Annotated in this window: 51 protein-coding genes and 1 tRNA gene (1 of these 52 running past the window's edge); 32 read left to right on the plus strand and 20 right to left on the minus strand. The window is 52.5% G+C overall.

All coding sequences use genetic code 11. The annotated features are described in order from the left end of the window. Nucleotides 1-337: 337 nt before the first annotated feature. The 3 genes from HOJ08_02300 to HOJ08_02310 are packed head-to-tail and all read right to left on the minus strand — an operon-like array spanning nucleotide 338 to nucleotide 3,186. Nucleotides 338-1,732 (minus strand): NAD(P)(+) transhydrogenase (Re/Si-specific) subunit beta, encoded by a 1,395-nt coding sequence (locus tag HOJ08_02300; protein MBT5672269.1) that lies wholly within the window; start codon nucleotides 1,730-1,732, stop codon nucleotides 338-340. Between the two features lie 9 nt (nucleotides 1,733-1,741). Continuing rightward, nucleotides 1,742-2,044, minus strand: a complete 303-nt coding sequence (locus tag HOJ08_02305; GenBank protein MBT5672270.1) for an NAD(P) transhydrogenase subunit alpha — start codon at nucleotides 2,042-2,044, stop codon at nucleotides 1,742-1,744. A 2-nt stretch (nucleotides 2,045-2,046) separates the two neighbouring features. After that, entirely contained in the window at nucleotides 2,047-3,186 is a 1,140-nt protein-coding gene (locus HOJ08_02310) for a Re/Si-specific NAD(P)(+) transhydrogenase subunit alpha (protein MBT5672271.1), read from the minus strand. Nucleotides 3,187-3,301: 115 nt separating this feature from the next. Between HOJ08_02310 and HOJ08_02315 the strand changes: the two genes are divergently transcribed. Next, nucleotides 3,302-4,138: an alpha/beta hydrolase gene (locus HOJ08_02315; GenBank protein MBT5672272.1), complete on the plus strand. Its 837-nt coding sequence runs from the start codon at nucleotides 3,302-3,304 to the stop codon at nucleotides 4,136-4,138. Here HOJ08_02315 and HOJ08_02320 read toward each other — a convergent pair. Then, nucleotides 4,135-5,928: a M3 family oligoendopeptidase gene (locus tag HOJ08_02320; protein ID MBT5672273.1), complete on the minus strand. Its 1,794-nt coding sequence runs from the start codon at nucleotides 5,926-5,928 to the stop codon at nucleotides 4,135-4,137. The genes HOJ08_02315 and HOJ08_02320 overlap by 4 nt on opposite strands. A gap of 126 nt (nucleotides 5,929-6,054) precedes the next feature. On the opposite strand from HOJ08_02320, the gene HOJ08_02325 reads away from it, so the two are divergent. Beyond that, complete coding sequence (locus tag HOJ08_02325) at nucleotides 6,055-7,782, plus strand: long-chain fatty acid--CoA ligase (GenBank protein ID MBT5672274.1); 1,728 nt, start codon at nucleotides 6,055-6,057, stop codon at nucleotides 7,780-7,782. Nucleotides 7,783-7,807: 25 nt separating this feature from the next. Here HOJ08_02325 and HOJ08_02330 read toward each other — a convergent pair whose 3' ends face one another. Further along, nucleotides 7,808-9,070, minus strand: a complete 1,263-nt coding sequence (locus tag HOJ08_02330) for a hypothetical protein (GenBank protein MBT5672275.1) — start codon at nucleotides 9,068-9,070, stop codon at nucleotides 7,808-7,810. 186 nt (nucleotides 9,071-9,256) lie between these two features. Next, nucleotides 9,257-10,240: an SDR family NAD(P)-dependent oxidoreductase gene (locus HOJ08_02335; protein ID MBT5672276.1), complete on the minus strand. Its 984-nt coding sequence runs from the start codon at nucleotides 10,238-10,240 to the stop codon at nucleotides 9,257-9,259. Between the two features lie 141 nt (nucleotides 10,241-10,381). Here HOJ08_02335 and HOJ08_02340 point away from each other — a divergent pair, with 141 nt between their 5' ends. From HOJ08_02340 to HOJ08_02350, 3 genes are read left to right on the plus strand one after another with little or no spacing between them, the layout of a single operon-like run. After that, nucleotides 10,382-13,852: an indolepyruvate ferredoxin oxidoreductase family protein gene (locus HOJ08_02340; GenBank protein MBT5672277.1), complete on the plus strand. Its 3,471-nt coding sequence runs from the start codon at nucleotides 10,382-10,384 to the stop codon at nucleotides 13,850-13,852. Nucleotides 13,853-13,905: 53 nt separating this feature from the next. Further along, nucleotides 13,906-15,201, plus strand: a complete 1,296-nt coding sequence (locus tag HOJ08_02345; GenBank protein MBT5672278.1) for an MFS transporter — start codon at nucleotides 13,906-13,908, stop codon at nucleotides 15,199-15,201. Further along, entirely contained in the window at nucleotides 15,198-16,445 is a 1,248-nt protein-coding gene (locus tag HOJ08_02350) for an MFS transporter (protein ID MBT5672279.1), read from the plus strand. Before HOJ08_02345 ends, HOJ08_02350 begins: the two co-directional genes overlap by 4 nt. Before the next feature lie 20 nt (nucleotides 16,446-16,465). Here the strand turns inward: HOJ08_02350 and HOJ08_02355 are convergent, their stop codons facing one another. Genes HOJ08_02355 through HOJ08_02370 form a run of 4 tightly spaced genes read right to left on the minus strand, consistent with a single transcriptional unit; the run spans nucleotide 16,466 to nucleotide 20,903 of the window. After that, nucleotides 16,466-16,774 (minus strand): DUF1244 domain-containing protein, encoded by a 309-nt coding sequence (locus tag HOJ08_02355; GenBank protein MBT5672280.1) that lies wholly within the window; start codon nucleotides 16,772-16,774, stop codon nucleotides 16,466-16,468. 37 nt (nucleotides 16,775-16,811) lie between these two features. Continuing rightward, nucleotides 16,812-18,158 carry a glycolate oxidase subunit GlcF gene (gene glcF / locus HOJ08_02360; protein ID MBT5672281.1) on the minus strand — a complete coding sequence of 449 codons (1,347 nt, stop codon included), beginning with the start codon at nucleotides 18,156-18,158 and terminating at the stop codon, nucleotides 16,812-16,814. A gap of 2 nt (nucleotides 18,159-18,160) precedes the next feature. After that, the gene (gene glcE, locus HOJ08_02365; GenBank protein MBT5672282.1) at nucleotides 18,161-19,408 is read right to left on the minus strand and encodes a glycolate oxidase subunit GlcE; all 1,248 of its coding nucleotides are present in this window, start codon (nucleotides 19,406-19,408) and stop codon (nucleotides 18,161-18,163) included. Nucleotides 19,409-19,415: 7 nt separating this feature from the next. Then, nucleotides 19,416-20,903: an FAD-binding protein gene (locus tag HOJ08_02370; protein ID MBT5672283.1), complete on the minus strand. Its 1,488-nt coding sequence runs from the start codon at nucleotides 20,901-20,903 to the stop codon at nucleotides 19,416-19,418. Between the two features lie 139 nt (nucleotides 20,904-21,042). On the opposite strand from HOJ08_02370, the gene pyk reads away from it, so the two are divergent. Next, nucleotides 21,043-22,461, plus strand: a complete 1,419-nt coding sequence (pyk, locus tag HOJ08_02375) for a pyruvate kinase (GenBank protein MBT5672284.1) — start codon at nucleotides 21,043-21,045, stop codon at nucleotides 22,459-22,461. 107 nt (nucleotides 22,462-22,568) lie between these two features. Here pyk and rpmJ read toward each other — a convergent pair whose 3' ends face one another. Both rpmJ and HOJ08_02385 read right to left on the minus strand, forming a co-directional pair. Further along, nucleotides 22,569-22,694 carry a 50S ribosomal protein L36 gene (gene rpmJ, locus HOJ08_02380; GenBank protein MBT5672285.1) on the minus strand — a complete coding sequence of 42 codons (126 nt, stop codon included), beginning with the start codon at nucleotides 22,692-22,694 and terminating at the stop codon, nucleotides 22,569-22,571. A gap of 143 nt (nucleotides 22,695-22,837) precedes the next feature. Then, nucleotides 22,838-23,914, minus strand: a complete 1,077-nt coding sequence (locus HOJ08_02385; GenBank protein MBT5672286.1) for a methyltransferase domain-containing protein — start codon at nucleotides 23,912-23,914, stop codon at nucleotides 22,838-22,840. Between the two features lie 434 nt (nucleotides 23,915-24,348). Here HOJ08_02385 and HOJ08_02390 point away from each other — a divergent pair, with 434 nt between their 5' ends. The 7 genes from HOJ08_02390 to HOJ08_02420 all read left to right on the plus strand — a co-directional run bounded on the left by HOJ08_02390 (nucleotide 24,349) and on the right by HOJ08_02420 (nucleotide 31,323). After that, nucleotides 24,349-25,281 (plus strand): hypothetical protein, encoded by a 933-nt coding sequence (locus HOJ08_02390; GenBank protein MBT5672287.1) that lies wholly within the window; start codon nucleotides 24,349-24,351, stop codon nucleotides 25,279-25,281. Nucleotides 25,282-25,289: 8 nt separating this feature from the next. After that, the gene (locus HOJ08_02395) at nucleotides 25,290-26,099 is read left to right on the plus strand and encodes a hypothetical protein (GenBank protein ID MBT5672288.1); all 810 of its coding nucleotides are present in this window, start codon (nucleotides 25,290-25,292) and stop codon (nucleotides 26,097-26,099) included. A 567-nt stretch (nucleotides 26,100-26,666) separates the two neighbouring features. Beyond that, on the plus strand, nucleotides 26,667-27,371 hold the full coding sequence (locus HOJ08_02400; protein MBT5672289.1) for a glycosyltransferase: 705 nt from the start codon (nucleotides 26,667-26,669) through the stop codon (nucleotides 27,369-27,371). Between the two features lie 3 nt (nucleotides 27,372-27,374). Continuing rightward, complete coding sequence (locus tag HOJ08_02405) at nucleotides 27,375-28,172, plus strand: FkbM family methyltransferase (GenBank protein MBT5672290.1); 798 nt, start codon at nucleotides 27,375-27,377, stop codon at nucleotides 28,170-28,172. Between the two features lie 1,228 nt (nucleotides 28,173-29,400). Next, nucleotides 29,401-29,604: a cold-shock protein gene (locus HOJ08_02410; protein ID MBT5672291.1), complete on the plus strand. Its 204-nt coding sequence runs from the start codon at nucleotides 29,401-29,403 to the stop codon at nucleotides 29,602-29,604. 297 nt (nucleotides 29,605-29,901) lie between these two features. Then, nucleotides 29,902-31,104, plus strand: coding sequence for a DEAD/DEAH box helicase (locus tag HOJ08_02415; GenBank protein MBT5672292.1), 1,203 nt, complete (start codon nucleotides 29,902-29,904; stop codon nucleotides 31,102-31,104). 63 nt (nucleotides 31,105-31,167) lie between these two features. Next, nucleotides 31,168-31,323, plus strand: a complete 156-nt coding sequence (locus HOJ08_02420) for a hypothetical protein (protein ID MBT5672293.1) — start codon at nucleotides 31,168-31,170, stop codon at nucleotides 31,321-31,323. A 177-nt stretch (nucleotides 31,324-31,500) separates the two neighbouring features. Here HOJ08_02420 and HOJ08_02425 read toward each other — a convergent pair. Together HOJ08_02425 and HOJ08_02430 are read right to left on the minus strand one after the other, a co-directional pair. Beyond that, nucleotides 31,501-31,576, minus strand: a tRNA-Val gene (locus tag HOJ08_02425). 130 nt (nucleotides 31,577-31,706) lie between these two features. After that, the gene (locus tag HOJ08_02430) at nucleotides 31,707-32,081 is read right to left on the minus strand and encodes a response regulator (protein ID MBT5672294.1); all 375 of its coding nucleotides are present in this window, start codon (nucleotides 32,079-32,081) and stop codon (nucleotides 31,707-31,709) included. A gap of 267 nt (nucleotides 32,082-32,348) precedes the next feature. Between HOJ08_02430 and HOJ08_02435 the strand changes: the two genes are divergently transcribed. Both HOJ08_02435 and HOJ08_02440 read left to right on the plus strand, forming a co-directional pair. Next, a complete protein-coding gene (locus HOJ08_02435) occupies nucleotides 32,349-33,260 on the plus strand; it encodes an N-formylglutamate amidohydrolase (protein MBT5672295.1) in 912 nt (303 codons plus the stop codon). Between the two features lie 270 nt (nucleotides 33,261-33,530). Beyond that, nucleotides 33,531-34,292, plus strand: coding sequence for a transglycosylase SLT domain-containing protein (locus tag HOJ08_02440; GenBank protein ID MBT5672296.1), 762 nt, complete (start codon nucleotides 33,531-33,533; stop codon nucleotides 34,290-34,292). On the opposite strand, the gene HOJ08_02445 is transcribed toward HOJ08_02440, so the two are convergent. After that, the gene (locus HOJ08_02445) at nucleotides 34,289-35,491 is read right to left on the minus strand and encodes an MFS transporter (protein MBT5672297.1); all 1,203 of its coding nucleotides are present in this window, start codon (nucleotides 35,489-35,491) and stop codon (nucleotides 34,289-34,291) included. The genes HOJ08_02440 and HOJ08_02445 overlap by 4 nt on opposite strands. Nucleotides 35,492-35,598: 107 nt before the next feature. Here HOJ08_02445 and HOJ08_02450 point away from each other — a divergent pair, with 107 nt between their 5' ends. The 4 genes from HOJ08_02450 (at nucleotide 35,599) to HOJ08_02465 (ending at nucleotide 37,945) form a co-directional block, all read left to right on the plus strand. After that, nucleotides 35,599-36,306, plus strand: a complete 708-nt coding sequence (locus HOJ08_02450) for a class I SAM-dependent methyltransferase (protein MBT5672298.1) — start codon at nucleotides 35,599-35,601, stop codon at nucleotides 36,304-36,306. Between the two features lie 292 nt (nucleotides 36,307-36,598). Beyond that, complete coding sequence (locus tag HOJ08_02455; GenBank protein MBT5672299.1) at nucleotides 36,599-37,321, plus strand: hypothetical protein; 723 nt, start codon at nucleotides 36,599-36,601, stop codon at nucleotides 37,319-37,321. Nucleotides 37,322-37,479: 158 nt separating this feature from the next. Then, entirely contained in the window at nucleotides 37,480-37,692 is a 213-nt protein-coding gene (merF, locus tag HOJ08_02460) for a mercury resistance system transport protein MerF (protein ID MBT5672300.1), read from the plus strand. Between the two features lie 4 nt (nucleotides 37,693-37,696). After that, nucleotides 37,697-37,945 carry a hypothetical protein gene (locus tag HOJ08_02465; protein ID MBT5672301.1) on the plus strand — a complete coding sequence of 83 codons (249 nt, stop codon included), beginning with the start codon at nucleotides 37,697-37,699 and terminating at the stop codon, nucleotides 37,943-37,945. Here the strand turns inward: HOJ08_02465 and HOJ08_02470 are convergent. From HOJ08_02470 to HOJ08_02480, 3 genes are read right to left on the minus strand one after another with little or no spacing between them, the layout of a single operon-like run. After that, complete coding sequence (locus HOJ08_02470; GenBank protein MBT5672302.1) at nucleotides 37,942-39,162, minus strand: O-antigen ligase family protein; 1,221 nt, start codon at nucleotides 39,160-39,162, stop codon at nucleotides 37,942-37,944. The two genes, HOJ08_02465 and HOJ08_02470, sit on opposite strands and share 4 nt — an antisense overlap. A gap of 3 nt (nucleotides 39,163-39,165) precedes the next feature. Further along, nucleotides 39,166-40,260, minus strand: a complete 1,095-nt coding sequence (gene mtnA / locus HOJ08_02475; GenBank protein ID MBT5672303.1) for an S-methyl-5-thioribose-1-phosphate isomerase — start codon at nucleotides 40,258-40,260, stop codon at nucleotides 39,166-39,168. A 35-nt stretch (nucleotides 40,261-40,295) separates the two neighbouring features. Beyond that, on the minus strand, nucleotides 40,296-41,669 hold the full coding sequence (locus HOJ08_02480) for a hypothetical protein (protein MBT5672304.1): 1,374 nt from the start codon (nucleotides 41,667-41,669) through the stop codon (nucleotides 40,296-40,298). Nucleotides 41,670-41,930: 261 nt separating this feature from the next. Here HOJ08_02480 and HOJ08_02485 point away from each other — a divergent pair, with 261 nt between their 5' ends. The 8 genes from HOJ08_02485 (at nucleotide 41,931) to HOJ08_02520 (ending at nucleotide 51,185) form a co-directional block, all read left to right on the plus strand. Next, complete coding sequence (locus HOJ08_02485; protein ID MBT5672305.1) at nucleotides 41,931-43,508, plus strand: adenylyltransferase/cytidyltransferase family protein; 1,578 nt, start codon at nucleotides 41,931-41,933, stop codon at nucleotides 43,506-43,508. Between the two features lie 205 nt (nucleotides 43,509-43,713). Beyond that, nucleotides 43,714-44,691, plus strand: a complete 978-nt coding sequence (locus HOJ08_02490) for an SDR family oxidoreductase (GenBank protein ID MBT5672306.1) — start codon at nucleotides 43,714-43,716, stop codon at nucleotides 44,689-44,691. Between the two features lie 30 nt (nucleotides 44,692-44,721). Beyond that, nucleotides 44,722-45,567 carry a transketolase gene (locus HOJ08_02495; GenBank protein MBT5672307.1) on the plus strand — a complete coding sequence of 282 codons (846 nt, stop codon included), beginning with the start codon at nucleotides 44,722-44,724 and terminating at the stop codon, nucleotides 45,565-45,567. After that, nucleotides 45,564-46,484, plus strand: coding sequence for a transketolase (locus tag HOJ08_02500; protein ID MBT5672308.1), 921 nt, complete (start codon nucleotides 45,564-45,566; stop codon nucleotides 46,482-46,484). The genes HOJ08_02495 and HOJ08_02500 overlap by 4 nt, the downstream gene beginning before the upstream one ends. Before the next feature lie 31 nt (nucleotides 46,485-46,515). Continuing rightward, a complete protein-coding gene (locus tag HOJ08_02505) occupies nucleotides 46,516-47,556 on the plus strand; it encodes a zinc-binding dehydrogenase (protein ID MBT5672309.1) in 1,041 nt (346 codons plus the stop codon). An 18-nt stretch (nucleotides 47,557-47,574) separates the two neighbouring features. After that, nucleotides 47,575-48,201, plus strand: a complete 627-nt coding sequence (locus tag HOJ08_02510) for a haloacid dehalogenase-like hydrolase (protein ID MBT5672310.1) — start codon at nucleotides 47,575-47,577, stop codon at nucleotides 48,199-48,201. Then, nucleotides 48,198-49,244 (plus strand): phosphotransferase, encoded by a 1,047-nt coding sequence (locus tag HOJ08_02515; GenBank protein MBT5672311.1) that lies wholly within the window; start codon nucleotides 48,198-48,200, stop codon nucleotides 49,242-49,244. Before HOJ08_02510 ends, HOJ08_02515 begins: the two co-directional genes overlap by 4 nt. A 90-nt stretch (nucleotides 49,245-49,334) precedes the next feature. Beyond that, the gene (locus HOJ08_02520) at nucleotides 49,335-51,185 is read left to right on the plus strand and encodes a hypothetical protein (GenBank protein ID MBT5672312.1); all 1,851 of its coding nucleotides are present in this window, start codon (nucleotides 49,335-49,337) and stop codon (nucleotides 51,183-51,185) included. 107 nt (nucleotides 51,186-51,292) lie between these two features. Here HOJ08_02520 and HOJ08_02525 read toward each other — a convergent pair whose 3' ends face one another. Further along, nucleotides 51,293-52,243 (minus strand): glycosyltransferase family 2 protein, encoded by a 951-nt coding sequence (locus tag HOJ08_02525; GenBank protein MBT5672313.1) that lies wholly within the window; start codon nucleotides 52,241-52,243, stop codon nucleotides 51,293-51,295. 263 nt (nucleotides 52,244-52,506) lie between these two features. Next, complete coding sequence (locus HOJ08_02530; GenBank protein ID MBT5672314.1) at nucleotides 52,507-54,345, minus strand: hypothetical protein; 1,839 nt, start codon at nucleotides 54,343-54,345, stop codon at nucleotides 52,507-52,509. Nucleotides 54,346-54,508: 163 nt separating this feature from the next. Here HOJ08_02530 and HOJ08_02535 point away from each other — a divergent pair, with 163 nt between their 5' ends. From HOJ08_02535 to HOJ08_02555, 5 genes are all read left to right on the plus strand, one after another. After that, entirely contained in the window at nucleotides 54,509-55,501 is a 993-nt protein-coding gene (locus HOJ08_02535; protein ID MBT5672315.1) for an NAD-dependent epimerase/dehydratase family protein, read from the plus strand. A 28-nt stretch (nucleotides 55,502-55,529) separates the two neighbouring features. Continuing rightward, entirely contained in the window at nucleotides 55,530-56,195 is a 666-nt protein-coding gene (locus HOJ08_02540; GenBank protein ID MBT5672316.1) for a class I SAM-dependent methyltransferase, read from the plus strand. Between the two features lie 16 nt (nucleotides 56,196-56,211). Beyond that, nucleotides 56,212-56,796, plus strand: a complete 585-nt coding sequence (locus HOJ08_02545) for an SIS domain-containing protein (GenBank protein MBT5672317.1) — start codon at nucleotides 56,212-56,214, stop codon at nucleotides 56,794-56,796. Nucleotides 56,797-56,850: 54 nt separating this feature from the next. Continuing rightward, nucleotides 56,851-57,588, plus strand: coding sequence for a transaldolase (locus HOJ08_02550; GenBank protein ID MBT5672318.1), 738 nt, complete (start codon nucleotides 56,851-56,853; stop codon nucleotides 57,586-57,588). Between the two features lie 82 nt (nucleotides 57,589-57,670). Then, on the plus strand, nucleotide 57,671 holds a 1-nt sliver of the coding sequence (locus tag HOJ08_02555) for an SDR family oxidoreductase (GenBank protein ID MBT5672319.1). Its footprint extends 1,019 nt past the window's final position; just 1 of its 1,020 coding nucleotides falls inside the window; the start codon is cut by the window's right edge — 1 of its three bases falls inside, at nucleotide 57,671; its stop codon lies beyond the right edge, outside the window.

The following is a 57,671-nucleotide window of genomic DNA, read 5'->3' on the forward strand; positions in this document are numbered from 1 at the left end:
GACCATGCCGGAATGTTCCGGGGCATTGCTATCAAAGTAGCGGGGGTCTTCACGCATCATCTGCGCCAGGCCACCATGGGCCAGACGTTTGCGGCGGGTTTTGTCAGGGTGTTCGGTCATTGCAGGACTCCTATAAAAAAAGGCCCGGCAATTGCGGGGCCTTTTAGGGGGTGGGTTAAATTTCAGATACAAAAAAACCCGCGAGGGCCAAATGAATTTGGCGAGCTGCGGGATGATCAAAACCCTGCGTCAGTTCTTTCGCAGGATACAAAAAAACTTATACTTTAGGTCCCCGTTTGACAAGTAATACTTACGCTCGGGTATTTATGCGGCGTTCCTAATCCAGTGCTTTGACGATGCCTTCGCACATGGCTTTGGCATCGGCGAACAGCATCATGGTGTTGTCGCGATAGAACAGATCGTTATCAACCCCGGCATAGCCCGGTGACAGCGAGCGTTTTACAAACAACACGGTCTGGGATTTATCCACGTCCAGGATTGGCATGCCAAAGATGGGGCTTTGCGGATCATCGCGGGCGGCGGGGTTGGTGACATCATTGGCACCAATCACAAAGGCCACGTCTGCGGTCTGGAATTCGGAATTGATTTCTTCGAGTTCAAACACTTCGTCATATGGCACGTTGGCTTCGGCCAGCAGCACGTTCATGTGCCCCGGCATGCGGCCAGCGACGGGATGAATGGCATAGGTCACGTCCACGCCTTCGGCTTTCAGCTTGTCGACCATGTCGCGCAGCGCGTGCTGGGCCTGGGCCACGGCCATGCCGTAGCCGGGAACAATGATCACCTTGCCCGCGTTCTTCATGATAAAGGCCGCATCATCGGCGGAACCGGCTTTAACCGGACGATCCCCCGTGGATGATGCTGGCCCGGCACCGGCATCGCCGCCAAAGCCACCTAAAATAACGCTGAAGAACGACCGGTTCATGGCCTTGCACATGATGTAGGACAAAATGGCACCCGATGATCCCACCAGCGCGCCTGTGACGATGAGCGCGGTGTTTTCAAGGGTGAAGCCAATGCCCGCAGCAGCCCAGCCGGAATAAGAATTCAACATGGAAATCACCACCGGCATATCGGCACCGCCGATGGGGATGATGATCAAAAAGCCGATCAAGAATGCCAAACCCGTCATCAACCAGAACCAGCGCGGGTCCACATCAATGGCAAAGGCCACGATCAAGGCAACAATCACCAGCCCGATCACAAGGTTCAATAAATGCTGGCCCGGGAACACCACGGGATTGCCGGAAACAAGGCCCTGTAATTTGGTGAAGGCAATGATGGAGCCTGAAAAGGTAATGGCACCGATGACAATACCCAGCGACATTTCAATGCGGCTGGCAACCTTCAACACACCGCTGGCATCAACGATGCCATAGGCTGCCGGATTATAAAACGCCGCTGCGGCCACCAAAACGGCTGCCAAACCCACCAGAGAATGAAACGCTGCAACCAATTGGGGCATGGCCGCCATCTGGATGCGCAGGGCAATCACCGTCCCGATGGCACCACCCACCACCAGGGCACCCAAAATTTCCACATAGGAAAACACGCCGGGCAGCGCCACCGTGGTGACAATGGCGATGATCATGCCGGTAATGGCAAAGCTGTTGCCCGAACGCGCCGTTTCCGGGCTGGAAAGGCCACGGAGCGCCATGATGAACAGGACGGATGCCAAAAGATAAGCAAGGGCTGCGAAATTAGCTGTCATGATGGCCCCCTATTTCCGTTCTTTTTTCTTGTACATGGCGAGCATCCGTTGGGTCACCGCAAAGCCGCCAAAGATGTTGATGGCAGCCAAGGCAATGGCGATCAGGCCAAAGATTTTGGAAAGTTCAAACCCCGTCGGCCCGGCGGCGATCAAGGCGCCAACAATAATGACGGAAGAAATGGCGTTGGTGACGCTCATCAACGGGGTATGAAGCGCCGGGGTCACCGACCACACCACATAATACCCGATAAAAATCGCCAGCACGAAAATGGCCAGACGAAAGACGAACGGATCAACCACGGTTGCTTCCATGATCAGGCCCCTTTTTCTGTCAACAGCGGGTGAATAACCTTGCCGTCATGGCAAAGTGCGGAACCCGTAATGATTTCATCTTCCCAATTAATCTCCAGCGCACCGGTTTCAGAATTGATCAGGGGGGTAAGAAAATTCAACAAATTCCGGGCATAGAGTTGGCTGGCGTCTTCGGCCAGGCGGGCGGGAACATTGGTATAGCCAATCAGGGAAACACCGTGCTTCACGACAACCGTGTCTGCTTCTGAAATCGGGCAATTGCCGCCCGCTTCGACCGCCAGATCATTGATCACGGAACCAGCCCGCATGGTTTTGACCATGTCTTCGGTCACCAGAACCGGGGCCGGGCGGCCGGGGATCAATGCGGTGGTAATGACGATGTCTTGTTTTGAAATGGTTTCAGCGATCAGTTCTGCCTGGGCGCGTTTGTAATCATCGGACATTTCTTTGGCGTACCCGCCTGCAGTTTCTGCATCTTCTGTTTCGTCACTTTCTACCATGACAAATTTGGCGCCCAGGCTTTCAACCTGTTCTTTCGTCGCGGCGCGCACATCGGTGGCCGATACAATGGCACCCAACCGTCTAGCCGTGGCAATGGCCTGAAGCCCGGCAACGCCAACGCCCATTATAAAGACCCGCGCCGGTGCAATAGACCCTGCCGCTGTCATCATCATCGGGAACGCCCGGCGATATTCATGGGCGGCATCCAGCACTGCTTTGTATCCGGCAAGATTTGATTGGGATGATAAAACATCCATGCTCTGTGCCCGGCTGATGCGCGGCACCAGTTCCATGGCAAAGGCCGTCAGGTTATGGGCGGCATAGGTGCTGGCAGCGTCCTTATTAGACATAGGGGCCAACATGGCGATCAGAACCGCGCCCTTTTTCATCAGGGAAACTTCTGCGTCATTGGGGCGTTGCACCTTGAACACGATGTCAGCATCGCCCAGGGCAGCGCCACAATCCGGCGCGATTGCAGCGCCAGCGTCTTTGAACGCATCATCGGAAAGAGAGGAGCCAGCACCGGCCCCGGCCTCAACCACAACGTCAAGACCCAGAGCCGCCAATTTTTTTACGGTTTCTGGCGAACACGCAATGCGCGTTTCACCGTTGGCCGTTTCCTTTGGGATCGCAATTTTCATGGCACTTAAATAGCCTGATTACCTAATGTTTGCCAAGGGCAAGTATAGTTAACAATATATTAACGCAGCCCCTATTCCATGGAAGATAATCTGGAAGAATAAAGGATCGCTAAAGATGCCGCCAAAAAGCGTTCGCTGCCCGATCAATTCCTCCGGCCTGTTTGCCTTTCTGTTTGCAGTGCTGCTTTTCCCGGCCCCGGCATTGGCAGAAGATGTGGTAACCATCAAAACCCGACCCGGCGTTACCCTTAAATTCATCTTGCGTGGTGCGCGCGCGGGCAATCTGCCCATTGCCATTTTGTTTGCCGGTGGCGGTGGGGATATCAATCTGGACAATTGGGATGGGTCCGGGAATCCGGCCGGGAATTTTTTGGTGCGCACCCGGAAACATTGGGTGAAGCACGATTTGTTGGTCGCCGTCCCCGATGCCCCATCAGACCAAAAAAGCGGCATGTTTCGGTGGCGGACCAGCAAGGATCACACGACAGACATCCGCGCCTTGATCAAACATCTTCGCAAATACACCTCCGGGCCGGCCTTCCTGATCGGCACCAGCCGGGGCACCATTTCTGCAGCGGGCATTGCGGGTAATATGGCCCCGAATAAATTGGGCGGTATTGTTTTGACAGCCACCGTCACGCGTTACAATGCGGGCGGTGATAAGGACCGGCTGGAAAGCGCCAATCTTGCCAACATCAAAGTCCCGGTGCTGTTTGCCCACCACAAAGACGATGCGTGCGATGTCACCCGGTTTGAAGACTTGCCCGCATTGGCCAAAAAAATCACCCGCGCACCAAAGGTGGCAATCAGGGGCTATAGCGGTGATGGCGGAAAAAGTTATCGCGGGTCTGAATGTGCCTCAAAAACTGCCCACGGTTTTCGCGGCATCGAAAAACAGGTGGTCCGCGAAACCGCTGAATGGATTCACGAAATCGCGGGCACGCCCCGTTAATCTTCTAATTCGTCAATCAAGCCTGAGACCATTTCCAATCCCCGGCCCCAAAAGGCAGGGTTGGCGGCATTTAAACCAAAGGGCTTTAGCAATTCGCCATGGCGCAATGTGCCGCCGGAACGCAGCATGGTCAGGTATTTCTCCCTGAAGCCATCGGGTTTGGCTTCGAAGGTTGCGTAAAGGGAATTCACCAGACAATCGCCAAAGGCATAGGCATAGACATAAAATGGCGAATGGATGAAATGGGGAATATAGGCCCAGTACCACCGGTAATCCCCATCCAGTTTCAAGGCCGGGCCCAAACTTTCGCGCTGCACCGCAAGCCAGATGTCAGACAAGGCATCGGCCGTTAATTCGCCATCCCGCCGAGCCCCATGCACGCGGCGTTCAAAATCGTAAAAGGCGATCTGGCGCACCACCGTGTTCAACATGTCTTCGACCTTGCCCGCGATCAACGTTCTGCGCACCGCACCATTGGTTTCTTCTGCCAACATTTTACGGAACGTCAGCATTTCTCCGAACACCGATGCGGTTTCGGCGAGGGTCAGGGGGGTATCAGACATCAAATGGCCCTGGGGGCCTGCCAGAACCTGATGAACCCCGTGGCCCAGTTCATGGGCAAGGGTCATCACATCACGGCTTTTGCCCTGATAGTTCATCAAGATATAGGGATGCACACTGGGCACAGTTGGATGGGAAAAAGCCCCCGATTCCTTACCCGCCCGGACGCCCGCATCAATCCAGCGTTTATCAAAAAAGCCTTTGGCAACAGATGCCATTTCCGGTGAAAAATCCCCGTAGGCCGACAGCACCATGTCTCTCGCGCGGGTCCAGGGGATGGTTTTGTCTGCCGATTTTGGAAGCGGCGCATTGCGGTCCCAATAATCCAGACGTTTCTTTCCCATCCAGCCCGCCTTCATCCGGTAATAGCGGTGCGACAATTTGGGGTATGCCTTTTTGACCGAATTAACCAGCGCATCCACCACCTTGTCTTCAACATAATTGGACAGGTTTCGCGATGATTGCGGTTCTTTGAATCCGCGCCAGCGGTCTTCCACTTCCTTGTCTTTCGCCAAGGTGTTGGTGATCAGCGCAAAAGTCCGGGCATTTTCACCCATGACCTTGCCCACCACCTGAGCGGCGCGCTTGCGCACTGGGGCCTTTGGGCTTGAAAGCAGGTCCAGCGCTTCTGCCTCGGTCAATTTTTTATTGCCAATGGGAAAGCGCAGCGATGCCTGGGTTTCATCGAACAGGCGCACCCATGCAGCACGCCCGGATGGTGATTTTTCATGGAGCAATTTTTCCATGTCGTCTGAAAGTTCATGGGCCCGCCAGGCACGCACATCGCGCAGCCATGATGCGTAATGCTTAAGGGCCGGGGATTTTAATTTCTGTTTGATGGCCTGATTAGGCAAGCGGTTAATCTCAAGGGTGAAAAACAACAACCGGGTGGCAATGGCATTCACCCGTTCCGACGTGGTCTGAAAGAACTGGCCGATAGACGCATCGGTGACCGAGCAGGCATACAGCAATTGGGCGTAAGACATGATTTTGGAAAGGATTTCATCCAGTGCTTCAAATTCAGCCACGCTTGCGCCCAGTTTGGCACCCGAAAGTGATTTAATCCGGCCCTTATTGACCTTTTCAAATGCCACGGCCAATTTTTCCGCCCGGGCGAGATCACGGGCCATCACCTTTGAACCGGGGCCTGAATACAAATCATCCAGATTCCAGCGTGGTAAGGTTCCAATACCACCGCTTCTTTTTGCAGTTTTTGCCTGTTTTGCCATAATCTATCTGTGCCTTTTCCTGTTTGAACCTGCATTATAAACCATCAACGTTGGTAAAAAGAGAAACCCTTGGAAAAAAATACTTCCTCTACGCCCTCCAATGATCGTGCCGCCGATCCCGGAGCCATGAATACCCTTGTGGAGATGTTTTTTCATCAGGCTGAAAAGCTGGGGGATGCACCCTTTCTTCATGGCCGCGAAGATCGCAAGAAGGGCTCTAGAAACCGGGCATGGCGAAGCTTCAGTTGGGAACAAGCGGCCAACCAGACCCGCGCGCTTGCAGGGAATTTGGCGGCCATGGGCATTAAACCCGGCGACCGGGTCGCCCTTGTCTCAGAAAACCGCCCAGAATGGTTGATCGCAGATCACGCCATCATGGCGATCGGGGCCATATCGGTCCCCGCCTACATTACCAACACGCCAGAAGATCATCTTTATCTGTTGACCGATTGCGGGGCCAAAGCGGCAATCGTTTCCACCGAAGCGCTGGCGGTTCCCCTGATGGCGGCCATTGCCCGAAATGTCGATTGCAAGCATTTGGTCGTCATGGAACCCTTCAAAATTGAGCAGGATTTTGGGGCAGAAATCCATGAATGGGATCAACTCTCTATTCCCAAAGCCCCCATGGTATCCCACACCGGGGCGCGCAGTGATGCAGCGTGCATCATCTATACCTCTGGCACCGGCGGTGCGCCAAAGGGCGTGGTGCTGAGCCATGGTGCCATTCTTGCCAATTGCCAGGGCATCCAGAAAATGTTTCGGAATCTGCAATGGGGTCAAGAATCCTTTTTGTCCTTCCTGCCGTTATCCCATTCATACGAACATACCGCCGGACAGTTTTTTCCTGTCTCCCTTGGGGCAGAAATTTATTACACCCTTGGCACTGACACCATTGTCAGAGACATGGAAGATGCCAACCCAACCATCATGACGGCAGTGCCCAGACTGTACGAAGTGTTCAAAAACCAGATCAGCGTGGGGCTGAAACGGGGATCCAGATTAAAACAATTGGCCTTCGCACAGGCCGTTAAAATTGGCCGCAAACGATATGAAACGCCGAACCAGTTGACCCTTTGGGAACGATTAATCGATTGTGTCCTGGACCGATTGGTGCGGGCCAAAGTTCAGGCCCGCTTTGGTGGGCGTTTACGTTTCATGGTGTCAGGCGGCGCACCGCTGAATTATGAAATAGGCGTGTTCTTTTTGGCCCTTGGCATCAACGTCCTACAGGGGTATGGCCAAACCGAATCCGCCCCCGTCATCAGCTGCAACCCACCTGACGACAACCGCATCGACACCGTTGGCCCACCCCTTGAAGGCGTTGAACTGCGCATTCATGAAGATGGCGAAATTCTGGTTCGCGGCGAGTTGGTCATGAACGGCTATTGGAACAAACCAGATGCCACCCATGATGCCATTGGGGATGGCTGGCTCCATACCGGGGACATCGGCGTTGTTGATGGTGACGGGTTTGTTAAAATTACCGATCGGAAAAAAGACATCATCGTCAATTCCGGAGGCGATAACGTTTCTCCCCAACGCATAGAGGGCTTGCTGGCCCTGGAACCTGAAATCGCTCAGGCCATGGTCTATGGGGACCGACGCCCCCACCTTGTGGCACTCATCGTGGCATCGGACCTATTAGAAGGCGATGAGGATATCAAATCAAAAATAGATGCGGCTCTGGTGCGGGTGAATGCAGGGCTGGCCCCTATGGAACGGGTACGGCGTTGCATTCTGGCCGATGCGCCCTTCACCATCGAAAATGGCCAGATGACACCAACCCTGAAGGTGCGCCGCCATATTTTAAAAGAAATTTATGAAACCCGCCTTGGGGCCCTGTACCACCAATGAACCCCCTGCGTGAGGATAATTGGCGTCAGGAAACCACCTTATAATCCGGATTCAATTGTGTGCCCGTAAGCACCGCATCTCGCAAGGTAGCCTTGGTCAAAACTGTATCGGATAAATCCACGAGCGTAAGGTTCGCCCCGGTTAGATTGGCCCCGGCCAAATTGGATGGCAAAGACCGTCCCGTGGACTGGCCCAGTGCATTTTTGACCTCAACCAATATAAATGTTGCCCCACGCAGGTCTGCTTTTACCAATTGAGCATCTGACAGGTCGGCGCCATCGAAACAAACATCTGCAAGATTGGCGCTTGTCAAATTCGCTTTGTGAAGCACGCACATGTTGAATCTAGCACCCTTCAGATTAGCGCCCTGAAACTGGGCACCCGCACATTTTGCGCCGGAAAAATCAAAGCCCTCAAGATTCATCTCGGAAAGGTCTTGGCCAGACAGATCCGACGGCGTTCCCTTTGCGCCATTGCTTTCAAGCCACGCTTTATGAGCAGCAAGCAACTTTTCAACGTCCGTGGGCTCGTCAGAATCTTCCGATTCCAGATCATCGATCATCATGCCTTTGCACATGGCATCTTCCATGTTGGCATCGGCCAAATCCACACCCCGCATATTTGCACCTTCAAGAAGGGCACCCCTGAATTTAGCGCCTTCAACCTTGGCCCCTTCTAAATTAGCATTCCGTAAATTGGCATGGTCTAAAACCGCATCGCTTAAATCCGCACCCCGTAAATCTGCTGCGAAAAGTTCCGCATTGTTCATCTTGGCCCGCACCAAATTTGCCTCAGACAAATTCACGCCGGTCAGGTTGGCCACCCGTGCACCATCTTTGAAAATTGAAGAATCATCAATGATCCCGGAACCGGAATCATAAATCGCGCCGGGCCGGAAATCGGCTTCGGTCAAAATGGCCCCGGAAAGACACGTCTCCAGGAAAAAAGCGCCTCGCACGTCCGCTTCGGTCAGATTGGACCAGCGCATATCAGCACGTTCAAAATGGGCCCCGAAAAAATCACCCTTGGAAAAATTTGCCCGAAGCAAAGAACAATCCGTAAATTTGGTCCCCGCAGCCATGGCATCGCGAAGATCAATCTTGTTCAGTTTCTTACCCGTCAGATCAATATTACGCAAATCAGCGCGGCGCCCACCCGTGACGCCCCTCAGAAACCTTTCGTGCAGAACCATTGCGTGTTCAAACACGCTCATCGCTTTGGTGGTCTTTACCCCCGCCTTTGCGACTTGGCTCTGACTTCGCAACTGTTGCTCGCCATTTTCAGGCATCACATTCAGTCCCCCAAACATATCAACAACCATACAACCACGACTAATTACAATCATAAGATGTAAATAATAAGTCAGGTAAAAACTCGTAATTAATATTGCATATGAAAAGCATTAATTATTTATTGCTTTTTTGAATATTTGGTTATGAAGGGCACCGCTTGGCAGTGACGTCACATTGCCAAATTAGAGCCCGAAATAATCTCTATACCATTGGACAAAGGCAGGAATGCCTTCCTCGATAGAGGTTGTCGGTGCAAAGCCAATATCGCGTTGAATTGCGCTGATATCGGCATAGGTTTCCTTTACATCCCCTGGCTGCATTGGCGCCATCTGCAAGGTTGCCTTTTTGCCAACGGATGCCTCGATAACCTCAATAAAGTGCTGCAAATGCTCTGACTGGTTGTTCCCTATATTGTAAATCCGGTGCGGCGCATCATTAGATTTTTCGCTTTGCGGCGGATGATCAAGAACCCCCAAAACACCACGGACCACATCATCGATGTAGGTGAAGTCGCGTTTCATATCACCATGATTAAAAACCTGGATGGGGTCCCCGTTAAAAATGGCTTTGGTAAAACTGTAATAGGCCATGTCTGGCCGACCCCAAGGGCCATAGACCGTAAAAAACCGAAGACCGGTCGCTGGGATGCCATAGAGATGGCTATAACAATCCGACATCAACTCATCGCTTTTTTTGGTGGCCGCATAAAGCGATACCGGGTGATCCACAGGATCGGTTTCTGAAAATGGCAGTTTTTCATTGCCGCCATAGACCGAAGACGATGACGCATAAACAAGGTGGTCCAACCCGTCTATTTGGCGGCAAAGTTCCAAAATATTGAGATGCCCTGTCACATTGGACTGGACATAGGCATGGGGATTTTCAAGCGAATACCGAACCCCGGCCTGGGCCGCAAGATGCACGATGCCTGACACATCCCTAAATCCAGCCGAAGCCGCATCAAAGCCAGCCGTATCAGCCAGATCGATTTGTTTAAACTGAAAGTCCTTATGGGGGGCCAATTGATCAAGGCGCGCCTGTTTCAGCGCAACATCATAATAATCCGACAAATTATCGACACCGATCACAGCGTCACCCCGGGCCAACAAGGCCTTGCTTACGTGATACCCGATAAACCCGGCTGCACCGGTGACAAGAACAGTCATAAACTGGCAATATCCATTCGTTGATGGCGTTAATTGAGAGTTTAGCCCCACCGTATAGCGCGCCAAAGCATCAAAATCACCCCCGCATCGCGTGGCAGTGATTGATTGCCAAGCCCATGCGTCGTACTTAAGGGGACGAACATGGGAGAATGGCAGCAGATGCCCCCAAAGACTACCCTTGATGATATCCAGTTAGAAGACCGTTTTGAACGTGATTCTGAACGCCTGTTGCTGACCGGTGATCAGGTCCTTGCCCGGATATTGCTGACCCAGTCGTGGTTGGATCACGATCGCGGTTTAAAAACCGGTGGTTTTGTTTCCGGCTATCGGGGGTCCCCCCTTGGGGGATTGGACCGCGAACTGACCGCCGCAGCCATGGCCTTTAAGGCCGCCAACATCGTATTTCAACCGGGCGTCAACGAAGAGCTGGCCGCCACCGCCATTTGGGGCAGCCAACAAATTGGGCTTTCGCCCGGCGCGCGCTTTGATGGCGTCTTTGGATTATGGTACGGCAAAGGCCCCGGCGTTGACCGTTCAGGCGATGCCTTCAAGCACGCCAACCTTGCCGGGACCGCGCCCTTGGGAGGCGTTTTAGCCGTCGCAGGGGATGACCATCGCGGGGCGTCCTCTACCACCGCCCATCAAAGCGAATTTGCCTTTATGGATGCGCAAATTCCTGTGTTCGCACCTTCTGATCTTCAAGATGTTCTGGACTTTGGCGTGGCGGGCATCGCCCTTTCCCGGGCTTCGGGTTGTTGGGTGGGCCTTAAATGCCCATCAGACGTGATTGAACAGGCCGCCAGCATCAAAACCGGGCTATCGCGCTTTATTTTCCCCACGCCCCCAGAATGCACCGATGATTTACACATTCGCTGGCCTGACCCGGCATTGGCCCAAGAACGTCGACTGGCTGGGCCAAAAATGGCCATGGTCCGCGCCGCCACGCACGCGCTGGGTCTGGATCGGCAAATGGGTGCCAAGGACCACCGCCGCATTGGCATCATTGCGGCTGGCAAGCCCTGGGGGAACACCCTTGATGCGCTGGAACTGCTGGGCATTGATGAAGCCGCCCTCCAGAAAATGGGCATTGCCCTGTTCAAGCCTGCGCTGGTCTGGCCGCTGGAGCCAACAAAAATTCGTGAATTTTCAAAGGGTCTGGAAGAGATCATTGTCGTTGAGGAAAAACGCCCCCTGATTGAACCCCAACTGCGCGACATCCTCTATGACCTGCCGGCATCAGTTCGCCCGCGCATCATGGGAAAATCGAACACCCCCCTGTTTCCCCTTGCAGGCCCCATTGATGCCAGACTCATTGCCCACGGCATTCATGAACGATTGGCCGCACTTGATATCAACCCACCCAACACCCCGCCTGAATTGCCTGCACTGGCAAAGCCTGCCCTTCGACGCCCACCGCATTTCTGTTCCGGGTGCCCCCACAACATTTCTACCCGGGTCCCCGAAGGCCACCGGGCACTGGCGGGCATCGGGTGTCATACCTTGGCGCTGTGGTCAGACCCCAACACCCAAACCCTTACCCAAATGGGCGGTGAGGGCACAAGCTGGATCGGACAGGCACCCTTTACTGATACCGAACATGTCTTTGCCAATATAGGGGACGGCACCTATTACCATTCCGGATTGCTGGCCATTCGCGCGGCACTCACTTCCGGAGTCAACATCACCTATAAAATTCTCTACAACGACGCCGTTGCCATGACCGGCGGCCAAAAGGTCGAAGGCGGCCTTAGCGTCGCTGAGATTGCCCGTGAACTGGACGCCGAAGGCGTCAAACACATCACCGTCATTGCCGAAGAACCGGGGCAATACAAAAAATCAGACCCCCTGCCCGATGGCACCACCCTGTTGGGCCGCGACGGGTTTGAATGCGCCCAATTAGAACTGGCCGCAAGCCCCGGTGTGTCGGTTCTGATCTTTGACCAAACCTGTGCCGCTGAAAAACGAAGACGCCGCAGACGCGGTGAAATGGAAGAACCAACCCGTTTGGTCTTCATCAACGAACGCGCCTGCGAAGGCTGCGGGGATTGCCAAAAAGCATCGCACTGTTTATCGGTGGTCCCGGTTGCCACCCCGTTTGGGGAAAAGCGCCGCATCGATCATGGCTCATGCAACAAAGACGAAAGCTGCCTTAACGGGTTCTGTCCGGCCATGGTCACTGTTGAAGGGGCGCAGCCAAAAACCACGCCTTATGGCCCTGATCATGTTGAAATTCCGAACCATCTGGTAGACCTTCCCCTCCCTAAAGCGCCCGAAGGCCAAAATGCGTGGCGGATTTTGATCACCGGCATTGGTGGCACCGGGGTGGTAACCATCGGGCATTTGATTGCCATGGCCGCCCATATGGAAGGCAAACAGGCAAACGTCATGGACCAGACCGGTCTGGCCCAAAAAGGGGGATCGGTCACCAGCCATGTCACCATCGGCCTGAACACAGGTCTGACCGGTGCGGGCCGCATTGGGGCCGCTATGGCCGATGTCGTTCTTGGCTGTGATCTGGTGGTTGCCGCCGACACGCCCCAGGCAGCGACCATGGCCCATGGGCGGACCCGGGCTGTGATCAACACCGAACACGCCATCACCGGCGCATTCCTGCGCGATCCCGAAAAGGCATTTCCCCAAACCCCGTTGCTGGATGCTTTGCGCACGCAAATTGGCCCCGATGCCCTGACCCTCACCGATGCCACGCGCATGGCCCTTCGCCTGACCGGCAAAGCCATTACCGCCAATATGTTTATTCTAGGGCTGGCATGGCAACAGGGCCTGATCCCGGTTTCTGAAGCTGCCATCCACCGGGCCATCATCCTGAACGGTGTCGATGCGAAGACCAACACCGAAGCCTTCACCTGGGGGCGACGCGCAAGCATTGATCCAGATGCCGTCACCACTCTGGCGGGTCTGGAGGCTGATCTGGACACAGCACCCCAAACAGAAGATGGCGTTTCGCTCCGGCTGGAAACCCTGCGTCAATATAGTGGGGATGGCTTGGCCAACACCTACCGAACCCGCCTTGATGCCATTGCCATGGTCATTCAAGACCGTGTTCCAGATGTTGCCGCACAAAATAAATTAAAGACAGCGATCATGGATGCCTATTTCCGTGTCTTGGCCCCCAAGGACGAGTATGAAATCGCCCGGCTGTATACCGATGGCGTGTTTGATGCCGCATTGAAGAAAAATTTTGAAGGCGATTTTCAGGTCCATTATCATATGGCACCGGCAGGGCTTTCCCCCATTGATCCCATTACCATTCATGCCCGAAAACGGCATTTCGGCCCGTGGTTAAAGATTTGTCTGCGCGCGCTGGCAATGGCCAAAGGATTGCGGGGCACCTGGTTCGATCCCTTCCAGTGGACATCAGAACGCAGACTTGAGCGAGCCACCCGCACAGCGTATGAAAGAGATCTTGAACGCATCCAATCTATCCTGGCACCACATAATTTTGACCTCTGTCTGGAACTTGCCCGTCTGCCTATTGCGCTCCGTGGCTTTGGCCACATAAAGATGGGTGCCCAAATTCAGATTGAAACCCGCCGAAAAGAACTGATTGCCTTGCTGGAAAATGGCAAATCAGGGCAAATCGCAGCAGAATAAACGAGAATAAAAAGAGTAAGACAAAGAACCGCCACAAGGTAACTTCCCAAACGATGTTTTCCGACAATCCCATCATCACAGGTTACCGGCGCGCCATGCGCCACCGCCATTACCGCAACTACACCTATGGCAGCACCTTTTCTCTGGTTGGGACCTGGACGCACCGGGTGGCCATGGGCTGGCTGACATGGGAGCTGACCCATTCATATGCATGGCTTGGGATTATCGCCTTTGCCGATCTTTTTTCCATGATGCTGATCACCCCAATTGCCGGGGAACACGCAGACCGCATGGACCGGATCAAACTGGCGACCTGGTCCCAATTTGCCATGATGTGTCAGGCTGCGACGGTCGCCATTTTGGTGTTCACGGATTTGATCGAAATTTGGTCGCTGTTAACCCTGACCATTATTTTAGGCCTCATGCATGGCTATCATACGGCATCGAGGCTTTCCATGGTGCCCAATTTGGTGCCAAGAGAAGACCTGATGCCGGCCCTTGCCATCAATTCCATGATCTTTAATGTGGCGCGCTTTATCGGCCCTGCGGTGGCTGGATTAATCATTGCCAATTTCGGTATTTCGCCGGCGTTTGCCTTTAACGTGCTTACCTTTATCGGGTTTCTGGCCGTCCTTATCAGTCTGGAGCCGCTGGAAATTGAACATAAATCTGACAATGGAAAAGGCGCGCTCGCCAATATTGCCGAAGGGGTTCGCTATTCCGTCAATCATGCAGGCATTGGCCCCTTGCTGATCATGCTGACGATCACATCTTTTTGCGCCCGGTCCCTGCCTGATCTTCTGCCCGGCTTTGCAGATGGTATTTTCCAACGTGGCCCCGAAGGGCTCGCCTGGCTGACCTCCATGATGGGGCTTGGTGCCATGCTGTCAGGCTTTGTTTTTCTGGCCCGCGACGGCGTGGTCGGTATGACATCCATGGTGACTTACAGTTTGCTGTTCATGGCGCTTTCCATCATTGCCTTTGCCATCAGCGATGTTTTCTGGGTTTCCACGGTGATTATTGTCTCTGTCGGGTTTTTCATGAGCATGACCACCATTGGCACCCTGAACCTGATGCAAACCGCCGTCAGCGGGGAAATTCGGGGCCGGGTGATGTCCATGTATACGTTCCTCCATCAAGGTGGGCCAGCCATCGGCACCCTTCTGATTGGCGGTGTTGCGGAACATACCGGCCTTCCATGGCCCGTGTCAGTGGGGGCCGGCATCGCAATTTTAGTCTGGGTCTGGATGCTGAACCGTCTTCCCGCCATGCAGGCCGCCATGGAAACCGACGCGGTCAAAGCCGCTGACACGCCGTCATCGCCACCCTCATCACCGAGTTCATCATGATCAAGGTTGGGAACTGGGGCCACATTGCTGAATCGCTCCGCCATCGCGATCACCGTCTGTTCAACACAACTCTGGTGCCCGCACTGATATCGCTTTGGGCGCAACGCACAGGCATTGGCTGGCTGACATGGGAATTGACCCATTCACCAACATGGCTGGGCATTATCGCTGCCGCCGATCTTTTGCCTGTGGTGATTATCTCACCTTTTGCAGGGGCCATCGCCGATCGCGCATCGTCGCTTTTTATGATGCGCCTGACCCAAGCCATCATCATGATCCACGCTTTGGTGTTGTGGGGCCTGACCGCCGCTGATTTCATCAATATCTGGGGGCTGTTGGTCCTGTCACTGGTCACCGGCATCAACCAACCCTTTTCCACCAGCGGGCGCATGGTGTTCTTCCCATCTTTGGTGCCAAAAGCGGAACTGGGCACGGCCATTGCCATCAATTCAACCATCTTTAACGGCGGGCGCGCCATTGGCCCTGCCCTTGCCGGTATCATGATTGCGCCCTTTGGGGTGGCTTCGGTCTTTCTTCTGAATTTTGCGTGCTTTGCCGCCCATATGGTCAATCTGTTCCGCATCAAATCCGGTGCGGATGAACCGGCCTCCGGACAGCGCAAAGGCATGATGGGGGAAATTGCCGAAGGCATCCGCTACACCATTGCCCATCCGGGTATTGGCCCCATGGTCTTGCTTCTGGTCGTTGCCTCCGTGGCATCCCGACCCATCGCCGACATGATCCCGGGCTTTGCAGATGCCGTCTTTTCCAGAGGCGCCGAAGGGCTCGGCTGGTTGTTGACCGCCATGGGGATCGGCGGGTTCGCGGCGGCCATCTGGCTGGCCCAACGCGGCCCTGTTGCGGGTCTGACCAAAATCGTTCTGATGAACAACCTGTTGGTCGGCATTGCCATGGCCGCCTTTGCCCTGATCGGAAATTTCTGGGCAGCGGCCGTATTTTTAGCCGTCGTCGGCTTTGCACAGGTGGTGACCGGCACCGGCACCCAAACCCTGATGCAAACCGCCGTAGATGGTGCGGTGCGCGGCAGAGTGATGTCGGTTTACACGCAGGTTTACCGAGGGATGCCCGCCCTGGGTGCCATTGTCATGGGCTGGATTGCAGAACAATACGGGCTGGACATCACCGTTGCCGGGGCTGGCGTGATCTGTGTTCTCATCTGGATGGCCTTCCATCGCCGCCGCCATGCCATGGCAGATGCTATGGAACGCAATACCCCGACCTGAGATTTCTCAGCCGCCAGCCGCTAGCTATCTGAATGTTCTGTGGCAACGTGATCCTTGAACGCGGCCTTTTGTTCATCGGTGGCTTCTGTCTGGTATTTGGCCTTCCACTGGTCATAGGGCATGCCGTACACCATTTCTCGGATATCATCGAATTCGGCTTCGACACCTTGATCATCGGCCGCCGCCTTCATCCACTTTGAAAGACAATTACGGCAGAACCCGGCCAGGTTCATCAATTCGATGTTTTGCACTTCTGTGCGTTTCTGCAGGTGGCCAACCAGTGTCCGAAAGGCTGCCGCTTCCAGTTCTGTGCGCGTTGCTTGATCCATGATTTGTTCCTCTATTTAGCCTTGTCGTTGGCGGTCATTATACGCTTTTTTCAGCAATAACGGGTTTCAAATTTTGCGGCACTGGCCCGCCCAGCGCCCAATCCAGCAAGGACACCACATGGACAATCGGGGCATCCATCTCTGGTTCCAGCTGCAACATGCACCCAAGATTGGCCGATGCCACCACATCGGGCCTGAGGACGGCAATGGCTACCGCTTTTTTTACGCCTAAATTTTTAGCAAGGCCCGGTTTCAAAATATTATAGGTCCCAGCCGAGCCACAACAGGCACCGCCGTCATCAGGGGCGACCACTTCGAAGCCAGCGCGCATTAAAATACCCGCTGTTCGCCCCGCAACGCCTTGGCCGAATGCCAAAGAACAAGGGGCCTGCCAAGCCACCCGCAAGGGCGGCAGATCGGCCCGAAAATCCAGACCATCCTCAAACCCATCTAGGGCTTCTATAAATTCGCCCCCGTCGCGCACCATCCCGGCAACCAAGGATGCACGCGTCTGCCACATGGGATCATCTGCAAAAAGATCACCATAGTGTTTCATGGCCGTGCCACACCCTGATGCGGTTTGAATAATACCATCAACGCCTGCCCCCGCCATTTCCGCTTCAATGCGGGCAATGATGGTTTTTGCATGGTTGCGGGCATCATCGGCCCGTCCAAGATGTTCGCTGATGGCACCACAACATGGCGTGCCATCAAGGATCACCACATCAAACCCTGCGCGGTTGAGAATCCGCACCATGGCACCATTGATGTTGGGTGCCAGAACCGATTGGACGCAGCCCGGAATCATGGCCATGCGCCCGCGTTTTTTCTGATCCGTTTCATAAATCCCGGGGGTTAAAAAATCGCCCTCCAACAAGGGCCTGTCCAACCGGGCCAAGGCCGAGCGCAGGCGTCTCCCCAATAAACTGCCCCCGAACAATTTATGAAGCGGCCCCAGAAGCCGTGCCAGGACAATGACCCAGGCAAACATTTTCGGACTGGGAAGAATTTTATTCAGAAAACCGCGCACCCATTGATCAGATAAGGATCGTTTGACCCTTGTTTTATCCGTCTCTGTTATCGCTCGGGTGATGTTCAGAAGACTGCCGTAATCAACCCCTGACGGGCATGCGGGCATGCAGGCAAGGCAGCCAAGACAGCGGTCAAGATGGGTGATGGTCTTTAAAGGCACAGGCCCATCAGATTCAAGAACATCCCGCATCTGCCAAATGCGCCCTCTTGGCCCATCCAGTTCATCGCCGGTTAATTGATAGGTCGGACAGACCGGCGCACAAAAGCCACAATGGACACAGGCCCGCAAAATATCATTTGCAGCGGCAATTCGCGGATCATTCAATTGTTGTTCGGTGAAATCCGTGCGCATGACTAGAGGCCCTTAAACATGCGACCGGGATTGAGAATATGTTCCGGGTCGAAATTGTTTTTAATGCGCTTGCTCAGTGCCGCAAGGGGGGCCGGTTCGGGATGAAAGACATCGACTTCGCTGCGAACATCTTCTGATGCCCGAAACAAGGTAATGTTGCCCCCGGTCGGTGCCGCGTAACGGCGCATCCGCTCTGCCATTGATGTAATACTTTCCCCATCTATAGGCGCATCAAGGGCCAACCAGGCGATGCCACCAGCCCAATCAAGCTGAACTTCCCCACTATAGCGCCGGAAGATGCGATCGATGACCAACATCACCTCGCCCGGGGGCATGCTGAACCGCCATAGCGTTTCACAAGATTGGCCATCATGCTTTGGCAGCAAAGTGCCATCTGCAATCTCGCGCCAGAAAATCTGGCTGTTATGGGTGTGCAGTTCTTCGGTTTCAGAAAATTCTGACAGCGTTTTGCGCAGGCCCGCTGCGCGCTCTGCCACCGCACCGGGGGCCCCTTCAAGGCGCATCGCCGTCACCGCACGCCCGGCACCAGCAACGTAATCAACGCCTGACCGCGCGGCACCTTTTGCTTCCAGATAGGCAGCACCTGAAATTTCCCAAAGCCCTTCCAGGGCCAGCCCGTATTCGCCCAACGCTTCATCGGGTTTTTGGCCAAACACCAAAATGGTACGCGCACTTCTGGCCCGGGGCAATACCTTGAAGGTCACCTGAGACAAAACAGCCAAGGTTCCATAAGACCCCGTCACCAGTTTTGACATGTCGTAGCCGGTGACGTTTTTCACCACCCGCCCACCAGACACGAATACCTCGCCCCGGCCACTGACACACCGAATGGCCAAAATATGATCCCGCGCTGCCCCGGCAAAAGGCCGCCTTGGGCCTGAAAGATTACACGAATATACACCCCCAATGGTGCCCAGATCAGAACCAGCGCCAAACAGGGGGCCAAAATCCGGCGGCTCAAATGCCAGCTGCTGATTGTGTTCTGAAAGGGCTGCTTTAATCTCAGACAACGGCGTCCCACTGGATGCCTCCATCACCAATTCACCCGGTTCATAATACGTAATGCCAGAATGCGCTCCCAAAGAAAGGCGGGCTTTGGCCAACACCGGATGGCCAAGCCCCCCTTTGGTATCGGCACCGGAAATTGCCAATGGGGTTTTATCTGCCAACGCCGCCTTTACGGCATCGGTCAATTCAGATTCGTTTTTAGGGACGATCGTCTCGGTCATCTCTATCTCAGAAACGGTCGAGTTCGGGATGGGGCAATTTTCCCCCATGAACGTGAAGACGGCCCAGTTCCGCACAGCGATGCAATGTCGGAAACACCTTTCCGGGATTAAGAATGCCATCGGGATCAAAGGCACATTTCAGGCGTTGCTGATGGGCAAGATCATCGGCGCTAAACACGTCGTCCATCAGATCTCGCTTTTCCACACCAACGCCGTGCTCGCCGGTCAGGACACCGCCCACTTCCACGCAAAGCCGGAGAATTTCAGTGCCAAAGGCTTCGGCCTTTTCCAATGCCCCCGCTTCATTGGCATCATAGAGAATAAGCGGGTGAAGATTACCGTCGCCCGCATGGAACACATTGGCGACCTGCAGCTGGTAGTGTTCGCTCATGCCTGCTATGCGACCTAACACCTCTGGTAACCGGCCCCTTGGAATGGTGCCATCCATGCAATAATAATCTGGTGCAATCCGGCCAACGGCTGGAAATGCCGCCTTGCGCCCCGCCCAAAAAGAAAGTCGTTCCGCTTCGCCTGCACTGGTCCGAAGGGTTGTACACCCCGCAGCCTTTGCTATTTTCTCGATTTCGCCGCTTGCCACTTTTGCCTCAGATGCGGGGCCATCAATTTCTATAATCAACAGCGCGGCCGCATCGACCGGGTAGCCCACGCCCACAAATGCTTCGGCAGCGCGAATGGCAGGCCCATCCATCATTTCCATGCCGCTTGGGATAATGCCCGCTGCAATCACATCGCAAACACATTGGGCGGCATCTTCGACCGATCCAAACCCTGCTAAAAAGGCGACAGATGTTTCGGGCGTTTTGCGGATGCGAACCGTGACTTCGGTCACGATACCCAGCATGCCTTCGGACCCGGCCATGACCCCCATAAGATCAAGGCCCCCTTGTTCCATATGGCGCCCGCCCAGGCGCACGATTTCACCGCCCGGCAATACCACTTCAAGGCCAAGGATATTATTTGTGGTCAGCCCGTATTTCAGACAATGCACACCGCCGGCATTTTCGGCAACATTGCCCCCAATGGTGCACGCCACCTGACTTGATGGGTCTGGCGCATAATAAAAACCATGTTCCTGGACCGCATGGGTAATCGCCAAATTGGTGACGCCGGGTTCTGCTGTCACCGTTCGGTTGACGTAATCAATGTCCAAGATGCGGTTGAGCCGTGATAGCCCGAGGGTAATGCCATCGGCCAGCGGCAACGCCCCACCCGAAAGCGATGTCCCCGCCCCACGGGGAACAATCTTGATTTTTTCAGCAGCACAATACGCCAATACCGCTGCGACCTCGTCTCGGTTGCTGGGCAGAACCACAATGAGCGGGGCTTGGCGATAGGCCGTTAACCCGTCACTTTCATAGGCTGAAAGTTCTGCTGCATGGTCAATCACCCCATCCACAGACACCATCGTGCGCAACGCCCGGGCAATCTCATGGCGGCGAGCAAGAATGCTGGCATCTGGCTCAGGCATTTCCATAAAGCATGTCTCCTCGGGCACTCGTTACACAGGCCACTATTGGTGGTCACTATACCCGGCCTGCGCGCCCAATCAATCATGGCTATTGGGTGAAAAAAGATGACTGGCGCAAGCCCTAAACGGGGGGTAGTGTTGCGCCATGTCACAGCGTCGAAATGCAAAAATCATTGCCACCCTTGGCCCTGCAAGCCAAACACCCAGCCAAATAGAGGCCCTGCACCGCAAAGGGGCCAATGTCTTCCGGCTCAATTTCAGTCATGGCAGCCATGACATTTTAAAAGACTTAATTGCAATCATCCGCGATTTGGAACGAAAATGTGGCCGCCCCATCGGCATCCTCATGGACCTTCAGGGGCCGAAACTCCGCGTTGGCACCTTCATCGATGGCAAAATCACCCTCAAGACCGGGGATCATTTTCGGCTTGATCGATCAAAAAAGCCCGGCGATCAAACCCGCGTATCCCTGCCCCATCCCGAAGTCTTTTCTGCACTGAAGCCAAAGCACGACCTGTTATTAGACGATGGTCGCATCCGGCTTCGGGTTGAAAAGAAAACCCGTGATTATATCGATACCCGTGTCATTACCGGTGGGGTGCTGTCAGACCACAAAGGCCTGAATGTGCCCAATACGGTGTTGGCCTTGCCCGCGTTGACCACCAAAGACAAGCGCGACCTGCGCTTTGCGCTTAAAAATGGTGCCGACTGGATTGGGCTTAGCTTCGTCCAGCGCCCCAAAGACGTCGCCGAAATTCAGGCCATCGCCAAAGGCCGTGCCAGCATCATGTCCAAGCTGGAAAAACCTGCGGCAATCCAGGAACTGGACAAAATTATCGCACTTTCTGATGCCGTCATGGTGGCCCGGGGCGATCTGGGCGTGGAAATGCCCCCCGAAGAAGTGCCAACCCTGCAAAAACGAATCATCCGCCATTGCCATGAGGCAGGCAAGCCTGTGGTGGTTGCCACCCAGATGCTGGAATCCATGATCCAATCCCCGGCACCCACCCGGGCCGAAGCATCGGACGTTGCCACCGCCATCTATGACGGTGCGGATGCGGTGATGTTATCTGCTGAAACGGCTGTTGGGTCTTATGGCAAAGAAGCCGTTGGCATGATGGAACGCATCATTCGCCAGGTCGAACAGGATGACCATTATCTAGATGTCATAGAGACCACCCGGGTTGAAGCCACCGCAACAGCATCCGATGCCATCACGGCCGCTGCCGGGGCTGTCGCCCATACCATTTCTGCTGCCGCCATTGTGACCTACACCACATCAGGCTCCACAGCATTGCGCGCTGCCCGCCAACGCCCCAGTGTGCCAATTATGTGCCTGACCAACCAACGCAGCACAGCACGCCGCATGACAGTGGTCTGGGGGCTTTATCCTGTGGTCACGGGGGATGTGCGGAACTTTACTGAAATGGTTGCGCGCGCGGCCCGCATTGCTGTGCGCGAACGGTTTGCGCGCAAAGGCCAACAACTGGTCGTCACCGCAGGGGTGCCCTTTGGAACACCCGGGGCGACCAATGTCCTCAGAATCTTTACCGTTAACGAATAAGCAAAATACGCTGCCAAAATTCAGACAAATAAAAACGCCGCCCCTAAGGGCGGCGATCATGATGGGCTATCCCCGATCTTGATGGGGGCTGGCCTGATAGGGGCCGATCAGCCTTGGCGTGCCTTGAAACGGGGGTTGCGCTTGTTAATCACATAAACCCGGCCCCGGCGACGAACGACACGGCAGTTTTTATCACGTGTTTTTGCTGATTTCAGCGAATTCAGAACCTTCATGATCCCGGCTTTCCTAATAAATGTCTTAAAGAAAGGCCCATTTGGGCCCCGTTGATGCGGCGGAACATAAGGGTTTGACCCCGTTGTGTCAACCGTCGCCACAACGCCTTGTTTCTGCCTGTAAAACCCTTGTTTTAGAAGCCTTATTTCTTGATGGCGACCAAGCGATAGACCAGCAAAGCCCCGGAATCCATAGCTTCAACGCAATAAGCCCAATCGGTCGCCGTTTCCAGAAGGGCTTGTTGCAATTGCGGGGGAACCCCGTCGCGTTCATGACTGGTAATAAATTTTTCCCAACCCGCAAAGATATCGCCACGCACCTGGGCGGTAATATCCTGATCTACCCGCACTTCGAAATTAAGCTGGCGCAGCATTTCCTGGGCTTCGGCAGGACTCCATAAATAGATGGGTCTGGATTGGACCTCTTTCCATTTAGCGATCGCCGGATCATCGGCACGACCCTCGGCCACAACATAATCGGTTATCAGCAAGGATGAATCCATTTTCAGGCCTTCCTGTACGCTGGTCAGCAATTTTTCCTTGTCCTTGACCATGTACAGGGCTTCTCTGGAAAATGCGCAGGCGAAGTGTTCTTCACGCACCGTCAGGTTTTCCATATCGGCATGCTCAATTTCTGCTTTTTTGCTCAACCCTGCCTTAATGGACATCTCAACGCCCGCCTGGGCCAGCTCGGCATCGGCTTCATAAGCAGAAACCCAAACATCAAATTTCTTTGCAATGTCCCGAATGGCACCACCAAGGCCGGCGCCTATATTGAGAACATTGGTTTCCTTCTGAATGCCAAAAGAAGACACCATTTCCATGGTCCTCTCAGAACCCCCCGGAATAACCTCGCCTTCGCCCCACAAAAGTTCGGCAACAAGAATGCGCGATGGATTCCAATATGCCTGGGGGCCTTGATCGGTCTTGTCTTTGCCGCCAGCAACGACCTTTAACGCGGGCTCGCCATCGGCGTCTTCAACCTCTTTCTCAGCATCGGCCACAGCCTTTAGCTGTTTGTATTCATCGACATCCTGGCCTTCCCACCAAGCCATAATGCGTGTGATCAGATTGTTCTCGCCTTCGTCTTCACCCGGCGCAGGCGCATCCCCCTTAGAATCACTGCCACCATCAGCGGTTGGCTCAAGACCAGCCTCGTCGCTTTCCGCGCCGGGTTCTAACCCAGCCGGATCCTTTTTGCCGAATGGCAAAACCTTCATTAAGGCTGACGCCACATTCATACCAGGCTACTTCCTTCATTCCAGGCAGTGCTGATGCCAAAAAGCCCCAACCTTGCCCTGCAAGGGACACAAATACCGGGACAATCTATCGGCAAAATAGGCCCATAGACGTTCCCACATACCTAGAATTCTATAGTTTCACGGTTAATAAAAAACTAAGGAAGCCAGGCGCGTCATGGAAATTAAAGGGCAGAAACACAACAAAAAAGGCTGTTGGAACCCCTTAGTTGCGGCCAGGTCTTTGATCTCCATCCCTTGATCGCTAGTGAGGGTTGTGAGGGCTTGATCCAATTCAAACGTTTTCATGACATTGGGGGTTCAACCCTATTGATCAACCCTTTGCGTCGTGCAAAAAAATGATTAGTATTCGAAACATCCCTGTATGACCAAGCTTGCTTTGAGGAAATAAAACAATGATCGGACTAGGTTTCGCAACAGCACATGCCCCGGCGGTTTTCTGCCCGGCGAAATGGTGGCCCAAAGTGTATGAAGGGGTCCCTGATTACATGCGCGATTCCCAACCCCACACAGCAAAGCTGGAAACCCCAGAGGTCATCGAAGAACACGTCGCGCGCATCGAGACCGTTTTTAAAAACCTGCGCAAACAAATCACGGATTACAAACCCGATGTCATCATCTATATCGGCGATGATCAGGGCGACATGTTCAATTCAAGCAACAATCCCATTTTTGCCGTGTTCACGGGCGATGAAGTATGGGGTGCGTCAAAGCCTCGCTACATCGACCAGCCTTTGGAAGATTCCCATGTCACCGTCCCGGTCCATACAGACATGGCCAACCGCATTCTCTTTGGTCTGGTCAAACATGGCTTTGATGTCTCTAACCTTGGAAAAATGCAGCCTCTGGGAAAGCCCAGCCAGGGCATGTCCCATATGCTGATTCACCCCCATCCCCGGATTAATCCAAAACTTGATATTCCGGTGGTCCCAATTTTCATCAATGAAAACTTTCCACCTTTGCCCACGGCACAGCGGTGCTGGGATATGGGCATTGCCTTGCGCGAAATTCTGGCCGATGCGCCGGAACGCATTGCAATTTACGCTTCAGGGGGCCTATCCCACGACCCCCGCGGCCCACGATCTGGCTGGATTGATGAACCCCTGGACCGCTGGGTTCTGGAACGGATAGAGCAAAACAAGGGTGAAGACCTGTGTAATCTATTCACCTTCGATTCAGACACCCTGCGGGGCGGCACCGGTGAAATTCGGGCATGGATCACCGCTGCGGCCATCATGCAGCGCGCAGGCAAGGTTCTGGATTATATCCCGTCCCATCATGCAAAGACCGGTCTGGGTTTTGCCTGCTGGCCAGAAGAAAACAGCTAGGCCGCGTTATGGATGCCTTTTCTCTCGCGACGGAACGGACTGAGCGCGCAGCATTGATGGATATTCATGCTGCAGCCCCTTTGGATGCCCGCGCAGCTTTGGGCATGGAAGGGGAAACCATTGGCAGCGCATATCTTTCGCTTACACGGAATGATCCCAATGTCATGTTCAACCGCACCATCGGCCTTGGCCTTGAAACAGAAGCAAGCCGCCAGGAAGTCAGGGATTTGGTTGCCCGTTACAAAGAAGCCGGCATTGCGCGCTATTTTATTCACCTGCATCCCGAATCCCGCCCGGCTGGATTAAAAGACTGGCTGGGGGAAGAAGGACTGGAGCCAACCCGTGCCTGGGTGAAGTTTCAGCGCGATCCCGGCAATATTCCCAGCGCCAAAACAGATTTGAGCGTTCGTGAAATTGGCCCGGAACACGGGGCCGACTTTGGCCGTATTGTTGCCACGAGCTTTGGCTTCACAAATCCTATGGCCGAGGTTTATGCAGCCCTTGCAGGGCGCGATCATTGGCACATTTTCATGAGTTTTGATAAGAACCAGCCCGCCGGGTGCGGGGCCCTGTTTGTTCACGAAGGGCTGGGCTGGCTGGATTGGGGGGCTACTGATCCCGACCTTCGAGGACGCGGTTCCCAAGGGGCGACCCTTGCTGCACGGATCGAAGGCGCATCCATCCATGGCTGCCAAATTCTAGCGGTAGAAACCGGTGAGGCTGTGGAAGGGGATCCTCAGCATTCTTATCACAACATCGAACGGGCTGGCTTCAAACCATCCCACGCCCGGGCCAATTTCGCGCCACCAAAAGATTAAGCCGCGCCATAAACTGGCTGCCGAGGCTTACCGGGGGCATTCGTTCGAAGGATAGGAAACCGCTAGGCGCTTTGCTCTGGCTGTTTCACCTGTTTCGGCTTTGATGGGGAAAGTGCGGAAGCAACGGCAGAAACGATCCAGGCCGGAATCAAAAGTCCAAGTGCGACCCCACCTGAAACAAACAGTCCATCAATACGACAGCTCTCAACCGAGAAACAAAGTGTTCCGTTGACGTAAAATACAAATATCGAGATGATCCATGTAAGAACGCCCCAGATAAGTCCCTTGATGTTGATTCTGCCCATTACAGCCTCGAATTGGTTGTTTGCATGTTTAAATGCAAGATGATTATGTCTTTGTTCTGCCAACCATTTAAAAGGCAAGAACGAATATGAGAATGGTTATTACGTAAAAATTTAAAAAAACTTTTAACATTTGGATGTTTTTTCACCCCCAGCAAAATAAAAATAATTTATTTTGTGTGAGCGCAATTCGTAAAATGTTAAGTTAACCAACGTCTTTGGGCACTTTCCCGCAACCTTGAAAAATGAATTTTGTTTACATCATATGACCATGACCCATTCCGTCTATATCGGTTTTGACCGCCGCGAACCAGAAGCGACCGAAGTAGCAAGAGCATCCCTGCTTGCAACGTCTTCCATCCCGCTAAACATTCAGGAATTGCGCGAAGAAGAACTGCGCGCCAAAAACCTGTATGACCGGCCCTTCACCACAGAAGGTAATCAGCGGATTGACACCCGCGACGGCAAACCATTTTCAACAGATTTTTCATTCACCCGGTTTTTGGTGCCCGCATTACAAGATTATAAGGGCTGGGCACTTTGCACCGATTCAGATTTTCTATTTCGCCGAGACATCAAAGCCCTGTTTGATCTGGCCGATGACAAATATGCCGTCATGTGCGTTCAGCATAATCATCGCCCCAAAGAAAACATAAAAATGGATGGGCAGCGCCAGGAGCTTTATTTCCGAAAAAACTGGTCGTCCATGATTCTGTGGAATTGCAGCCACCCTGCGAATGCAAAATTGACTGTGGAAATGACAAACAATTCCCCAGGCTCATTCCTGCACGCTTTCAAATGGCTGGAAGATGAACAGATCGGCGCCCTGCCTGAGGGGTGGAATTGGCTGGATGGATGGTCATCGCCTGAAATTGACCCGGAAATTGTCCACATGACCCGGGGCATCCCAACCATGAAAGGGTACGAAGACATCCCCTATGCCGATGAATGGCGAAGCTATCTGAAATAGGCCATGAAACTCATCGACCTATTCAGAAAACCCAAAAAACACCGCACGGTTGAAGGCAAGACAAGCCTCATTCTTGCACACCACGACGTCGATCTTTTCCTTGATGTTGGTGCCAATGTTGGCCAAACGGGCCAAATGCTCAGACGCTGGGATTACGCCGGAAAAATTATTTCTTTTGAGCCGGTCATCAGCTGTTACGAACAACTTGTGGCGGCCGCATCCAACGACCCCCTATGGGAGGTCAATGAGCGCACCGCCCTGGGCGACTGTGACGACATGGTGGAAATGATGGTTTCCGGTGCATCCGACCTCAGCAGCCTTTCCCCACCGACCGATGCCCTGAAATCAGCATTGCCACGGACTGAAACCATACAACACGACCGGGTTCCCATTCATCGGCTTGATACGCTGTTCCCAAATGGCTTTAAGGATGCATCGCGCCCTTTCCTCAAGATTGATGCCCAGGGTCACGACATGGCGGTCTTACAGGGTGCGGAAGGAATCATGGATTCCATTTTTGGAATCCAGATCGAAATGTCCCTGCTCCCGCTTTATGAAGGGGAGCCCAATTACCTTGAAATTCTGAATTATTTGCACGAATTGGGGTTTGTGCCTCACCTTATGACCGAACGAACCTTCGCACGGCGCATCAACCGCCAGCTCCAGATTGACGGCGTGTTATCGGTACGTTTTCTGATCGCGGAACCAGGCCGACAAGAAAACAAAACGCTTTCCCAATCCTTCGCACAGCTTGAACCAAAACCGGGTCAAAGGATAAAGCCGCCTGGCCCATCCCGTTGAGCGAACCGTCTTGTCAAAACGCACATCGCCAATGGTAGACACGGCTTCTGGATCGGTCCCCAGAGGGGCAGGATGGACCACCAGCGTTTCCAACCCGGTTTCCCAACACCGCCCCTGCAGCGTATCAATGGGCACCCAATTCACACGGGTGTGGGCAACCATGACCCGGGCCGCTTTCAGGGTCATCAAATATGCGTGTGCCCCACCCGGTGCCGTGGGCAAACGTGCCAACGCATACCGACCCAAAAGGGGTGCTATGATCCGGCACCCGCGATCATAGATTTTCCCTGCACCCAAAAACCGAATGACATCCCACGGACGGGGATCATCAATCAGGGCACGAACAACCGCTGGAAAATCGTCTTCGAACATGACGTCATCTTCGAGAACAATGGCGTGCGCCATTCCTTCATCAACCATCTTTTCAAAAATTTTCCGGTGTGCAAGAAGGCAGCCCAATTCACCCGCCGTCATATCGCGGCCATAACAGCGCCGCCGATGGGCACCATCATAAAAAGGGGATTGCTCAAGATCGAGGGTCGCCCCGTCCACGCCTTCGATGAATTCAGGAACGATACCAATCGCATCCAGCCTGGAGACCATGGCCGTCTTGCTATCGACATCACGGGGCAAATTAATGACAAAGACGCGTGGGAAGCTCACAGTTTCAAATCCGATCAAACGATGGGATTACTTCTTTGAGTCAGAAGCCCATTCACGTACAGATCCACTCCGCCACGATGACGAGGATTTGCATTTTGGACAAATACGCTCACCCGTCCATTCACTGGGAAATGGACGTCGGCAGGCGAGACAATCGCGGACCTTCGGGGCAATATCCCCATCGGGTTCTGGTTTTTTATAACTCATAAGGGGCAATTTCCCCGCCAAAGGCGGCTCATAGTCGGAAAGAACGTGTTCTTAGCAGGGTTGAGAATATTTTCATAGGGTGTTCATGTCGAAAATCACCAAAAAATGGGCGAAATGGGTCAATTTCGGAAAAAATAGAAAAATAAGAATAGTTGTTTTTGCAATAAATGCTTGCATTTCAGGACTATCATGCGCATATGCACGCCGTGATGGCTCCACAGCCCCTACTGGTAATGCCTCCGCAACATAGCGTTTTCGCTCTGCTGCAGATAATTCTCCCTCAAGTCGTTGTGTGATCTTTCGCCTCGGATAAAAACAAATGTTTTTCCGAATAACCTAAAACTTTGAAAGTAATACAATGACCACAGGTACCGTAAAATTCTTCAATGCCACTAAAGGCTTCGGCTTCATTTCACCAGAAGATGGTTCAAAGGACGTTTTCGTTCACATCTCCGCTGTTGAAGCAGCCGGCATCGCCAATCTCAATGAAGGCCAGAAGGTCAGCTTTGATGTTGAACCTGATGCCCGCGGCCCTAAGGCTGTTAATCTGCAGGCTGAGTAACGCCGCAGAAGAGGCTTTTTAGCCTCTCTGAGAATCTCCCGCGGTCGCGCAAAGCACTTCTATTAAGAAGCTGTTCGTCGCGGGAGTTCCCTCCCTTTTTTATATTTCCGTTGTTTCCAGGTGCGCGTGGAAGTGGCAAAAGCGCCCAACGCGGCGCGTGCCGGTTCGAGCTTTTCGCACCCCTGCGCGCGTACTTGCGCGCGTAGAAAGATTAAACCATTGAATACTCAAGTTAATACTCAAGAAAATACTGTCCCCAGCTTTGCTGAGCTTGGCATTATCGAGCCCCTATGTCATATGCTCGCCGCCAAGAATTACACTTCCCCCACCCCCATTCAGGCCAAATCTATTCCTATTTTGCTTGAAGGCCGCGATGTCCTGGGCATTGCCCAGACCGGCACCGGGAAAACGGCCGCCTTTGCACTGCCTATCCTGCAAATTCTGAAGGCCGGTGGTGGCAAGCGCGCACCCCGAGCACTGATTATGGCGCCTACCCGCGAACTGGTGATCCAAATCGCCGACGACGTCCGGTCGTATGGTGCCAGCACCAAACTGCGCGTTGCCATGATCTTTGGCGGTGTCTCTCAAAAGGCCCAAGTGGACAAAATGCGCCAGGGCGTGGACATCATTGTCGCAACGCCTGGACGGTTGCTCGATCTGATGGATCAGGGCCATGTCAAACTTGGCACCGTTGAACATCTGGTTCTGGACGAAGCCGATCGCATGCTGGACATGGGGTTCATTCACGATGTCCGCAAAATTATTGCCAAAATTCCAAGGGAACGCCAATCCCTGCTCTTTTCGGCCACCATGCCGAATGCTGTGGAAAGCCTTTCCAAGGATATTCTTTCCAGTCCCACGCGCATTGATATTGCGCCCAAGACGGTAACGGTCAAGGCCATCAAGCAATGCGTTCATTTCGTGGAAACAGGTGCAAAAATCAGCCTGTTGCGCGATCTGATGGCCGACCAAAGCTTTAAACGCGTTATTGTGTTCACCCGCACCAAACATCGCGCCAACAAGGTTGCAGAAACACTGGTCAAGGCAGGCGTTTTGGCCGAGGCCATCCATGGCAACAAATCCCAAGGTGCACGACAGCGCGCGCTGGAAAATTTCCGCAAGGGAAAAGCCCGTGTTTTGGTGGCCACTGATATTGCCGCACGCGGCATTGATGTGCCTGGTGTTACCCACGTCATCAACTTTGAAATCCCCAATGAGCCGGAAAGTTATGTCCATCGCATTGGGCGCACCGCCCGGGCAGGAAATACAGGGATTGCACTATCGTTCTGCGATTCAACCGAGTACGCTTACCTGCGCGATATTGAGACGCTTATCCGGATGACCATTCCCTCTGAAAATGGTGAACGGCCTGCAAACATCGCCACTGCAAAACCGCCGAAAAAAGGTGGCGGAAATCGGGGTGGTCAGGGACGCCCCAACAAAAACCAGCGGCACAATCGTCCGCGCAGACAGGGCAAGCCTTCGCGCAGAGCCGCTTAACGTAACGCATCACAATGCACCGGGATAATCCGGTGTGTCTTAATGATAAACCCGGAGAAAGCCATGGCTCGCAAGCCAAATTACAATTTCGAAAAGAACCAACGCGAAATCCAGAAAAAGGAAAAGAAAGCCGCCAAGGCCGAAGCCAAGAGGCTTGAGGTAGAGGCGCGCAAGGAAGCCAAAGCATCCGAAGCCGGTGACACCCCCGCTTCTGAATAACCCTTTTTTCTATTTCCCTTAAAGCCCAAGGCCCGCAATACTTGGCTGGGTCTGGCTTAAAATACCCAAAAATACTGTGCGCCAAAGCGCGCAGTATTTTTGTATGGGCCGCATATTTTGGGCCCCAAAAATTAGGAACACTTCAGAAAATTTTCAACCGATGAGGGAGGGGGGAAATGGTGGGCGCGACAGGGCTTGAACCTGTGACCCCTACGATGTCACCGTAGTGCTCTTCCAGCTGAGCTACGCGCCCCCATGTTCGGGGTGAAGGCCAAAATTTGCCTTCGGGGCCGGGTTATACCCTATTGAGGGGGCATGTCCAAGATGATTGATGGATGAAGGCTGGAAAAATGCGGGGGCCGCCAAATGATGGGTTGGGCGCGTTAACCGGTGCTGGCCTGCTTTTTCAGAATCTCTTCTACCCGGTCCACCAATTCACGCAGATGGAAGGGTTTTGACAGAACTTTCGTGCCGCGCAATTCCTGATCGCGGCCGCGCAGCATAACGGCGGCAAACCCGGTGATAAACATCACCTGAAGCTCAGGATGGGAAATCCGGGCCCTGGCAGCCAGCTGGAAGCCATCAAGCGATGGCATCACAACATCTGCCACCAACAGATCAAATTGCACTGCCTTGGACGCTGATAACGCTTCCAAGCCATCTCCCACGGCGAACACATCATGGCCCGCCCGTTCCAGGGCTTTGGCTAAAAAGATGCGCATAGTGGCGTCGTCTTCAGCAAGAAGAATGCGGCTCATGACGGATTATTTCCTTGTACTCAGATCGGCCAAAACGACCAAAATTACAGCTTTTTAAACGCTCCGGAGGTTTCTTATATTGGCCCCCGAAGGCCCTCCCAAAGGCAGGGTTAACCCCCCACACATCCGAATTATTGCACTAAGGGTAAACCGGACTGGGGGCCGCGTCAAAGGTCCAAAAGTTAAAATTGTATAATTCCAGTAATCCCCCTCAATTCCAAGACGAACCCTTGGCAGACCCTTGGGTTTAGGGTAAGTCTGTCCATTATGGTTAACCCGACCACACCCCTTATTGACCCCAAAAATGCCCCCGCTGCGTTGCTAGAAGATGGGGTTTTAGAGATTCTGCGCCCCCGGCAACAGACCTTGCCTGTGGTATTTGCCTCCCCCCACAGCGGCACGAATTACACCCCGGAATTTACCCAGGCATCGAAACTGGACAGCACCAGTTTGCGCAAATCTGAAGACAGTTTCGTCGATGAAATTTTTGCCGCAGCCCCCGGTCTCGGAGCCCCACTGCTGAAAGCCCTGTTCCCCCGCGCCTATATCGATCCCAACCGGGAACCCTTCGAGCTGGACCCGGAAATGTTCAAAGATCCTTTGCCCACATACGTCAATTGCCAGTCTGCCCGGGTCGCCGCCGGGCTTGGCACCATTGCCCGGGTCGTGGCCACGGGCTCTGATATTTACAAAGACAAGCTATTGTTCACGGAAGCCGCAGATCGCATCAACCGGCTTTACCGCCCCTATCACAAAGCCCTGCAAGGGCTTTTGGAAGAAACCCGGGCTGCCTTTGGCTGGTGCCTGTTAATTGATTGCCATTCCATGCCATCGGTCGGTGGGCCGATGGATCAAGACCCCGGGATTGGGCGCGTCGATTTTGTGCTCGGTGATTGTTACGGGGCAGCCTGCCACAGCACCATTTCTGATCATGTGGAAACAATGCTGACATCTAGAAACCATTCTGTGACCCGCAATATTCCTTATTCCGGGGGCTATACCACCATGCATTATGGCCGCCCCGATGCCGGGGTTCATGCCCTGCAGATCGAAATCAATCGGGGGCTTTATATGGATGAAGATGCCTATACCCGAAGCGACGGTATGGCGGCACTGACAGAATCGCTGACCGCGTTGATTGGCTCTTTTCAGGATATAGCGCCCCCCACGGCTCCCTAAGCTGGCCCCAAAAGCCTGCGCAAGAAAAGCCGGCCCAAAAAAATCGAAAAAAAAGGCCACGCCGTAGCGTGGCCTTAAGTATAGGGAGGAAACGCCCAAAAAGGGTGTCTGCGGTCCAAAGCCGTAAGGCCCGGCACCGCAATTACGACTATTCCATAAGTGCAAAATAGTGTCAAATGTTTTATATAAGACTTGAGTAATAATATTACGTGTCCCTTCTGGCTCAGGGATTGCATCGAGAATGCTATGAAAGCCAACTTGCCAACCCCAATGTCTCTAAATTGCCGCCGCCTGTTGGCAGGAATGGCCCTGATTTTTGCCCTGGGCATGGGGTCAAATACCGTCTGGGCGAGCACGGAAAATGCACTTCAACCCATTGAAGATAATAAGAATTTATGCATGCACGCCGTTGATCGTGCAGAGCAAAAACACAATATTCCCGGACAAATTCTAAGGGCCATTTCCCTTGCGGAATCGGGCCGATATGACCGCCTGCGCAAGGCAAGTTTTGCCTGGCCATGGACGGTTACATCGGGAAAGAACAGCCACTACCTGCCAAGCCGGGAAGCGGCCATCGCCAAGGTTAAAGAAATGCGGGCCCAAAATATTCGCAATATTGACGTTGGCTGCATGCAGGTGAACCTTGGCTATCACCCCGATGCCTTTGCCAATCTGGATGAGGCTTTCAACCCCGAAACCAACGTTGCTTACGCCGCAGCGCATCTTGAAAAATTATACATTGCACGCCATTCATGGACCCTTGCCGTTGGGTACTACCATTCAGCTACCAGGCGCTTGAATCGGTCTTATCGGCGAAAGATTATGGGATTGTGGTGTGTGGAACGCAGACGCGCCGCAGCGGCCGAGCGTCAACGGGTCATCAAGGTGGGCGCAGAACGGCGTCGAAAGAGCGTTGTGGCCTATGAAGCGCGCCAACGCAAACACCGCGCATTTATCAAAGCCAGAAAAATAAAAAGAGGGGCGGCCCAAAGAAGTGCCCGACGAAATACCCTAATCGTATCCAACCGCTAACGCTGTCTGGAATCAAAGAGCACAAGAAGGGCCCCGGTCAGGCCCATGGCTGAAAGCAATAGAAACCCGCCTTTGTAGCCGAACCCTAATGCAACCAGCCCTGCAAATAATGCTGGCGAGATTACAACGCCTGCAAAGGTGACAAAGACCGACCCCCCGGTTGCCACGCCGGCCTGGCCTTTGGGGGCAACCAAGGCCAATTCCGCCAGAAACACCCCGTTCCAGCCAATGGCCGTGGCACCAAAGACAGCTGCGATGCCATAGATGATCCAAGGATCCCAGGTGGGATCAAAATGTGCGGTTGCGGCAGCCGCCGCCGACATCAAAAACCCCAACAGCGCCAAAAGAATCCGCGGTGAGACAAGGGTTCCAGAAACGGCCCCCCAGGCAACACGGCCAATCACCCCGGCAATCTGGGCAACGGCAAGGATGGCACCGGCCGCGATCAGGCTGTAATGCACTTCTGTCACCATGAAGGTGACAAGATAGGCAATCAGGGACATCTGCACCGAAGAATAGGTAAACGACAACAAAGACATGCGCCGAAGTCCTGCATCCCCCATAACCAGACGCAGCGGTGCGAACGGATCACGGCCAATCGGCGCATGGGGATCACGGTCTCCATCCAGATGGCGTCGCAAGGGCTGTAACCCCAGCGCCACACAAAAACAAGCCACTGCCACCGCACTTGCCGCCCCCTGCCAACCCCAGAGCAAGACAAGCAGTGGCACCACGACGCCCGCCAATGCGCCACCGGCTGGCACCCCGGTCTGTTTCAAAGAGAACACAATCGGAATCAGATGCGGCGGTGTGGTTCGTGCCAGAATATGGGAACTGACCGGGGTGGGCGGGCCATAGGCAGCCCCAAGAATAAGGGCCGAAAACACCACTGCCACCAAAGTACCGACGGTCAACCCCAACAACCCGACACCGGCGAGCACCAAACAAATTTGGGCCAAACGAATAGCGCCGAACCGCTTGACCGCGGGCCCCCCTAAAATGGCCCCGATCATGGCAGCAGAAAAGACCACAGACATGTAAATACCAACCCAGGACGCAGGCACCCCAAGATCTGCCCCCAGACGCACGGCAAAGACCGGCAAGGTCAAGATGGCCATGGTTACCATCACCTGAAAAACTGTCATGGAGATCAGTGGGGCAAGAACGGTCCGAACAGATGGTGACCCCAAATCAGGCATTAGGTGTTCCCAATATTTTCGCGGTTCATATTTTTCATGACGATGGCACCATTATCCGATAAAAATCATGGAGGCCCAGCAAACAAACTCGCGGAGAAATTAGGATAATGACCACGGACCAGCAAGTGCGCTATTCATCGAACGTCGAAATTGCGAAAGAATTACTGGACCTTGATGGCAAGAAAGTCGTCGATGTTGGCTGTGGTGAAGGTCGTTTTACCCGCTTCCTTGCCAAAGCCGGAGCAGAGGTCACAGGCATTGATATCAACCAGACAGCCCTTGATCGCGCCATTGCGAAATCTCTCGATGAAGGGGTTGATGTCGCTTGGAAAAATGCACGGGCGGAAGCCATGCCATTTAAAGACGGGGAACTTGATATTGTCGTCTTTTCCAATTCATTCCATCACGTCGCACCAGAACGCATGGCCGATGCGCTCAATGAAGCCGGACGGACTTTGAACCCGGACGGGGTGCTCTACATCATGGAACCTGTCGCTGCCGGGGATTATTTTGAAGCAACCCGGTTCGTCAATGATGAAAGCGAAGTGCGCAATCTGGCAATCGGCGCCATCCAAACCTTGGCCCGTGGCCCGTTTGATGCAGTAGAGGAAGTGACCTACCATTCCCAAAAGGCCTATGAAAATTTTGAGGCATATGCCGACGAACAGAGTCTGCGCGGTGAAAAACGCAAAAAAATCTTCGAAGACCGTGGGCCGGAAATCAAAGAAAAATTCGTGGCCGCCGCCCAAAAGGAGGATGGAAAGCTCTGTTTCGATCAGATCTTCCGGATTAATCTGCTCAAAAAATCCACCTAAATATGCCTATTAATTAACCAGCCACAATAGAATGGCTATTTAACAGGCATATTAGCCGCTATTACGAACCTGCCGTCCCCCCTTCTGCTTGGGGCGACCCGCTGCACCCCCTTATATTTAGCCATTTTCTACCAAGAGCCCCTGCTTTGGGGCAATTGGCATGTCTCTTGCGATACTGAGGGTAGGAAACATCCACCCTTGAGGCGCCCACACAGGGCTCTGTTTTGACGCAAGAGCGGATTGCTCCACTAGAAAAAACACGTTGGACTGTCGCAACACGAAGGAATAAACCATGAAATTTAGACTCCTGATTACCCTTATGGCGGTGATGATCGGCTTCGGCTCGACCTCTCATGCCGATGAATTATTCACAGAAAAATCAATGGGCGGAAAATTCAGCGCCAATGCTGGTTTTGTCTCTGAATACCTGTGGCGAGGCCTTTCCCAATCGGGCAATGGCAGCCCCGCTGCGCAAGGCGGGTTCGACTTTACCCATGATTCCGGGTTTAGTCTTGGCGTTTGGGGTTCCAACATCAACTTTGCCGGCAACCTTGAAATGGATGTCTATGGCGGCTTTTCCAAGGACCTTGGCAACAAAATCACCATGGATGTCGGGGCGATCTATTATCACTACCCCGGACAAGCCAATGCTGCGGACCTTGATTTTGTCGAAGGCTCTATCGGTCTTGGCAAAGATTTTGGTGCCTTCAGCGGCAGTGCTAAAATCAGCTACTCCCCTGATTTCACAGGCTCCGCTGGCAATGCCACCTATCTTGAATTGGGTGCAGGCATTCCCCTTGGCAAGATTTTCACCCTGAACCTCCATGGCGGCAGGCAATGGATGGAAGAAAACACCACTTCCGGATTTGATGATTATACCGACTGGTCTGCAGGCATTGGTTTTGCCGGCGCCGGGTTTGATTTTGCAGTCACCTATCTTGGAACCGATCTGCCATCGGGCCAGTGCACCAATGAATGCTCTCGCCTGATCGCATCCGTGGGCCGCTCTTTCTAACAAAGCTGCGTTGCTTACCGGTTGATTTAAAACCGCTCTTTGTCCCATCCTTTTGATGGCGGCAAAGGGCGGTTTTTTCATGGCCTCACATAAAGGTGATTTCCCTTACGCGAAAATGGCAAATAATATGATCCTTGGATCTATGTCGGAGGTGCATCATGACCCCAAAGAAATTAATCTGCTCAGGCAGTACAGGCGCATGCGTCAGCGCCGTATGTTGCCTGACCCCCGCTCTCACCTTGCTGCTTGGCGGAACCGCCTTTGGCACCTGGCTTGGCTTTTCGGATTACGTTCTAATCCCGGCCTTTGTTATGTTCTCAACCCTCACCATCATTGGGGTTACCCGCCTGCGGCGTAACAAGAGAGCCTGAAATCATGAACGAAGACCCCCGTCAAGACAGCAAAGAACCTCAACAGGAAATCACCCTGTTCTCAACCCTCACCTGCCCTGAATGCGGGGCAATAAAGCGTGAGGAAATGCCAACAGATGCCTGCCAGTATTTCTATGACTGCACTGGCTGCGGCGCGGTTTTAAAGCCCCAAAAGGGCGATTGCTGTGTGTTCTGTTCCTATGGAGATACCCTCTGCCCGCCGATGCAGGAAAATGGCAAAGGCTGCTGTTAGGCGCGCGCCGCATCATCGGTAAACAGCGCCATATAAAATGCCCCCAACGCCAACACCACCAGCCACCATGCCTGCCAGATGCCAAATGACAGATTATAAATGACAAATGCTGTTGATATCTGAGCTACCATCAATCCCCGCGCAATCGCATAATTCATTTTTGCGGCCAATGAAAATAATAGAAATATTCCCACCGCCCCCAACGCAGCGCCTGGAAACCCGAGTTCAAGCCACAACTGCAACGGGCCATTATGGGTATGCAAGGAGATCAGAGTGCCTTTCGCCGGCACATCCTCAAGGGTCAATGCGACCAGATCCTGACCCCCCGGCACGGCCCGGGCAGCCCCCAAACCATGCCCAAGCAGGGGGCGTTCCATGATCTTTTCTGTGGCAAATTTCCAAATGTATAGCCGGTGAACAACTGAAACATTGGAATGGTCACTGACCATGCTTGCGGGATCAATGTGGGTCAACACCCGGTCCATTGCGATTGGCGCCATCATCACCCAAATCGCCGCAATGCCCCCCAAAAGCTTGGTCATGGGCCGGGGGGTGACGGCGGATAAGACAAATGCGATGACACCGAGGGTCAACGCCAGCGAAAAAGCCATGCCATACAACGACCAGAGCGTCACCAAAACCAGCCCTGCCAAACCAATCGCCAGAAGTCGCCGCCCCTGATTTTCCAACGCCATCAGTGCTGGCCACAGCAGGACCGCCATGACGGCAAGCCCTCGATTGAAATTAGAAAACAGTTCTTCCGTACTTAATCCCACGGGGTTTCGTACCTGTTTGATCAAAAACCCGTCGCTCACACGTTCGCCAAGGACGATCAAACAGGCAATCCCAATGCCCATGGCAAGCGCCATGCCCACTGCCTTTTGCCCACCCGAATCCAGGCGGCGATGAACGGAAAAAAGAACCAGAATTCCAGACAAAACGGCGAAAAGATCAATTCCCTTGCCCAGGGTTCGATCCGGTGCGATGGACCAAATGATGCTTGCCGCCCCCCAGGCCAGAACCCCCACCAGAAAAATCGCAAAACCCTTGGGAAACCCGGGAAATTGAGGCTGTTCTTTCCGCTCCATCCAGATCAGAGAGAGCGCCAAACCCAGAACCAGCCAGATCAGTCCCTTGGCGGCATAAAGGCTGGCCAAGGGTGCTACAAATGCGACAGCGACCAGCCATTTTTCGCGCGATGGTGTTGACCCGGGCACGCTTTAAGGCCCCACACGTTCAGGATAGAGTGCCGCAAGCCCAACATCTGAAGCCGCACAAACACCCCGTTCGGTGATCAACCCTGCCACCAAATGGGCCGGGGTAATATCAAATGCCGGATTGGCAGCAGACGTGCCATCGGGTGTCAGGCGCAATTTCAAAATCACACCCGCATCATCGACACCCTGAATATGCGTGACCTCTGCCCCATCGCGTTCTTCGATGGGAATATCCATGCCACACGCCATATCCCAATCAATGGTTGGTCCCGGCAAACCCACATAAAATGGCACATTGTTGTCAAACGCCGCCAAGGCTTTCAGATAGGTTCCGATTTTGTTACAGACATCCCCATTTCGGGCCGTGCGATCGGTGCCGGTGATGCAAAGATCAACCGCACCCTTCTGCATTAAATGCCCCCCCGCATTATCAGCGATAACCGTGTGAGGCACGCCATGGGCACCAAGTTCCCACGCTGTGAGGCTGGCCCCTTGATTGCGCGGGCGGGTTTCATCAACCCAGACATGCACCCCAATGCCCGCATCATGGGCCATATACACCGGCGCCAGTGCCGTCCCCCAATCCACCGTCGCCAACCACCCCGCATTACAATGGGTAAGGATATTGACCGGGCCATCCCCTTTGGCGAGAGCAGCATCAGAAATCAACGTCTTGCCATGTTCCCCGATGGACCGACACATTTCGACGTCTTCGTCGCAAATCTCTGCTGCACGACGATACGCAGCCTCCACCCGTTCATTGACCGGGCATTTAATAATCGTCTTTTCCATTTCTGCCAGCGCCCAGGCAAGGTTAACCGCCGTCGGCCGGGTTGCGCGCAAGACATCACAGGCTTTTTTCAAACCCTGATCCGTTGCATCTTCTCGCAAGGCAAGGCAAACCCCATAGGCCGCCGTTGCCCCGATCAACGGTGCACCGCGCACCTCCATGGTGGCAATGGCACGGGCCACATCATCCAAACCCGTCAATTGAACCGTTCGGAATTCATGGGGCAAACCGGTCTGGTCGATAATTTCCACCGTCCAACCGTCATCGGCCAGCCAGATGGTGCGATAAGGTGTATTTCCAACCTTCATTTAAGTCTCAAATCCATATTTCCAGTTTTTATTCATCACGATTTCAAGCGAAGCTGCCCAATGACCCTTCGTGACACCAGCGGATACAAAACTGCACCCCCAAAAAGATAAACAGCGTTGATGCTGATGAGGTTAGCGCGATATCCATATTCTGGAAACAGAAACGCAATGAGGGTTAACTTTAACACCAATTCAACGGCAATGATCAAAATCAGGCGGTCCATATGTGCCAGCGCATACAAAAACATGCTTGAATACCGCGCCGTGCCCAGCCACACGATGGCCCCACCCGCAAGGGCGAAAGACAGAGGATCATCGGGCACCCGATCCGGGCCCACCCACAGGCCCACAAGATCAGCGCCATAAATGCCATAGCCAATGCCCGCCACCAATGCGACAAACCAAACAGCCCCCAGCCCCTGATGGAAGACCCGGCTCAGGCGGTCATACTCTTTATTCAAATCCATGTGGATGATCTCTGGCTGCAGGCTTTCCGAAATCCGCCATAATAAAATGATAACGACCTCTGCTATTTTCCAGATCAAAACGTAATCTGCCACCATTTTGGTGGTTCCCAAAACACCCACGATCAAGACATCTATCTGCAAAAGCGCGAGCAACCCCCCATAAACAAGGTATTTCCGGCCCTCTCCATTAACCAGCTGTGCGGCTTTCTGTTTCACCAGGGCAAAAGAAGCCGAAGGACAGTCCCACTGGAACCAACGCTGGCGATACCCAACGGCGGCGCAATAAGACAAAAAATTGCTGATCACGAAAACGGTCATGACGGCAACAAGCCCCCCGCCATGGGAAAGCCATGTCAATGCGCCCGCACCAAAGAGGAAAACGCTCATGATGAAAAATGAATAGGCCTGCACCTGTTTTTTGGCAGCCATCAACATAAGAAATTCAACGTTGAGGCGGCCAAGGGAAAACAAATACGCAACCCCAAGCAAAACAACGGCGATCAGTTCCATCTGGTCAAGCAAGCCCGTGCCCGGGGTCAGAATTGGCCATGGCCCAAGGAAAGAACCGATCAAGGCCAACCCGACCAACCCCATATAAATGCCATAAATCATCCCAATGGCACGAAAGACAATGATTGTATCCATTGCCCCCTGTTCTTTTCCAATACCCGGCCCAATACCAATCATAGTCTCGCTCAAAACGCGCATCCCGCGGCCCTGCAGCCCATTCAGGCCAACAACCGCAAAATGCGCGAAAGCGAGGACCATCATTAAAACGCCAAATCCCGCTTTTCCCAAGGTGGACAGGTAAAGCGGCACAAGGATGAGTTGAAGCAATATTTGAGAGCCCATGACGGCATAGGCACTAACCACGCCCCCCAAATAGCCTTTGTTATTTCTGGCTTTATCCAAAAATTCTTTTAAAAAACCCACCGCCGACATGTCCTGAAATTTCCAAATGATGACTGTTCTCAAACGCACCAAAACGATGCATCAACACGCCATCAACCCCATTAAATGAATTCTATGTATCAAATACCGCATTTTATGATAAAAATCGCTGTTGACGTTTCAAAGTCACAAGACATGCTGTAAAAAACAAAACATTCAAATGCCTCGAGAATTAAGGCATTCCCCTTTCCAACCACCCCTTTGGGTGGTCCCTGTCGTTAAAAACCAGAATTAGTGGTGGTTCAAAGATTCATGACAAGCCCTGAAAATCCCTTCGTTCCATCTTCTCCAGAAGATCGCGCTGCATCCTCGCAGAAGATTCTTTCTGTGGAAGACATTGGTGAAACCATTGCCAAACCAAACAGGCAGGGCAAAACCGTTGTGCTTGCCCATGGGGTTTTTGACCTTATTCATGTTGGCCATCTCCGGCATCTCAAAGAAGCAGCCGAGCTTGGCGATATTCTGGTTGTCACCATCACGGAAGATGAAAAGGTCAACAAGGGGCCGGGTCGTCCCGTATTTTCAGAACAATTGCGTGCCGAAATGCTTGCCGCTTTGGAAATCGTTGATTTTGTCGGCATCAACCGTCATGCCAGTGCGGAAAACATCATCAACACCATCCAACCAGATATTTATATCAAAGGCCCCGATTACGCCAATGAAGATGATGACATAACGGGCAAAATCAGCGTCGAGCAACAGGCCGTCGAAAAAAATGGCGGGCGGGTTGTTTTCACCGATGACATCACCTTCAGTTCATCCACACTGATCAACCAATACCTTGATGTCTATGATCCTGAACTACAGGATTTTTTGCACGATGCGCGCGGACGGGATGCCATTTCCCAGATCCATACCGCAATATCGGCCATCGAGAACATGAAGGTGCTGGTTGTTGGCGACACCATCATTGATGATTATCAATATGTCACGCCCATCGGGAAATCCCCCAAAGAAAACATCATTGCAACGCTGCACGAAGACCGTGAAATTTTTGCGGGCGGCGTCATTGCCACCGCCAAACACGTTGCCAGCTTTTGCAAACAAGTCGATGTCATCTCATCAATTGGAAGCGTTAACTCTTATGAAGCGCTGATCGAGGAAAACCTTCCGACAAACCTCAACCTGACCCTTGTTGAACGCGACGGTGCACCGACGGTACGCAAAAGACGCTTCGTTGACCCCACATACATGCGGAAACTTTTTGAAGTCTATTACATGGAGGATTCACCCTCTCCCAAAGATTACGAAAAAACAATCAACAAGAAAATTGAAGCCGTCATCAAGGATTATGACGTCGTTATCGTCAATGATTTTGGCCACGGCATGATCATGCCATCCACCATCTCAATCCTTTGCGAAAAAGCCAAATTCCTTGCTGTTAATTCCCAAAGCAACAGCGGCAATCTGGGGTTCAATCTGGTTACACGCTATCCCCGTGCGGATTATGTTTCCATTGATGTGCCCGAAGCGCGGTTGGCATTGGCCAATCGACACGATGACATCGAACACCTAGCTGAGAATTTGATCCCGGAACGGATCGCGTGCGACCTGCTTGCCATTACCCATGGGAAAAATGGCAGCCTGACCTATAAGTCCGGGGAAACGCCGATTAAAATTCCAGCCTTCACCAAATCTGTCGTCGACACTGTTGGCGCAGGCGATGCCTTTCTTGCCGTCACATCTCCGGTGGCAGCATCAGGCGCATCTGCTGATATTATTGGCCTCATTGGCAATGCTGCCGGCGCCATCGCGGTGGGCATTGTTGGCCATCGAAATGCCATTGATAAAATATCTTTGCTCAAATTCCTTACCCGTCTTCTTAAATAACCCTGTTTTGACAAATCGCCGAACCGAATGCCGCTCCTAGACCGGAAATGCCCCACCTTTGATCACTTCTTGAGAAAAACCTGAATAGTCGATATTTTCGAATGGTGCCATTTTCCGGTCATCAAATATGTTACTGTAACCCTTTCCTATCACGCTTTTTTCTAATGAGGATCGCCCCTTGCCAGAGACTTCCAAACACCATGTTATGATCACGGGCGGTGCCGGTTATGTCGGCGCAGTCCTGACGCCCAAGCTTTTGGAAATGGGACATAAAGTTACGGTTCTAGACCTTTACATGTATGGCGACGGGGTTCTGGAAGGTGCGCGCCAATATGACGGGTTGAGAGAAATCCACGGCGATATCCGTGACCCCAAGGCGATTGAGGCAGCAATGGAAGGCTGCGACACGGTGATTCATCTCGCCTGTATTTCCAATGACCCGTCCTATGATCTTGATCCTGAACTTGGCAAATCCATCAATTATGACTGTTTCCGCCCCATGATTAAGGCGGCGAAGGCCGCCGGTGTGAAACGCTTCATCTATGCATCTTCATCCAGCGTCTATGGCATCAAGGAAGAACCCAATGTCCATGAAGGGCTGGAACTTGACCCGCTGACCGATTATTCAAAATTCAAGGCATTGTGTGAAACTGTTTTGGAAGAAGAACGCGAACCCGGGTTCACCACCCTGACCCTGAGACCAGCCACGGTATGTGGATATTCGCCGCGCCTGCGACTGGACCTGTCGGTGAACATCCTGACTAACCATGCCATTAACAATGGCAAAATTACTGTTTTTGGTGGCGAACAACTGCGGCCAAACATTCATATCCAGGACATGACGGACCTCTATATCAAAGCGGTAGAGGCTGACGCTTCCGAGATTGACGGTAAAATCTGGAATGCCGGTTATGAAAACCATTCCATCAACAAAATTGCAGAGATCGTCCGGCACGTCATTGGCGAAGCCGTGGGCATCGAAGTAACCCCCACCGATGACAACCGCTCATATCATGTGTCTTCTGAAAAGATCAAAACTGAGTTTGGGTTTTCTGCAAAACACACCATCGAAGATGCCGTGCGCGATATCAAAGATGCCTTTGATAAGGGCCTTGTCCCCGATTCCATGACGGATTCATTTTATTTCAACATCAAGCGCATGCAGGAAATTGACCTCCATTAATCACCCATCTGACGGAACCCACAAACGACCATGCCCACGCAATCCAATCCTTCCCTGACCGATGATGTCGATGCGCTTAAGGCTGTTGCCGCACGCATTCGTGGCAATCTGGTGAAGATGTCCCATGAGGCAAAAACCCCCCATTTGGGTTCTTCGCTTTCATGCACGGACATTGTGACCACCGCCTATTGGGGGGTTTTGCGACTTGATCCCAAAAAACCCCGTGATCCCAATCGTGACCGGTTTATCCTGTCCAAGGGACATGCGGCAACAACGCTGTACACCACACTGAACATGCGCGGGTTTTTCCCCGACGGCCTTCTTGATAGCTATGCCAAAAATGGCAGCGCGCTACAGGAACATCCCGGCCCTGCCTGTGCACCAGGCATCGAGGCCGCCACGGGTTCTTTGGGCCACGGCCTGTCCATTGGCATTGGCATGGCTTTGTCGGGGCGCATTCAAAAACAGGATTACCGGGTGTTTGCCCTGTTAAGCGACGGCGAATGCAATGAAGGTTCTGTTTGGGAAGCCGCAATGTTTGCAGCCAAACAATCCCTCGACCAGATTTGTGTGATCGTTGATTACAATAAATGGCAGGCAACGGGGCGCAGCAACGATGTGCTTTCCCTATCGCCGCTCCGTGAAAAGTGGGAAGCGTTTGGTTGGGATGCCCATGAAATTGATGGCCATGACATTGGCGCATTGCTCGATATCATGGGCAAGGTTCCCAATGGCAGCGGCAAACCGTTGGCCATCATCGCCAACACCGTCAAGGGCAAGGGCGTTTCCTTTATGGAAGATGACAACAATTGGCACTACCGCATCCCCACGGCAGAAGAAGTGGCGACCGCCCATAGTGAATTGGGGCTCAAATGAGAAATGCGTTTGCCAAGGAAATGACGGAAATTGCGGGCAATGATGACAAGCTCGTCTTGCTTTCAGGTGATATCGGAAACATGCTTTTTGATAATTACAAGAAAGTTGCCCCGGAACGGTTTTTCAATTGCGGCGTGGCAGAAGCCAACATGATGGGCCTGGCCTCAGGCATGGCCATGTCTGGGCTGCGGCCCTTCGTCTATACCATCACACCGTTCACCACCACCCGCGTCATGGAACAAATCAGGGTCGATGTTTGCTATCAGAATGTCCCCGTTGTGATCTGCGGCGTCGGGTCAGGGCTTTCCTATGCCTCCCTTGGGGCCACCCATCATTCTTGCGAAGACATTGCCATGTTGCGGACCTTGCCGAACATGAACATTCTCTGCCCCGGCGACGCCATGGAAGTCCATGCCTGTATCCGTGCCGCCTATGCCCATGACGGGCCTTCTTATATTCGTCTGGGGAAAAAGGGCGAACCGGTTATCCATGATGAAATTCCCGACCTGACCATTGGCCAACCCTTGACCATACGCGATGGCAAAGATGTCTCTATTTTGTCCGTTGGCACCATGTTGCCAACGGCGATGGAGGCGTCTGATATTCTATTAAAATCAGGGATCAATGCCGGTGTAACCAGTTTTCACACCGTTAAACCGCTCAATACCGATACCCTTGCCCGGGCATTTGATACCTGCCGCTTGGTGGTCACCCTGGAAGAACACAGTCTCATCGGTGGATTGGGATCAGCCATTGCAGAATGGGTCGTCGATCAGGGTGGAATTACCACACCCCTTTTGCGCATTGGCACCCCTGACAAATTTTTCAGTGAAGCGGGCGAACAGGAATATGCCCGTGAGCGTTTGGGTCTGGACCCCGCGTCTGTGGCCAAAACCATCACAGCCAAATTAAATTAATGATTCCCACCCCAAACGAGAGACAGGACCATTGAAAACCTTAGCTGCTGTCCTTGTCGAGACTGGCAAACCGCTTGTTCTCGCTGAGATCGAAATCCCGGCCCTTAAACCCGGGCAAGTTCTAGTCGAAATCGCCTATAGCGGTGCCTGCCATACCCAGGTTCTTGAAGCCCGGGGTTTGCGCGGCGAAGATCGCTGGGTGCCCCATTGTCTAGGCCATGAAGGCACCGGAAGGGTTCTGGAAATCGGGCCTGAGGTCACCAAGGTCAAACCGGATCAACAGGTCATCATGAGCTGGATCAAGGGCAGCGGTATGGAAGCGGGCGGCACGGTGTATTCCTGGGAGGGAAAATACGTCAATTCCGGCGGTGTGACAACCTTTGCCCGCATTGCCGTTGCCAGCGAAAACCGCCTGATGCCCCTGACAGAAGGCCTTGATATGCGCCAAGGCATCATGCTGGGCTGCGCCCTGCCCACAGGCATGGGGGCCGTGATCAATTCCGGTGCCGCACAAGCTGGCGAAAGTGTTGTTGTCTTTGGTGTGGGCGGGGTTGGAACTTCGGCCGTTTTTGGTGCCATTGCGGCCGATTGCACACCAATTATTGCCGTGGATATCAACCCATCCAAGCTGGCGCTGGCGGCCAAAAGCGGCGCAACCCATACCATTGATGCATCCACCACCGATGTGGCTGAGGCGATCAAGGCGATCTGCCCCAATGGGGTTGATCTTGCCGTTGAAGCCACGGGCGTCCCCGAAGTTATGGCCCAGGCGATCGATGCGGTGCGTGCCCAAGGTGGGCGCGCCGTCGTCCTTGGCAATGCTGCCGAAGGCAAGACCTTGACCATCAGTCCCAAAATTTTTAATGCCGGGAAAAGCCTGATCGGGAGTTGGGGCGGCGATAGCCAGCCAGACCGCGACACCCCACGATATGCAGCGTTGATGTCCAATGGCCGCATTGATGTGGAACCGATCCTTTCATCTCCATACAGGCTGGCCGATATCAACAACGCCCTTGATGATCTTGAAGCTGGCCGTATCGGAAGGCCGCTGATTGATATGTCACTCGATTAGGGGCGATAGGGGGCAATCATGCGCATCGGCATCGATTTCGACAACACCATCGTCTGCTACGATCCTGTATTCCACATTGCAGCATGCGAAAAAAAACTGATCCCCGAATCCATCCCTGCCACAAAGGAAGCCGTGCGCGACCATTTACGAGAAATTGACCGCGAAGATGATTGGACGGAACTGCAAGGCTATATCTATGGCACCCGGATGGAACTGGCCAAACCGTTTCCAGGCATCTTCGATTTTCTGAAGCAAACCATCAACCGTGGCATTGATGTCTTCATCATCAGCCACAAAACCCAATTTCCTTATCGGGGCCCGCAATACGACCTGCCTGCTGCGGCCCGCAGCTGGCTTGAAACCAATGGTGTGTTTGACCCGGAAGGGATAGGGCTTTCCGTTGATCGGGCTTTTTTCGAACCGACAAAAGAATTAAAGCTTGAACGCATTGGCGCCCTTGGCTGCACCCATTTCATAGATGATCTGCCTGAATTTCTGGCCGAACCGGGTTTCCCACCCGATACAACAAAGATTTTGTTCGAACCCGGCGCTGAACGCCCTGTTGCAACCCCGGTGCATCGCGCAAAATCATGGGCTGACATCACTAATTTTCTGTTTGGTCCAAATGCTGGCGACACGCCATGACCCAATCTGATCCCCGCGATGTGGCTGAAAGCCTTGCTCGGTCTTGCAATCTTGGCAAAGTAGAACACATCGAAGAAATGGACGGCGGGGGCAATAACCGCCTATTCCGAATGGTTTTCAAGAACCAGACGGTGGTGCTTAAACACTATTTCAGTGACCAAGCAGACAAACGCGATCGACTGGGCAAGGAATTTTCATTCCTTCAGTTCGCCTGGGGCCACAAAATTGATATTTTGCCCCAACCCCTTGCCAAAGACCCCGACGCCAACATTGCCCTCTACACCATGGTCGAAGGGCGGGTCATGACACCCGATGACATTACCGATGACATCATGTCCCAGACCCACGCTTTTATCGCCTCGCTCAATGCTTTGCGCACGAAAAAAGACGCCACCGATCTTTCGGCTGGTTCGGAATCCTGTTTTTCGCTATCGGACCACCTCACCACCGTAGATCAACGCATGGAACGGCTTTCCACCATTGACGACAAAAGCCCGGAAGGGGCAGAAGCACGACAATTTGTAGCAGACGAATTGATCCCGTTCTGGAAGGCATTATCCAAAAGCACCCGTGAGGCGGCAACCAATGCCGGCATTGTTCTGTCTGGTGCCATTTCAATGGCAGACCGTTGCCTGTCACCATCGGATTTCGGGTTTCACAATGCCCTTCTGGATCAAGACGGCACCGTTCGCTTCCTCGATTTTGAATATGCGGGTTGGGATGACCCAGCAAAATTGGTTGGCGATTTTTTCAACCAGGTTGCCGTGCCCGTGCCCCATTCGTACCTTGATGGCTTCACCGATGCCATTGCCGCATTAACGCCCAACCCCGATGCCACAAAAACGCGGGTCAAGCTTCTCTTGCCGATCTATGGATGCAAATGGCTGTGTATCATCCTTGGCGATTTTCTGCCTGTGGCAACGCGGCGGCGGCAATTTGCTGCTGCCAAATCTCCCGATGAAACGGCCCAGCGCCAGAAAGATCAGCTGGCCAAGGCACGACGCAAACTGGATGTGCTTCACAAGGCCATGGCCTTGGAATAGAGTAGCTAATTAATTTCATTGATCTAAATTTGTAAAATCAGAAAAGTGTTTGCGCAGAAATCAAAGAAAATATAGAGGCTCCGTTTAATTTTGGAAACATACGCAAACAGATTTTACAAAAGGCGAACCGTTGTTGCCCTGCTATTCCTCTATGTTCTCGGTTTCATTCTCAATTCGTCTTATCTTTTACCTCAGATTCCGCAAATCAACTTCTTTGATGAAGTCATTTACATTGAAAGTGGGAAAAACCTTTTTCTTTATCATGCGCTATGGCCATTTCCACGTGGTCCTGCCATCTCTTTCTTCTACGCTGTTATTTTTCCCTTTATTCCAGAATCCGAATTTTGGCTATTAACTGCGGATCTTATTGGACGTGTAACAGCCTATACCCTGCTGTTTATCAGTGCGTGGCTAATCGGCACGGAGCTTGCCCATCGCAAGCTCTGTCACCCACTTGTGCCTGTGGCGCTGCTGACGGCACTGCCGTTTTACCTCATTTTGCTGCCTGGCCCCAGTTACTGGACATTTGTTTGCTTTGTCAGCCTGACATTTTGGGCCGTACTGAATTACGCGCGCACCCAGAAATTGTCTATGCTGTTATTAGCGGCCATTGGCTCCACTCTTGCCCTCATGTCACGGCCAGATGTGGTCTTCAGCGTATCTGTCCTAATCGCAGTCATGTTCATCACCCGCCCCTGGCGATCCTCGCGCATGCTGGTTGTGGTCGTCCTTTTGGCTGGCATCCCAACAGCAACGGTCAGCAGCTACATTTATGCATACGGCCACCAAACAGGGGCTTATATATTTGGCGGCGACCACAAACTGTACGACACCTTCCAGGCATCCAGGCAGGTGCTATTCGACAAAAAAGACATAAAAGGAAAACTGGATTTTAACCTTGCGAAGGCCGCAAGGCTTGCAAGTGAACGTGATTTCGGCACGGCGGAAGAAAATAAGTATTCCGTCTTGCGCGCCATAGCCCGAAACCCATCCCAATTTGCACGGATCGTCTGGCAAAATACGATCCAGTACACGGCCCCAAGCCTGATGACAGCCTTTGGGGTTCGCGTTCCAGCGGTAGGATTAGCAAAGCCCGAGAACCCGCTCAGGTACTTGTCACTCTTCATCTTCTTATTTGCAGCCTTTGGTCTTGCCATATTGGTTCGGCGTCGCAAATGGAGTGAACTGATCATTGTCTGCCTGTGGCCGCTTGATATGGGTTTATATCTCTTTACGATCAGCTTTCCTGGCTATTACCTGTTTCATGTCATGGTTGTTCTGATGCTTGTCTCCATAGGGTTATGGGCCTGCACATCAAGGCTGAATGATCGAAGAATTACGCTTCTTTTAGGGGCGGTTCTGATGATCGTTGTCTGGTTGGATTGGGACCACGCAAACCGGGTTGTTTCTTTAGCCAAGGGTGGGGGCATTCTATTTGTCATTGCATATTGGAAATACAGGAAGCTGGAAAATCAGCAAGCCATCTGGGCACCCTTGATCATTGGTGGTCTTGCCCTGATAAACCCACCAACAAACTACCGAATGAATTTAAAAGTTGAAGACATTGGGTTTTTTTCCCAAGCAAAATATCTGAGAGACCACTATTCCCCTATGTCCCCGGTTTTTGCCTTTCCCGGCGTCGCTCCCATCTCTGCAAATATGTGGTGGATCCATACATGGGCAGATCTTGGCAAGGTGAAGTCGAAAGAAGATTTCCTGGCGATGATGAAATTGGTGGGCATGCCGGCCATCGCAACGGACCCTATGCTTAAGGCACATAACATTTATGGTAGTGGAACAATGGTAGAAAAATATGCACACCATTATTACCGGGTTGTCTGGCGTGGCCCCAATGACGCATATAAAATACTGATTCCAAAGGATTTGTCAAAATCGCGTCTAAGACTGTTAGCAAAGCCGTCAGAGGGCGGGTCTAAATGACAGGTGCCGTAGATGCCTTTGGGTCACAAGCAACTCAAACCACTGCGGAAGTTCTATAAAGATGTCTTGTTTTCATCAGATAAAGGCTCTTTCGATTCAATCCGTGATCAAATCTTATCAAGGCCGATGGTATCTTTAACAATATAGTTCGGCCTGTTCCGCACATTCTGGTCAATTCTGGAAATATAGAATCCCAGAGCACCAAGAGCCAAAAGAATGGTTCCCCACATAGATAAGAAGAGTGCCAGAAAGGTGTAAGTTGACATGCCCCCAACTGGACCACTTGTCAGGATCAATGCTGCTATACCAAGCGCCATAGAAATCACAAAAAGAAGGCCGCCAAATATAAGCATCAGGTAAATCGGCAATGCGGAATTTGATGTCAGACCATTGAGCAATTGGAAAAGCGCACTTGTCCCATAAAAGCGAAAATGAGGCGTCCCTCCATAACGGCCATGGCGAACATATTCTACGACGGTTTGGTGTAATCCAACCCAGGCAATCAAGCCCCGGATATAGGGGCGCGATTCCTTCATGGTCAATACGTGTTCAACGGCGCGCCGTGACAAAAGTTTAAAATCACCCGCATCAACTGGCAAATTAATATCAGAACAAATATTTATGAACCGATAGGCCAGTGAGGTCAGTGCTGTCCGCGCTCTGGTTTCGCCATCTCGTTGACGACGAACGGTATGAACAACATCGGCACCCTTGTGCCATTCACCCACAAGCTCTGGGATCAATTCGGGGGGGTCTTGTAGGTCCGAATCCAGAAAAACAACCGCTTGGCCTGATGAATACTTAAGCCCGGCCATAAGACATTCTGTTGGGCCGAACCGGCGCGACATATTGAGGACCCTGATGCGGGAATCCTCATCCGAAAATTGCTTGAGTAACTTTAGTGACTCATCGGTAGAATCATCATTGACAAAAATTATCTCAAACTCAGAAACGGCTGTTTCCAGGGCCTTTCTGGTGCGCTCAATCAGTGTGGGAATGTTTTCTTCTTCGTTGCGAAACGAATAAACAACAGACAGTTCAATCTTCTTCTCACTCATTCACCCCACCTTGGCGTTCTGTTCTTTGAACAGATTCTAGTTGTGTGTTTACTGGAAATACCCTGTTGAGATTCGGTCGGCAGGTGTCAATCGTTCGCACAACTTACGCGACCTTGGTTTGCAGTTCAAGGGCGGGCTTGATGGCATGCTTGGCCTGACGCAGACCACAGCGGGGGCAGCAGAGTTCATCCACACCATCCCCTGACACTTGGTGTTAACGTCATTTTCTTGAAAAACAGAGTCATGGGTAAATGCCCACAAGCTTATCGTTTGAGTGGAATAACCAGTGTTTTGAGCCCTTTTTTAGGGATCAAAACAGCATAACCACCATCCCCAAACTCATATCCGGTTCGATAATAATGCTTTGCATATTTTTGAATAGAGGAATTGGACTGGTAAAGGTTGTAATCGCGCATAACTGGATCTATCAAAATAAGAGGCATCCCAACCAATTTCATTTTGGCCAAAAAGTCCTGTCGGGATTTAATATTGGCAAGATCTGCCCATGGATGCATCCACCACATTTTTGCCGACACAACTGCCGTTCCTGGCTGCGCAAACGTTGCGGTATGCGGTGGGTAGTGTTGCCTGAGAAAGGTTGCCTGTCCAAGAAAGCCTGCATCCTTTGGCGTAATGTGCCAAGGGGCCCGAAAAGTGGTTGGCAGATTAAAAATAATGAGCCCGGCAACCAGCACCGATACAGATGCCGCGCGATATTCTTCAATTTTGTGCCGAAATAGGGCCGCTAAAACCAGCAAAGCTGCCCCACCGATCGCCATCCCTATAATCCGGCCACCTGCGTTCCAATCCAGGGCAACAACCCCCGCCAAAACCAACCCCCACAGGGCCAGCAAGGATGGCTGTCTCAGTCGCCCAACCCCTGTCCAAATTCCCACAGCCATCAAAAGAAGAACAATCATAAAATGGAATGGAAAGTAATCTGGGAACCCAATCGTAATAAGGTATAGGCCAAGGTCTGCGGGCCATACGGCAAGAATCATCAACAACAGCCATTCACGTCTTCGGAACAATTCGATCAGGCCTAACGCTGCGAAAAACAGGACCACAAACGCAAAATATTTTAAACGATTATCAACGACCCGTTTGCCATCAACAATTACCCTGAGCCCAAAAATACGTCGAAGGTTTGGCAAACTATACTTGACGGTATTATGCCAGACGATATCGGCAAAAACAGAAGGGTTGCGAACAACGGCACGAAAAACTGAATAATTGTTTTCTTTAGCTGTGCCAAAGACACGAGCACTTTCAGCACGCGACTTGGCAGCAATTTCAAAATCATGCAGGCCAGCAATCTCTTTCTCGTCAAAAAGCACCATATGCGAACTTGCAAAGGTGTCGTAAAGCTTGTGTCCCCCACCAAACAGATAAACCCCCGTTTTCTGTCCATAGTAATAAACATAGCCCCCGACCGATATGGCCGGGATCACCCCCATCATCAGCACAACCACACCCATGCGCCATGAGCGCCAGGGACGGGTGACAAGCATCATCCCGATCAAGGCAGATGTTGCAAAAATGACGTCTGGGCGAATCATCAGGCAAATTGATGATCCCGCAGCCGCAGCAATCAGGGGTAATAATTTCTGGGTACGGGCATAATTCAGCGCCACCCAAAGCGTCAGGCTCACGAAAGACGTGAATGTCCAATAGCTGGGATTGCGCAGAAGGATGATAAAAAATGGCAGTGCTGTAAGCAGCCCGACCATCAAAAGAGCGGGGGCCAAATTGCGATGGGCAAGCTCCCGCCCAACCAACGCAGAGCTTACAAAGAACACCGTATAGGCAATGAGACGGCCTGAAATATCCGCCAACAACAACCAGAACACAGAATCTGGCATGAAGGCATAAATCACTGCATAAATGAAGGCAATGCCCGGTCCACGCGGATATGGCCAGAATGCGCCATAGTCAAATAAATCCTTGCCGGCACCGAGATAGACGATTGCGTCCGAATAATTAATCTCATCAAGATATGGAAACAATGCATTGGCATTAATGACAAGTCCTGCCACGTATAAAAATGCGAAGCCCGCGATCTGAAGGTTCCGGGCATTAATTAAAAAACCTGAAAAATTCATGTCATCCCTGTTCCCAGTGGGGCCAATCTGGCCACCTGCCCCGTTTGCCATCGCCCTTTATGGTCAAATTATCGCGCTCAATGCCTTTATACCCCGTAGCCTATGGTATATAAATCTATTATAGAATACCCAATCAACACACTGACAAAGAGAGTGCTTTTAGGTGCCAAAATACTGCGTTATCGGATCAAATGCATTCTCCGGACAGGATTTAATCGATCTGCTTTTGGAAAATGCTGATGATCCTATCATCGGGGTTAGCCGGTCCGAAGAAGCCCCACCATTCATGCTGCGGTATCGACAACGCCCCGATACCACGCAATTTCAATTTCACCAGATCGATCTGAACAAGGATATCGATGGGTTTCTGGCCCTTCTGGACCGGGAAAAACCCACCCATATCATTAATTTTGCTGCCCAAAGTGAAGTGGCCCCGTCATGGGAACACCCCGATCACTGGTTCCAGACCAATACCGTGGCGCTGGCCCGGTTTGTGAACCACATGCGACAACAAGATTACCTTGAACGCTACCTGCACATTTCCTCGCCCGAAGCCTATGGCAGCTGCACTGGCACCGTGACCGAAACCACCCCTGATAACCCATCCACGCCTTATGCCGCCTCCAAAGCTGCGGCTGACATGATCAATCATGTGTATCACCAGCAATATGGCTTTCCGGTCATGACGGTGCGGGGCACCAATGTTTATGGCGCCCGCCAGCAATTGTTTAAGATCATTCCACGCACGGCGATTTACATCAAGATGGGCAAAAAATTACAGCTCCACGGCGGTGGGGTCGCGGTAAAATCCTTTATCCATGTGCGCGATATTTCCCGGGGTGAACAAGCCATTCTGAAACGGGGCACCATCGGCGAACGCTACCATCTTTCCCCCCCATCGGGCGTGAGCATCCACGATATCGTTGCCACAATATGCGAAAAAATGGGCGTTTCTTTCGAAGACAGCGTCGACATTGCGCCTGAACGCCCGGGCCAGGATGCCGCCTATATTATCAGCTCGGCCAAAGCCCATAAAACCCTGGGCTGGACCCCGGAAATTTCCCTTGAACAAGGGATTGAAGAAGTGGTGTCCTGGGTTGATCAAAATTGGGATTCGATCACCAAAGCCCCCATCGACTACATTCACAAACCTTAAACAATTTACCCCTCAGGAAACCAACCCCATGGCCTATATTGATTTCATTTCAAAAATCCACCAATCAACCAAACGCGATTATGTTCAGCGCGTTGTCGAACATGACAAGGCGGAATGCGCAGAAATTGCCTGCCAATTTGAAAAGGACTATTGGGATGGAGAACGCCATGTTGGCTATGGCGGGTATCATTACGATGGTCGCTGGCGGGTGGTGGCAGAAGACATGGTTCGCCATTATGGACTGGGGCCAGACAGCAAAATTCTCGACGTTGGCTGCGGCAAAGGGTTCTTGCTCTATGAATTCACCCAGGTCATTCCGGGGTGTGAAATTGTTGGCATAGATATTTCACACCACGGAATTGAGAATGCAAAGGAAGAGGTGAAACCTTTTTTGCAAATTGGGTCCGCAGAAAGTTTGCCCTTCGAAGAAGGCAGCTTTGATTTCGTCTTTACCATCAATACCCTTCACAACCTTTATGTTAATGAATTATGGGCAGCCCTGACCGAAATTGAACGGGTTGGTAAAGGGGATAAAAAGCACATTATCATCGAGGCCTATCGCAATGAACGTGAAAAGGTAAACCTGATGTACTGGCAACTGACATGCCGGGCGTTTCACACCCCCCAGGAATGGGAATGGTTATTCCAGAAAACCGGTTACAGTGGCGATTATTCATACATAACCTTCGAATAAACTGGACGTGTCTACAATGTCACATGGCAAAACATATCTTGATGAAGTCGCACAAATAGCCAATGCGATTGACCCCGGTGAAATCGATGCCCTGGCCCAGGACCTTGTGGCTTTACGCGTGGCAGGCGGGCGCCTGTTCGTGCTTGGGGTTGGCGGCAGCGCTGCAAATGCCAGCCACGCCGTAAATGATTTTCGAAAACTCTGTGGCATTGAGACCTATGCGCCAACAGATAATGTGTCCGAACTGACCGCGCGCACCAATGATGATGGATGGGAAACTGTCTTTTCAGAATGGCTTAAAACCAGCCGTGCCGGGGATCAGGATGCACTTTTTATTCTATCTGTGGGCGGCGGCAACCTAGAAATGAATGTCAGCCCCAATTTGGTTTCAGCCATTAAGCTGGCGAAATCCAGAAATCTCAAGGTTTATGGGGTTGTCGGGCGCGATGGCGGCTATGCAAAACATGCCGGAGACCGGGTTATTGTTATCCCCACTGTTGCCCCGGATCGTGTCACTCCACATGCAGAGGCATTCCAGGCCGTCATATGGCATTCTCTTGTCTGCCATCCCGATCTGCAAATTCAGGAAACAAAATGGTAACTGGATCACGCCGGAACGTTCATAACAGGTAAGAAAAATAGGAATCTTATAATCATGACAACGGTCTCTCATCTTAAAGTAAAGATATTCGCTGACGGTGCTGATTTTGATGGCATGGTGAAAATGTATGAAAACCCTTTGATCAAGGGGTTCACCACCAACCCCACCTTGATGAAGGCAGCAGGCGTTTCGGATTACGTAACGTTTGCCCGTCGCGTTCTGAAAGCCATTCCCGATCGACCTGTTTCATTTGAAGTGTTTGCAGACGAACCAGATGAAATGAAACGCCAAGCCACTGAAATTGCATCATGGGGAAAAAACGTCAACGTAAAAATTCCCATAACAACAACCAAGGGGGAACTCTTGGCCCCTCTCGTCGGGGAACTTTCAGCAAGTGGCATTGCCGTCAATGTGACGGCTGTTTTCACACTGGAACAGGTGCAAGCCATTGCCGATGTCCTTAACCCGGAAGTTTTTGCCATCGTTTCCATTTTCGCAGGGCGCATCGCCGATTCCGGGATTGATCCGGTTCCCCTGATGGCCAGTGCGGCCAAAATGCTTGAACGCCACCCGAAAGCAGACCTTCTTTGGGCCAGCCCCCGTGAAATTCTTAATATCTTGCAGGCAGATCAGACCGGGTGCGGGATTATCACGGTCACCAACGATCTTCTCAAAAAACTGCCCCTAGTTGGCAAAGATCAAGACGAATATTCTCTGGAAACGGTTCAGATGTTTTACAATGACGCCACGAAGGCCGACTATAAAATTCAACTTCCTGATGCATCTCACTAATTATTATCAGACAGTAATCTAAGCCGATCTGGATGCTTTCAGACACCGAGTACCATCATTTAAAAAACAGGACCAAACTTACA

Source organism: Rhodospirillales bacterium, from assembly GCA_018666775.1.
In the GTDB taxonomy this organism is placed as follows: Bacteria; Pseudomonadota; Alphaproteobacteria; order SMXQ01; family SMXQ01; genus JABIXC01.

Bases quoted from the DNA above. Each gene is read 5' to 3' on its own strand.
- HOJ08_02430 (MBT5672294.1), bottom strand. From the start codon at position 32,081: ATGAGCCGCATTCTTCTTGCTGAAGACGACGCCACTATGCGCATCTTT.
- HOJ08_02410 (MBT5672291.1), top strand. From the start codon at position 29,401: ATGACCACAGGTACCGTAAAATTCTTCAATGCCACTAAAGGCTTCGGC.
- HOJ08_02515 (MBT5672311.1), top strand. From the start codon at position 48,198: ATGACCCAATCTGATCCCCGCGATGTGGCTGAAAGCCTTGCTCGGTCT.
- HOJ08_02490 (MBT5672306.1), top strand. From the start codon at position 43,714: ATGATCACGGGCGGTGCCGGTTATGTCGGCGCAGTCCTGACGCCCAAG.
- HOJ08_02385 (MBT5672286.1), bottom strand. From the start codon at position 23,914: ATGAAGGTTTTGCCATTCGGCAAAAAGGATCCGGCTGGGTTAGAACCC.
- HOJ08_02405 (MBT5672290.1), top strand. From the start codon at position 27,375: ATGAAACTCATCGACCTATTCAGAAAACCCAAAAAACACCGCACGGTT.
- HOJ08_02435 (MBT5672295.1), top strand. From the start codon at position 32,349: ATGGTTAACCCGACCACACCCCTTATTGACCCCAAAAATGCCCCCGCT.
- HOJ08_02355 (MBT5672280.1), bottom strand. From the start codon at position 16,774: ATGGATCAAGCAACGCGCACAGAACTGGAAGCGGCAGCCTTTCGGACA.
- glcF (MBT5672281.1), bottom strand. From the start codon at position 18,158: ATGCGCACGGATTTCACCGAACAACAATTGAATGATCCGCGAATTGCC.
- HOJ08_02485 (MBT5672305.1), top strand. From the start codon at position 41,931: ATGACAAGCCCTGAAAATCCCTTCGTTCCATCTTCTCCAGAAGATCGC.
- HOJ08_02325 (MBT5672274.1), top strand. From the start codon at position 6,055: ATGAATACCCTTGTGGAGATGTTTTTTCATCAGGCTGAAAAGCTGGGG.
- HOJ08_02345 (MBT5672278.1), top strand. From the start codon at position 13,906: ATGTTTTCCGACAATCCCATCATCACAGGTTACCGGCGCGCCATGCGC.
- HOJ08_02540 (MBT5672316.1), top strand. From the start codon at position 55,530: ATGGCCTATATTGATTTCATTTCAAAAATCCACCAATCAACCAAACGC.
- HOJ08_02450 (MBT5672298.1), top strand. From the start codon at position 35,599: ATGACCACGGACCAGCAAGTGCGCTATTCATCGAACGTCGAAATTGCG.
- HOJ08_02510 (MBT5672310.1), top strand. From the start codon at position 47,575: ATGCGCATCGGCATCGATTTCGACAACACCATCGTCTGCTACGATCCT.
- HOJ08_02330 (MBT5672275.1), bottom strand. From the start codon at position 9,070: ATGCCTGAAAATGGCGAGCAACAGTTGCGAAGTCAGAGCCAAGTCGCA.
- pyk (MBT5672284.1), top strand. From the start codon at position 21,043: ATGTCACAGCGTCGAAATGCAAAAATCATTGCCACCCTTGGCCCTGCA.
- HOJ08_02495 (MBT5672307.1), top strand. From the start codon at position 44,722: ATGCCCACGCAATCCAATCCTTCCCTGACCGATGATGTCGATGCGCTT.
- HOJ08_02455 (MBT5672299.1), top strand. From the start codon at position 36,599: ATGAAATTTAGACTCCTGATTACCCTTATGGCGGTGATGATCGGCTTC.
- HOJ08_02390 (MBT5672287.1), top strand. From the start codon at position 24,349: ATGATCGGACTAGGTTTCGCAACAGCACATGCCCCGGCGGTTTTCTGC.
- HOJ08_02525 (MBT5672313.1), bottom strand. From the start codon at position 52,243: ATGAGTGAGAAGAAGATTGAACTGTCTGTTGTTTATTCGTTTCGCAAC.
- HOJ08_02370 (MBT5672283.1), bottom strand. From the start codon at position 20,903: ATGGAAATGCCTGAGCCAGATGCCAGCATTCTTGCTCGCCGCCATGAG.
- HOJ08_02315 (MBT5672272.1), top strand. From the start codon at position 3,302: ATGCCGCCAAAAAGCGTTCGCTGCCCGATCAATTCCTCCGGCCTGTTT.
- HOJ08_02400 (MBT5672289.1), top strand. From the start codon at position 26,667: ATGACCATGACCCATTCCGTCTATATCGGTTTTGACCGCCGCGAACCA.
- rpmJ (MBT5672285.1), bottom strand. From the start codon at position 22,694: ATGAAGGTTCTGAATTCGCTGAAATCAGCAAAAACACGTGATAAAAAC.
- HOJ08_02480 (MBT5672304.1), bottom strand. From the start codon at position 41,669: ATGTCGGCGGTGGGTTTTTTAAAAGAATTTTTGGATAAAGCCAGAAAT.
- HOJ08_02300 (MBT5672269.1), bottom strand. From the start codon at position 1,732: ATGACAGCTAATTTCGCAGCCCTTGCTTATCTTTTGGCATCCGTCCTG.
- HOJ08_02335 (MBT5672276.1), bottom strand. From the start codon at position 10,240: ATGACTGTTCTTGTCACCGGTGCAGCCGGGTTTATCGGGTATCACGTA.
- merF (MBT5672300.1), top strand. From the start codon at position 37,480: ATGACCCCAAAGAAATTAATCTGCTCAGGCAGTACAGGCGCATGCGTC.
- HOJ08_02550 (MBT5672318.1), top strand. From the start codon at position 56,851: ATGACAACGGTCTCTCATCTTAAAGTAAAGATATTCGCTGACGGTGCT.
- HOJ08_02415 (MBT5672292.1), top strand. From the start codon at position 29,902: ATGCTCGCCGCCAAGAATTACACTTCCCCCACCCCCATTCAGGCCAAA.
- HOJ08_02305 (MBT5672270.1), bottom strand. From the start codon at position 2,044: ATGGAAGCAACCGTGGTTGATCCGTTCGTCTTTCGTCTGGCCATTTTC.
- HOJ08_02500 (MBT5672308.1), top strand. From the start codon at position 45,564: ATGAGAAATGCGTTTGCCAAGGAAATGACGGAAATTGCGGGCAATGAT.
- HOJ08_02320 (MBT5672273.1), bottom strand. From the start codon at position 5,928: ATGGCAAAACAGGCAAAAACTGCAAAAAGAAGCGGTGGTATTGGAACC.
- HOJ08_02465 (MBT5672301.1), top strand. From the start codon at position 37,697: ATGAACGAAGACCCCCGTCAAGACAGCAAAGAACCTCAACAGGAAATC.
- glcE (MBT5672282.1), bottom strand. From the start codon at position 19,408: ATGACCGAGACGATCGTCCCTAAAAACGAATCTGAATTGACCGATGCC.
- HOJ08_02530 (MBT5672314.1), bottom strand. From the start codon at position 54,345: ATGAATTTTTCAGGTTTTTTAATTAATGCCCGGAACCTTCAGATCGCG.
- HOJ08_02395 (MBT5672288.1), top strand. From the start codon at position 25,290: ATGGATGCCTTTTCTCTCGCGACGGAACGGACTGAGCGCGCAGCATTG.
- HOJ08_02350 (MBT5672279.1), top strand. From the start codon at position 15,198: ATGATCAAGGTTGGGAACTGGGGCCACATTGCTGAATCGCTCCGCCAT.
- HOJ08_02340 (MBT5672277.1), top strand. From the start codon at position 10,382: ATGGGAGAATGGCAGCAGATGCCCCCAAAGACTACCCTTGATGATATC.
- HOJ08_02545 (MBT5672317.1), top strand. From the start codon at position 56,212: ATGTCACATGGCAAAACATATCTTGATGAAGTCGCACAAATAGCCAAT.
- HOJ08_02420 (MBT5672293.1), top strand. From the start codon at position 31,168: ATGGCTCGCAAGCCAAATTACAATTTCGAAAAGAACCAACGCGAAATC.
- mtnA (MBT5672303.1), bottom strand. From the start codon at position 40,260: ATGAAGGTTGGAAATACACCTTATCGCACCATCTGGCTGGCCGATGAC.
- HOJ08_02310 (MBT5672271.1), bottom strand. From the start codon at position 3,186: ATGAAAATTGCGATCCCAAAGGAAACGGCCAACGGTGAAACGCGCATT.
- HOJ08_02440 (MBT5672296.1), top strand. From the start codon at position 33,531: ATGTCTCTAAATTGCCGCCGCCTGTTGGCAGGAATGGCCCTGATTTTT.
- HOJ08_02445 (MBT5672297.1), bottom strand. From the start codon at position 35,491: ATGCCTGATTTGGGGTCACCATCTGTTCGGACCGTTCTTGCCCCACTG.